This is a genomic window from Sulfitobacter sp. F26204 (assembly GCF_026410305.1).
Lineage (GTDB): Bacteria > Pseudomonadota > Alphaproteobacteria > Rhodobacterales > Rhodobacteraceae > Sulfitobacter.
On record NZ_JAPMLQ010000001.1, the window covers coordinates 688,966 to 743,672 of the forward strand.

The window sequence follows — 54,707 nt, forward strand, 5'->3', positions numbered from 1 at the left end:
CTTTCGTCCACATGTTGACGCCGATTTGACAGGGCTGTCCCCGGATCGTTGCGACATCATACATGATTTCAAACCGTTTCATGATGCCTGGGCCGAGCGCGGCTATACGGTATTGCATTCTCCGCAGGGGCCCTATGCTGCTGCTATTGTATGCTTGCCCCGTGCCAAGGCAGAGGCGCGAAACCTGATCGCGCAGGCCTGTGATACCACAGAAGGTATAGTGGTGATTGACGGGCAAAAAACCGATGGCGCGGATTCCTTTCTCAAGCAGATGCGCGCGCGCGTGACCGTACAGGGCCCTGTATCAAAGGCCCATGGGAAGATGTTCTGGATCACGGATCCTGCGGCCGCATTCTTTGCCGATTGGGCCGAGGGGCCCTCGAAGACTGATGGTGGTTTCTGGACAGCACCAGGCGTGTTTTCTGCGGATGCGGTTGATCTGGCCTCGGCGTTGCTGGTGGATGCCCTGCCGGGAAAGCTGGGAGGGACGGTTGTCGATCTGGGTGCCGGCTGGGGGTTTCTTGCTGCGCATGTTCTGGCGAGACCGGCTGTAAAGCAGGTGCATTTGGTCGAGGCAGGGCATATGGCGATTGAATGTGCCATGCGGAATGTAACCGATGAGCGTGCCGTGTTTCATTGGGCTGATGCCACTGAATGGCAGCCACCTGACAAGATTGACGTGGTTGTCATGAACCCTCCGTTTCATCAGGGCCGTGCTGCCGAACCCCAGATTGGACAGGCCTTTGTAGCAGCCGCGGCACGGATTTTGTCGGCCAGTGGTGATCTTTGGATGGTCTCGAACCGTCACTTGCCTTATGAAGCGGAGCTTACAAAGCGCTTTGCTCAGGTGTCCGAGATTGGCGGCGATGCGCGGTTCAAGCTTTTTCACGCGACGCGCCCGGTGCGGGCACTGCACAGGGGATAAAGGGGGCAGAGATGTCTTTTTCCGTTAAGGGCAAAACAGCGATTGTGACCGGGGCGGCCAATGGGATCGGTCTGGCCGTCGCTCGGCATCTGGCCGACAAGGGGGCAAACGTCATGTGCGCCGATGTGCACGAGAACAAATTGTCCGAAGAATTCGGCGCGGCCTTGGAAGAGGGAAACCTCCGCACCTTTGCGGGTGATTTGCGTCAGCGTCTGACCATTGCCAACCTGGTATCAGCGACAATCGACGCTTTTGATCAGGTGGATATTCTGGTGAATGCCTCCCGTCAGTTGTTGCCGACGGATGCCCTCGATGCTGAAGATACGTCGGTCCAATCTCTGTTGGATCAGAACTTGATGACGGCACTGCATTTGACGCAATTTGTTGCCAAACGGATGATCAAGCAGGCAGCCACTCAGGAAGAGGGGCAGGTCGGCTCTATTATTAACTTCAGTTCGATTGCGGCCACAAGCACGCGGCCTGAACTGATGGGGTATTCCATTGCGGCTGCGGCCGTTCAACAGATGACACGCTCCATGGCGTTGACGCTGGCACCGCACCGGATTCGCGTGAATGCGATTTCCTTTGGGTCGGTGATGAGCGGATCACTCAGAATCGCGGTGGCAGATAATCGAGAATGGCGCGAAGATATTCGCAATCACACCCCGTTGGGGCGCATCGCCGCCCCGAATGAGTTATGCGAGACTGTTCAGTTCCTTGCCGCCGAAAGTTCGGGTTTCATGACCGGTGAGGTTCTGGTGGTGGATGGCGGGCGCAGCCTGCTGGATGTGGTCAGTGCACCGGCGCATTAGCCATCGCGCGGCACGAGTTTGACGGCGATCAAGAAAGCGATGAAAAACACCACGATACCGCCCAGCATGTCGCTGAGGTGATGCCCCCCGTGTGACAGGATCGATGGCAGCATGCCGATGTTGAGCAGGACCATGGGCCAGAATGCCCAGGTGCGCCAGACAAACCCCACTGCCAAACACAGCATCACTGTGTGATAGGAAGGGAAGGCAATGGTGCCCATGATGATTTCGGGCGATATCAGCGGCACTCCCGAAGTTGCCATCTGCATCAAGAAACTACCCTCTGCATGACCATGGACCAGCCCCAGCGCGGTTTCGACCTCAACAGGCAGGCTGGTGTAGGCCGACGGCCCCAGGCTGGGCCAGGTCCACCAGAATCCCACCGCCATCAGCAGCGATAAGGTCCCGGTGATCAGGAGGCGGTGCAGGTCGACAAGACGGCCCAGGAAACCAAGAATAAAGATCACCAAAAACAATTGTGCCAGCGAAGTGCCGTAGATTGCACCGATGACCTTGCCAAGTGTCGGATAGGTGGCCATTGCCGTTGTGAACCCTTGCCAGCTATATCCAAAGAGGGCCGCATCAATGGCCATCAAGCGGTCATCGATCATTGGCACGTCAAAAGGGAATCGCAGGTAGATCAGGATGGCGATTACGCCCGAGAAACCGATGTAGATCCCAGCGCTGATCGCGGTCATGGCGGCGCGGGGCATGTTTCGCTTATTCCTGACAAAACAGCCAAGCAGGATAAGGCCCACACTTGGAACAAAACTGATCAGAAACTTGTCCCACGCGACTGCCTGACCCGAGATTTGTGCAAGAGTGAATGCCAAAAGACCGACGCAAAGCGTCAGGGCGATCATCAATTGCTCTGCCGGTGCAAGTGCTTGTCGGATAAATTGAAAACGCTGGTCGATACTGCGATCAGCGGAGGCCACGCCTGTGAAGTCAGGAGAAAAATCTGTCGGCATGAAGTGTCCTTATATTGAATGCACGCGTGGCTTTGTTGTGGTTTAACCCCAGATTTCAGGCCAGATTGGGGCGCCCAAGAGGCAATAGATTGCAGGGGTCGGGGCGTTATGGAGCAAAGCCATTGCGCATTCCTGGGTTTTTGGCTTGACTGTTCCCCGGTGCTGGCATACTCGACGCGGCGATGGCGTTATAGCTCAGTTGGTTAGAGCGAACGACTCATAATCGTTAGGTCCCTGGTTCAAATCCAGGTAACGCCACCATTTTTCTTTCTTTGACTGCTCTGATGTCCTGATACATGCAAGATAATGCATGAAACAGGATCATCTGCTGTGCCGTCGAAATTGCAGGAAATGTGGAAAGACCGCGCTATCAGGTTGAAAGTATTATCATTTTGATTTCAAGGCCTGTGTCTTTTTTTGGGCCAATTCAGCCGTGACAAGGGCAATGGCTTGGCTTAGCCTATCGGCCAGACAAGCGGCGAAGGCCGGGTCACCTGAAACAAGGATCGCCTGTGACAAGGGCGGCCAAAAGAGCCAACTTAGGGAGAAAATGATGATATTACGCAGAACAATGATGGGTATGGCAGGGGCAGCCGTTGCGGCCCTGATGGCCACCAGTGCAATGGCGCAAGAGGTCACCTTGCGGTTACACCAGTTCTTGCCACCCCAGGCAAATGTGCCAAAACTGGTTCTGGATGTCTGGGCCGACAAAATCGAAGCGGATTCCGAAGGCCGGATCAAGATCGAGCGGTATCCATCCATGCAACTGGGGGGTAAGCCACCAGAATTGATGGATCAAGCGATTGATGGCGTTGCAGATATTGTCTGGACCGTTGTTGGCTATACGCCGGGTCGCTATCCGTCGACAGAAGTCTTTGAACTGCCGTTTATCATGACGAACGCGCGCGCGGCATCCTCGGCCTATTGGCAGATGTTTGAAAAGCATATGAAGGATACGGAATTCAAGGATGTGCACATCCTTGGTACATGGGTGCACGGCCCCGGTATGCTGCATGCGAACAAAGAGGTGAATACACCCGAAGACATGCAGGGCCTGAAAATTCGCGGTGGGTCGCGCTTGGTCAACCAGTTGCTCGAGAAAATGGGGGCGACGCCGGTTGGCATGCCTGTTCCCGCGATTCCCGAAGGGCTGTCCAAAGGTGTTATCGACGGCACAACGATTCCGTGGGAAGTTACTTCAGCGTTGAAGGTGCCCGAGCTTGTCAGCAACCACACCGAATTCGAAGGCAACGCGCTTTATGTTCTGACGTTCGTATTGGCGATGAACAAGGATCGCTACGAGGGACTGCCCTCAGATCTGCAAAAGGTAATTGACGACAATTCCGGTTTGGAATTCTCGATCTTTGCGGGCGGTACGCAGGCGGATTCTGATGGGCCGGCGCGTCAGGCGGCAGTGGATAACGGCAACAACATCGTGACCGTCAGTGGCGATGACCTGCAGGCGTGGATTGATGTTGCGCAGCCGATCTATGCTGAATGGATCGCTGATATGGAAAGCAAAGGCATAGATGGTCAGGCGCTGATTGACGAAGCCAAAGCCTTGATGGACGCTTACGAACAGTAAGCGACCTTTCTAGAAACAGACCTGTGGCAACGCGCGTTGCCACAGGTTTTTCTGACCCAAGAGAGCATTTCATGCATCGCGCAGTACAGACACTAGCACGTCTCACCGCTTTGGCCGGGGGGGCGGTCCTGATTATCCTTATCGTGCTGACAACCCTGTCAATCATCGGACGATCGCTGAATAAATTCCTGCACAACGAATTTTTTAGCGAAAACTTCACCGGGCTTTCGCAACTATTGCTTGATTTGGGTGTCGGTGAGATCAATGGCAGCTACGAATTACTTGAGGCGGGAGTGGCATTTGCCATCTTTTCATTCTTGCCGCTTTGCCAGTTCTACGGAGCGCATGCGACAGTCGATGTTTTTACCTCGTTCCTGCCGGATCGTGTGAACCGTTGGATCGCCGCATTCTGGGAAATCGTGCTGGCCGCGACGATCATACTGGTGATCTGGCGTTTGTATGAAGGCATGTTGCGCTATTATGGCAATGGCGAAACTACATTATTCCTGCAATTCCCAGTCTGGCGCGCCTATGCGGCCAGCTTTGCCGCCGGTGTTGTGGCCTGCATCGTTGCGATCTATTGCGCCGTCATTCGCCTGAACGAAGCGTTAGGCGATAGGGATATCCTGCCGTCTGAGCACGGAGAACATTGAAATGAGCAATCTGGAACTTGGTTTTTGGTCATTTCCCATTCTGTTGATCATGGTGTTCCTGCGTGCGCCCATTGGTCTGGCAATGTTGCTATGCGGGTTTGGCGGTTGGTTCATGGCGATGGGTGGCAATCCCACGCCACTTCTCGCCAAGATGAAATCCGAAACTTATACGACATTCTCCAGCTATTCGCTCAGCATCATTCCGATGTTTCTGTTGATGGGGCAATTCGCGACAATGTCCGGGATGTCGCAAGCGCTGTTCAAAGCCGCAGAAAATTTTCTTGGACATCGGCGTGGCGGCGTCGCCATGGCCTCGGTCGGTGCCTGCGCCGGATTTGGCGCAATCTGCGGATCATCTTTGGCAACCGCTGCAACAATGTCCAAGGTCGCCCTGCCAGAGTTGAAACGATACGGCTATTCTGGTGGATTCTCGACAGCGACCTTAGCGGCCGGCGGAACACTGGGTATTCTGATTCCGCCCTCTGTAATCCTGGTAATTTACGCCATTCTTACGGAGCAAAACATTGCAAAGCTGTTTCTCGCGGCCTTCGTCCCCGGAATTCTGGCTGCGATCGGTTATATGCTGACCATCTCCGTATATGTGCGTTTGCATCCCGATGCCGCAGGCACGCGCGAAGCGGTGCCAATGGGCGAACGCTTTCGTGCCCTGGCCGATTGCTGGCCCGTTATTCTGATCTTTATCCTCGTGGTTGGCGGAATTTATGCTGGCTGGTTCACGCCGACTGAGGGCTCTGCAATTGGGGCCGCGGCCACCGGGTTGGCCGCCATCTTGTCAGGGAGCCTGAACTGGAAGCTATTGGGCAATAGTCTTATGGGCACTGCCCGTACCACGGCGATGATCTTTTTCATCGTATTGGGTGCGGGTTTCTATAATGGGTTCCTTGCCCTATCCGGCGTGCCTCAGTTCATGGCGGGATGGGTTGTCGAGCAAGGTTTCTCACCGATTTTTGTCCTCTGCATGATCCTTGGGTTCTATCTGATCTTTGGTTGCCTGATGGACAGCCTCTCGATGATTCTGCTGACCGTGCCGATATTCTTTCCGGTGATTACGGCGATGGATTTCGGAATGAGCACGGAGCATCTGGCGATCTGGTTCGGCATTCTGGTGCTGATCGTGGTCGAGGTCGGGCTGATCACGCCGCCCGTCGGCATGAATCTTTTCATCATCAATTCGATGGATCGTGAAACGCCGATGACCGAAACCTACAAGGCAGTGTTGTATTTTGTTGGTTCTGACGTCGTGCGGGTGATCATCCTCGTGGCATTCCCGGCCATTACTTTGTTTCTGCTGCCCGACTGATCCCAAGGATCTGGGCCTGAGAGATCGACTTTGAATCCTGCATTAAAATGCATTCCATTGCCGTGCCAGTTGCCTAATTGAGTTGAAATGGCACAATGATGCCAAACAAGGGGGGAGCGGATGTTATCTGTCGATGCCAATGCAGCGCGCTATTTTGTTGACCGTCATCTGACCGAAGGCCGGGGTGGTAAGACGGCCTATGTCGAGGCCGAGACCGGGCGCACTCTCAGCTATGCGCAGATGGCGACCAGGGCGGGGCAGGTTGCCGGAGCCTTGCAACGGGTAGGGATCAAACCCGAAGAGCGCGCCGCGGTTCTTGTCCTGGATCAGATCGAGTTCCCGCAAATATTCTGGGGGGCGTTGAAAACGGGGGTAATCCCTGTTCCGCTGAATACACTTCTCGCGACGCCGGTATATGACGTCATTCTGCGCGATTGTCGCGCTGCGATCTTGTTTGTCTCAGCGCCGCTGTGGGATGTTGTCGCGCCTGCCGTGGCCGAGAACCCCTATATCCGTAAAGTCGTAGTCATTGGTGACGCGCCTGAGGGGATGACCGGCTTTGATGCCTTTATCGACGGTGCCGTTGAGGTCGGGACGATCGCGGTGAGCGCTGATGAGGTTGCCTTCTGGCTTTACTCTTCGGGTTCCACCGGACAGCCTAAGGGCGTGGCGCATATCCATTCCGCCTTGCAGGCAACGGCGGATACCTATGGCAAGGATGTTCTGGGGATCGTCGAGCAGGATGTGGTCCTGTCAGCGGCCAAGTTCTTTTTTGCTTATGGTCTGGGCAATGAAATGACCTTTCCGCAGTCGGTTGGCGCGACAAGTGTTTTGTTCACCAGCCGTCCCACCCCCAAGGCAATGATAGAAACAATCGAGGCGCATCAGCCAACGATCTTTTGTGGTGTGCCGACGCTCTATGCCGCGATGGTGGCGCAGATGGATGAAACCGGACCCCCGTCGGCGGCACTACGAATCTGCATTTCGGCAGGCGAGGCCTTGCCCGAAGATGTGGGCAAGCGTTGGGAAAAACATACCGGTGTGGGCATCCTCGACGGTGTGGGATCTACCGAAATGCTGCATATTTTCCTAAGCAACACTGTCGGCGATATTGTTTATGGCACATCGGGGCGTGCGGTGCCCGGCTATGAATTGCGCCTCGTGGATGAGCATGGACAGGAGGTCGGCAAAGGCGAGATTGGTGAACTGTTGGTCAAAGGTGCTTCTGCGGCGCAATGTTACTGGAACCAACGCAACAAAAGCCGCATGACCTTTGAAGGGGTCTGGACCCGTACAGGGGACAAATATGAGCGGCGTGATGACGGGCGTTTGATCTACTGCGGGCGCACGGATGATATGTTCAAAGTGTCTGGTATCTGGTTATCACCTTTTGAGGTCGAAGGTGCGCTGGTTGATCATCCGCGAGTGTTGGAAGCGGCCGTTGTCGCGCATCGGGATGCGGATGGTCTGGAAAAACCCAAAGCCTTTATCGTCGTGCAATCCGGTGAGGCGGATCGGGCATTGTTTGACGCATTAAAGGCACATGTGAAGGCCAAGATCGGGCTGTGGAAGTATCCCCGCTGGATCGAAGCGGTTGAGGAATTGCCAAAGACAGCGACGGGCAAGATCCAACGTTTCAAACTGAGAGAGGATTGCTGATGGGCATTGAGTGGACCGAAACGCCGTCGCGGCGCATGAATGTTGATGGTGTTGCGCTTGAATATGCCTGCTGGGGTGCGACGCCTGATGCGGCACCAACCCTTGTTCTATTGCATGAAGGGCTGGGGTCGGTCGCACAGTGGAAAGAGGTGCCGCAAGCCTTGGCAGAGGCAACGGGGTATGGAGTTTTTGCCTATTCGCGCGCCGGTTACGGGCGATCCGATCCAGTCGAACTGCCACGGCCGCTGGACTATATGACCCGCGAGGCCGAGATGACCCTGGGCAGGGTGATGGATGTTGCGGGCATTGAACAGGCTGTGCTGCTTGGCCATTCGGACGGTGCCACGATTGCCACGATCTATGGCGGGTCTATCTCTGATATGCGGGTGCGCGGTCTGATCCTTATTGCACCGCATTTCTTTACCGAAACGGTGGGGCTACAGGCGATCAAGGCAGCGGGTGAGGCCTATGCGACGGGCGATTTGCGCAAGAAACTTTCGAAGTATCATGCGAATGTCGAGGTTGCCTTTCGCGGCTGGCATGATGCCTGGACAGATCCCGCCTTTGCCCGTTGGAATGTTGCGGATGCGATTGATCATCTGCGCATTCCGGTTCTGGCAATTCAGGGGCGTGATGATCCCTATGGTACATTGGCGCAAATAGCCGAGATTGACGAACGGATTTATGCGCCGCTGGACAGGCTGATTCTGGAGGGATGTGGCCATGCTCCGCATCTGGAACAACCTGCGCAAACGCTGAGTGAAATCGGCGAATTCTGCGCACGACTGTACCGGCTTGAGCATCAAGATGTTGCTTTGGGATAGTCATCGTGGCGTCGTTCCGATGCCACCTCATGCCTATGTCCCCGGTCAGAATATGCGACATCCCGAAGGATTGTTTGATGGGGTCAAACAGTCAGTGCATGCTGAACTGACGCCAGAAAGTTTGCATGAGACCGAAGCTTTTCGCGCCGGGTTGATTTATTTCGATGCAGGTTTCTATTGGGAATGCCATGAGGTGTTGGAGGCGGTCTGGATGCAGGCTCCCGATGGATCGCCGGAACGTGAGATGGTGCAAGCCCTGATTCAACTGGCCAATGCAAAGCTCAAGATCCTGATGCAGCGCCCCAATGCTGCTCGCCGGCTTTGTGATAAGGTCAGCGCACATGTGGGACGTTGTCCCCAAGGGTTGATGATTCTCGGATTGTATCCTGGGCAGGTCCTGGCCTGTGCTGAGCAGCTTCGCCAATGTCTGGAGTCCGAGTTTGTGTACTATACTGCTTAAATCGTGACGTTTTGCCTTGTTTCCTTGCATTGGCACATCGGCAAAATGAATTATAATACCAAAACCAATTTGCAACTGAAGGGGACGATTCCATGACCAAGGTGATCGATTTTCAGACCGATCCGACCAAGTACCGTCATTGGAAGGTCGACTATGATGGCCCGATTGCGTGGCTTTCGATGGATGTTGATGAAAAGGGCGGGTTGTTCGAAGGATACGAACTTAAGCTCAACAGCTATGACCTTGGTGTTGATATTGAGCTGGCCGATGTGGTGCAGCGGATGCGCTTTGAACACCCGGAAGTGAAGGTTGTGGTCATGCGTTCTGCTAAGGACAAGGTGTTCTGCGCCGGTGCGAATATCCGGATGCTGGGGGGCGCTGCACATAGCCACAAGGTAAATTTCTGTAAATTCACCAATGAGACCCGCAATACTTATGAGGCGGCGCTGGCTGACAGTGGGCAAAACTATATCTGTGCAATCAAGGGGGCCTGCGCGGGTGGCGGATACGAATTGGCGCTGGCGTGCAACCATCTGATGTTGACGGATGATTCCGCGTCTTCCGTGTCCTTGCCAGAGGTGCCTTTGCTGGCGGTATTGCCCGGCACTGGCGGGCTGACCCGCGTCACCGACAAACGCAAGGTGCGCCGTGATCTTGCGGATGTTTTCTGTTCGATCGAAGAAGGCGTGAAGGGCAAGCGCGCGAAGGATTGGCGCTTGGTCGACGAAGTTTTCCCCAATTCCACCTTTGACGAAAAGGTGGTTGAGCGTGCTAGGGAGCTGGCTGCAAGTTCTGCCAAGGGTGATGTTGCGTCCGGAATCGAACTGACCCCGATTACACGAAATTTCTCTGCCGATGGTGTGACCTATTCAACGGTCGAAGTTGCGATGAACCGTGATGAAAAGCGGGCAACAGTTACCGTGAACGGCCCGCAAGTCGACGCGCCGGAAGATATGGAGGCCTTTGTTGCCGAGGGGGCGGAAGCATGGATGTTGCGTTGTGCACGCGAGTTGGACGACGCCATTCTGCACCTGCGCAACAATGAAAAAGAACTTGGGCTGATCGAATTCCAAACCCAGGGCGCGCCGGAACAGGTTATCGCGCATGAAGCCCTGTTGTTGGAAAACAGCGACCACTGGCTGGCGAATGAAGTGCTGCAATTCTGGAAGCGTCTGTTGAAGCGGATCGACATGACTTCGCGCTCCCTGGTCGCCATTGTCGAACATGGTTCGTGTTTTGCCGGACCCTTGGCCGAGCTGCTTTGGGCGGTGGATCGCAGCTATATGATGCTGGAAGAATTTGAAGGGGATAACCGTCCATTGGCGACGGTCACCCTGAGCGCGGGCAATTTCGGCAACTACCGGATGAGCAACGATCTGACCCGGCTTGAGACCCGCTTTCTCGGAACACCCGAGCAGGTGGAAAAATTGAACGGTTCAATCGGTGAGTCGCTGGATGCAGATGCAGCCGAGGAACTGGGTCTGATCACCTATGCATATGACGACATCGATTGGGAAGACGAGGTGCGTCTATTCATGGAGGAGCGCGCCAGCTTTAGCCCTGATGCCTTGACCGGCATGGAAGCCAACCTGCGTTTCGCCGGGCCGGAAACGATGGAAACACGCATCTTTGGACGTTTGACGGCTTGGCAAAACTGGATATTCCAGCGCCCCAATGCTGTGGGCGAGGAAGGTGCGTTGCAACGTTACGGGACCGGCGTGCGCGGCAAATACAACATGGAACGTGTTTAATCAAAACGGGTGCTGACGCCTGAGGAGAATTGAAGATGCTTGATCTGATCAACGTAAGTTACGACACGCAAATCCCGAACAACGTAGGCCTCTCCGAGGACAAGAAGGTGCTGAAAGCGCTGGAAAAATGGCATCCGGGTTATATCAACTGGTGGAATGACCTGATCCCGCAGAATTTTCAGGAATCCATGGTGTATCTGCGCACCGCGGTAAGCGTTGACCCAAAGGGTTGGGCCAAATTTGATTACGTCAAGATGCCCGAATATCGTTGGGGCGTCTTGCTTGCGCCTGCGGTTGAAGATCGCAAAATTCCCATGGGTGAACATCTGGGCGAACCAGCTTGGCAGGAAGTGCCGGGCGAATATCGCAACATGCTGAAACGGCTGATTGTCATTCAGGGCGATACCGAACCCGGCTCGGTTGAGCAGCAGCGGTTTCTTGGTCTGACGGCTCCTTCTCTTTATGATATGCGTAATCTGTTCCAGGTGAACGTCGAAGAGGGGCGTCACCTTTGGGCGATGGTTTACCTTCTGCAAAAGTATTTCGGCCGAGATGGCCGCGAAGAAGCCAACGAACTGTTGATCCGTTCTTCGGGTTCCGAAGACGCGCCGCGTATGTTGGGCGCTTTCAATGAGGAAACGCCTGATTGGCTGTCATTCTTCATGTTTACCTATTTCACAGACCGCGATGGCAAAATGCAGCTGGAATCTCTGGCGCAATCGGGGTTTGATCCACTGTCGCGTACCTGCCGGTTCATGTTGACCGAAGAAGCGCATCATATGTTTGTGGGTGAAACTGGTGTCGGGCGTACCATTCAGGCAACGCTGGAAGCAATGAACAAGGCAGGAATCACCGACCCCTATGATATAGGTAAAATCCGTGATCTGGGCGTGATTGATCTGCCGACGATACAGAAAAAGCTGAACCTGCATTACACGCTGAGCCTTGACCTGTTTGGACAGGAAGTTTCGACCAATGCCGCCAATGCTTTTAACTATGGCATCAAGGGACGCTATATGGAGCAGCGGATCGACGACGATCACAAGTTGCAGAATGATACCTATGCCGTCACGTCGATCAAGGACGGTAAGATCCTGACCGAGGAAGTCCCCGCGTTGACGGCCATCAACATGCGGTTGCGCGATGACTATGTGCGCGATGCGGCGGGCGGTGTCGGCCGCTGGAACAAATTGATTGCCAAGTCGGGTATCGAGTTTGAACTGAAGCTGCCGCATGAAGGATTCCACCGTCAGATTGGTGTGTTCAGCACGGTTGCAGTTGATCCCGATGGCGCCATCATTTCTGCCGAGGAATGGGCCAAGCGCAAGGACGAATGGCTTCCGACACAGGCGGACGGCGACTATATCCAATCGCTGATGGTGCCCTGTTTCGAACCGGGCAAATATGCCAGCTGGATTGCCGCGCCCAAGGTCGGAATCGATAACAAACCGGGCGACTACGAGTATGTGAAACTTCACATGGCGTGAGTGTGGGGGCGGGTATTCCCCGCCCCTTGAGCCCCCTATTGCCGGAGCTTGCAATGAACAAAGCCGTCAAACAACATCTGATCGATCCCGAGATCTGTATACGGTGTTACACCTGCGAGATGACCTGCCCCATCGGGGCGATTGAACATGACGATAATAATGTCGTGGTCAACGCCGATGTTTGCAATTTCTGTATGGATTGTATTCCGGTCTGTCCCACAGGCAGCATTGACGAATGGCGGGTTGTCACGACGCCCTATACGCTTGAACAACAATACGAGATGGACGAACTGCCAGAACAGGAAGAGGTCGAGGCAGGACCGGCGGATGACATTGACGCAGATCCCATCGCCGCCTTGTTGGCGGAAGCCCATAAAGGGGCAGGAGGCAAGGCCAAATCACCACGCACGGCTGCGAAACCGGCAATCAATCTGTATAATCTTGGCAAGCCGGCGAAAATGACGGTGCAGGGCAATTACCGTCTGACCGATGATCCTGATCATGACGTGCGCCATATCATTCTTGATCCGGGGGCATCGCCTTTTCCGGTACTTGAAGGGCAATCGGTGGGCATTATTCCTCCTGGTACAGATGCGGATGGCAATGCGTTTCTGCCCCGTCTGTACTCTGTCTCGAGCCCGCGCGATGGCGAGCGCCCCGGCTATCACAACATTTCACTGACGGTAAAACGCGAGGAAAAAGGGCTTGCGTCAAACTACCTGTGTGATCTGAAACAAGGAGAAATCGTCGATGTTACCGGCCCCTTCGGCGCGACGTTTCTGATGCCTTCGACGCCGGATGCACATTTGCTGCTGATCTGTACGGGAACGGGTTCGGCACCGATGCGGGCCTTTACCATGCAGCGCCAGCGGGCGCAGGCAACCGGCGGCATGACCATGTTTTTTGGGGCGCGTACCCCCCAAAGCCTGCCATATTTCGGGCCACTGAAAAAGATCCCCGAGAGTGTACTCAAGCAGCATCTGGTGTTCAGCCGTTTACCGGATCGGGACAAAGAATACGTTCAGGACCGTATGATCGCGGAACAGGACGGGATTGCCGCGCTGTTACAAAATGATAAAACCCACATTTATATTTGCGGCCTGCGCGGCATGGAGGAAGGTGTCGAACTGGCCATGACCTCCATCGCCGAGAGTATCGGGGAGCAATGGACAGCCCTGCGGGACGCGATGCGCGAAGACGGGCGTTATCATGTGGAGACCTATTGAATGACCGCCCCTTTCATCCATCCGATCAATGTAACCTGGGGCGATTGCGACCCGGCACGGATCGCCTATACTGCGCGGTTACCCTATTTTTCGCTGGATGCGATCAATGCTTGGTGGGAGGCGCATTTTGACGGCGAAGGTTGGTTTCAGATGGAGATCGATCGCAATGTAGGCACCCCCTTCGTGCGCATGGAACTGGATTTTCGCAGCCCGGTGACTCCGCGCCATAAACTGATGTGCGAGACCTATCCGACGCGGCTGGGCAATAAATCCATCACCTTTGCCGTGAAAGCCCGCCAGAATGATGTGTTGTGCTTCGAGGGGAGTTTTACTTGCGTCTTCACAATTGCGGATCAGTTCAAGAGCCAGTCCGCGCCCGACTTTCTACGCCGCGTGATCGAGCCGTTGATCCGTGAAACCTAGCCTGCATGCGTTCCATCAAAGGTCGGAGCGTTTCTAGATGCCGATCAAGGAAGATACCGTTGCGCCATCTGCACAGGATGGAGATTCAGGTGCCAGAATGATCCGGCTGCTTGCCACACGGGTTGCCACCCTGCGCAAGAAACACGGCATGTCACGACGGGTGTTGTCAGAAATGTCGGGTGTGTCGCCGCGCTATCTGGCGCAGTTGGAAACGGGTGAAGGCAATATTTCGGTACTGTTGTTGCAACGTGTTGCCGATGCGCTGGAAACCCGGATCGAATTGCTGCTGGCTGAAGACACACCACTTGATCATGATGTTCTGCGCGTGGCCGCGCTTTATCAGCAGGCACCAGAAGATTTGCAACAGCAGGTTTGCAGCATGCTGGCACCGCAAAACCCCCGTTTGTTGCGGGCGGGACGCATTTGTCTGATCGGATTGCGAGGTGCGGGAAAATCGACGCTGGGTCTCTTGGCAGGTCAGGCGCTCGGCATTCCTTTTGTCGAGTTGAACCGCGAGATCGAAAACACAGCAGACATGCCCCTGGCTGAGGTCATGGCATTTTATGGTGAAGAGGGGTATCGCCAGTTGGAAGCCGAGGCGCTGGAACGTATCAGTGCGCGGCATGACAGGATGATCCTGGCTGTTGCAGGCGGGATCGTGGCAGAGGAAAAGAGCTTTGCCCATTTGCTTGAGCGGTTTCATACCGTCTGGATCAGAACCAGCCCTGCGGAACATATGCAGCGTGTGCGCGGGCAGGGTGATCACCGTCCGATGCAGGGCAATCCGACCGCCATGGCGCATCTCAAGGACCTCTTGAAGGCGCGGGAGGCGTTTTATGCGTGCGCAGATGCACAGGTGAATACCGCCAATCGCACTGTTGGCTCCTCGCTTAACACATTGCTGGCCGCTGTGGCCAAACACCGTTTTCTCGATGCGGGCCCATGACCGGGGCGCAGGCCATGACCGACTTACAGGATGCTTTCTGGGGCACAGGTGAGAAGCTTTTATTGCATCACACCAACCCATGGGAGCTGGATGAAGCGCTGTGTCGCTGGGGCTATGGCCTGGGCCCGTGCGAAGCACAGGATTTATTGGGGTTGGACAAGGTACTGGCGCGCTACCCGTGTCCAGTGAGCCCGGTATTACCGCGCATGGTGGCTGAGGGGCGTATGGGAAAGAGTGGCGGTGTGGGGTACTATCGTTATCCCGGAGGAGGCGGTGCCGTCGTCGACCCCTTGATCGAAGACCTGATTTTGGAAGAAGCGTGGTTTGCTGGAATTCGACGGGTAGAACTGATTGATACCGCACTTGTGGCACAGATGAACGCGGCTGTGATGCCTGTTGTTCGCAGGCTAACATTACGCGGGACGCGGCAGGAAGACATCGGCAGGCTTTTGCAGGATGCCCTGCATTTCCCTGCGGACCGGCCATTGGTCGATGAATAACAGGTTTCGCGCAAAAAAGGGCCGCGCAATGCGCAGCCCTTTTTCATCAATGGCTTTAGGTACTTAGGTCCAGGCCATCCGCGCGGGGTGGTATTCAAAGCCAATGTGGTGTTCGGCACCGACCAGACCTTCCTTGGAGTGGTTGTAAAGTGAGCGCCAGTAAGGTTGAATTGTGATGCCTTCCTCCTGGATCATCGCCTGACCCTTGGCCATGAGTGCGCGGCGTTTTTCGACATCGGCAGTAGCAAGTGCTTCGGTCAACAGCGCGTCAAATTCTTCGCTGGCCCAGCCAAATTCGTTCCATGCCTCGCCGGAACGGTAGGCCAATGCCCAGATCTGTACACCTAAAGGACGGGCATTCCAGTTGGTTGAGGAAAACGGATACTTTACCCAGTCGTTCCAGAAGGTAGAGCCGGGCAGAATGGTCCGTTTGACCTTGATGCCAGCATCACGCAACTGAGCGGCCACCGCGTCCGTGGTGTCCTTGCGCCATGCATCATCGATCGAGAGCAATTCATGTTCGAAATCTGCCATGCCGGCTTCTTCCATTAATGCCTTGGCTGCTGCGGGATCGACCTTGCGGGGTGGGATTTCCGCAAATTCGGGGTGCATTGGGCCCACGTGGTGATTGTCGGCGACCAAACCGCGGCCAGCATAGCCGAGTTCAAGCAGCACTTCATTGTCGACTGCCATTGCGATGGCCTGGCGGACACGTTTGTCCGCATAGGGTTTCTTGCCATCCACTTCGGCTAATTGGTTTGGACGGATGACGATGGTTGCTGCTGTTGCGATGGAGTTTTCGACCCAGCCGTCTAGTGTGGACATGATGTCGATGTATTCACCTTCCATGGAATAGAAAGTGTCGACTTCTTCAGCTTCGGCTGCCGCGATCCATGCAGAGGGGTCCGTACCGTAGTCAATGTATTCCAGACGGTCGATGTAGGGTCCGCCAAAGACCTCGGTGCCCCACCATGTGTGATCCGGGTTTTTGACCAGCACGCCCTTGACGCCGACTTCCAGTGACTCTGGCAGGTAGGCGCCGGTGCCAATGGGATTGTCGATGTTGTCATCGCCCTTGAAAGAACTATGTACGATCGCCGCCGGATAATCCGCCATACCAGGGATCAAGGTGATGTCTGAAACCGGCAATTTCAACTTGACGGTGTGGCTGTCTACAACTTCGATCGCACCTTCGATTGCCTTGCCGGAGGTCTCGTCGATCAGGCTGGCAAAACGGCCCGCCATCGAGTTGCCTTCCAGCGACTTGTCGCACCAACCGGTGATGTTGCGCGCCACGTCTTCCGCGGTAAAGTCGTCGCCGTTGTTCCACTTGACGCCCTTGCGGACATTTAATGTGTATTCCGTGGCATCGTCGTTGATTTCCCAGCTTTCAAGCAAGGCAGGAGTGAAGGTACCGTCGTTTTCCCAAATGGCGAGATACTCAAGCCAGCCGCGTGAGAAGTTGGCAATCTGTGACCAGTCGTAGGTGCGGGGATCCTTCAGTGCGCGGACCTCCATCTGCATACGCACAGTGCCGCCTTCTTTTTTGTTGGCATGGGCGGCGGCGTTGGCAGGAGGTGCCATGCCGATCATGGCATAGGCGGTTGCGGATGTTGCACCGAAAGCGCTGGCAATGGCCAGAAATTCACGGCGGTTGACGGGATCCTTTTTCGCGGCCTCGGCGCTATCAAGAACGGACTGCGGCAAAGGTTTGCCGGTGCGGGTCATAAAACTCATGTTTCTTCCTCTTCTGTTGGCTGGGGGCGCAGGGGCCCGCCGGTAGGTGATACGGATACGGTTTAACCGCCCTTGTTATTGTGTCCCTGATCGGGACATCGAGGTCAGTCAAACACAGTCACGCTAAAGGTCAAGGCAATCTCACGAAGTTGTCGTTTCCATTTCAGCGTGAAATCTACTGATCGAAGGCGGTTTCACGGGATTGTGCGTTTAACTTAGGTCACCCCGGATCAAGGTCAATTCGAGAGAACAGGCCCCTTGGCGCGGGAATTTACTTCACATGCGTCGTTTGCGAGGCCTTCGATGTCGGTTGGAGCCAAACATATCCATGGTAAATTGCCCTGTCTGTGCCATGTGCTGACGCGCAGACGGTGATGCCGGTGCCGAGGACCGATGCGCGCAGTTTGAAAAGTTTTACGAAAAATTCGATTTTTGAGAGCCGAAGTTTCATAAATCCGCAACCGAATCCCCTTCTGAGGACTGCCAGATGGCGCCGAACCTGGGCGGCGGCGTGGGATTCCTTCGGCTGAATGACATCATCGCGGAGAACATCAAGGTACCGGTGATTGGGGAATACCTGCCCTGCTGGAGCGACCTTCGATCCTGTCCATGGGCACTCATTTTCAATAGGGCGGGTGAATTGATCAGACCATGTGACAGGTGGCTTTACTTGCGCTTTGTTTCGCGCCACGACTTAAGAATGAATGAACAATCCAAAGGCCTGTTGATTACCCTGATCGGTGTGCTTTTCGTGGTGCCGGATTCACTGTTTGTGCGGCTGATTTCTGCGGAGGCGCTGACCATTGCCTTCTGGCGGCTGTTGCTGGCAGGGGGGCTTTCTGTGCTTTGGTTTTTGGGCACTGCCGGGACGGCACCTTTTCGCGCTGTTCTGGGCACAGGGCGATATGGGGTGATCTATATCGCAGGGGTGGGGGCCAGTGGGGTGTTATTTGTCGTTGCGGTCAGCCTGACATCTGTTGCCAATGTTGTCTTTATCATTGCTTCGCTGCCGGTGTTCGCGTCCTTGTTCAGCCGCATTTTTCTGGCAGAGCCGTTCGGGATCCGCACGTGGCTCACCATCGCGGCGGTTGTCCCCGGCCTTGCGATTATCGCTTATGGGTCCGGTGAAACGCAGGGGGCCAGCCTGGCCGGTGATCTCTTGGCCTTTTGTGTGTCCGCGTTGTTTGCAGCGGCATTGACTGCCGCACGCCATGCGCGGGCGGTGTCAATGGTGCCGGGTGTGGCGATGGGATATACGCTGGCGGCGCTGGTGATCGCCCCTTTTGCTGACCCCTGGTCGATGCCCCTGGATCAGGCACCATTGGTGTTGGGACATGGCACTGTCATCCTGGTCAGCTCAATCTTGTTGGCCATCGGGCCGCGCTATATCACCTCGGCCGAAGTCGGTCTGTTGGTTTTGCTGGAGTCTGTGTTGGCGCCCTTGTTGGCATGGGCGGTGATTGGCGAAGATCCCGGGCGCTATGCGCTGATTGGTGGCGCAATTGTCATCGGGGCGCTTGTTGTGTCGAATGTCGTGTTGCTGTTGCGCCAGCGTCGTTTGACCTTTGCAAAGGGTGCTTAAAAATCCGGCGTTACGCCAGGCAGTTTCAGCGCTTTGATCAGGTCACGCAATTCCTGACGGGCTGCCACATTCGAGATGTTCAACTGTTTGACGCCAATGTCCTTGAGATCCAACAGCGTCAGCCCGCGTGGGAACAGTTCGCGGAAAATCACCCGTTCGTTGAAACCCGGAGCAATGCGAAAACCGATCCGTTTGGACAGGTTTTTGATGGCACGTTCCATCTTGTCCTTGTTGACCATGCGTTGTGCGCCCATTCGGTTGCGCACCACAACCCAGTCAATGGGTGAAAGTCCCGCCTGCGCGCGCAATTGCCGCGCGGTCCACACCATTTCGGAATAGACGGACGGGCCGGTAATCTTGTCCCCCATCGCATCCGTGTGCGCGAGCAGATCAAAATCGATGAAACTGTCGTTAAGGGGCGTAACCAGCGTATCAGCCAGTGAATGTGCGACCTGTGACAGGCGGGTATGAGACCCCGGACAGTCGATCAGGATAAAGTCGTTGTTCGGCTCCATCGAGGCAACAGCCGCACTGAGGCGGTGGTCATAGATGTTTTCACCCGGTTTGAGGCTGGATGCTTCGATTTCGGGGAGTTCGCACAGGGCCGGGCTGGGCAAATCCAGTTTGGCCTGTTTGGTAAAGGCGCGCCGGTTGTCGATATATCGTCCGAACGTCCGTTGGCGCAGGTCAAGGTCAAGGCCGCTGACGCTGTGACCCATCCGTGCCAGGGCGGTTGCCAGATGCATCGAGACCGTGGATTTTCCCGCACCCCCTTTTTCGTTTCCGACGACGATAATATGCGCCATGTATGCCCGTTCCTCTGCCCGCCTGCGATTTAGCAGGATGTTGTTGAACACCACTATATGTGGGGTTTGCGGGTTTGGGAAGTGGGGGAGGGAGACAAGGTGGCAATGTCCAGATTGACGTCACGTGGAGCGTGGATTTCGCAAAGGGGTCGCGAAGGGGCAAGTCAGCGGCCTTTTCGACAGTCAAGGGCGTCTTGGCGCTTCTGTTTGATAGTACTGGTGAAACATTGGCGCGTTGGGGCGTGTTTTTGGCGAACCGTCGCAGGATCGTCATATCATAGGGGGGTATTCTGGGCCTACCAAACGAAAGGATGAATAAATGATCAACAATTCCCTGGGGCTGATAACGCTTGCGGCGGTTCTGCTTGCCCAAGATGCTTATGCTGATCAGACGATGACAACGCACCAGCTTGAAGCGCTTGTCACTGGAAATACGCTTTATGTCGAAATCCCCGAAGGAGCACCAGGTGTGCCTGATGGTGGTACAGCCCCGATATACTATGCTGAGGATGGATCTGCCGCGGCACAGTTGCCCGGTGGTCCGAAGCTGGTCGGCACCTGGAGCTTTGAGGCAGATCGATACTGTATCGACTGGGACAACGGGCCAAAGAACAGTTGCACACAACTTGTGCGTGGCTCGGACGGCTATCGCGTGATGGACACCAAACTGGGCCAGCCCCGTGGTCTCGTCACCCGGATTGTTGTTGGCAATCCTGAAAACCTATAGTTGGAGCACCAAGATGAAACTCATTACCGTAGAGGCCAGTTTTTCCGCCTCGGATCTGGATGCCGCAATGGTTCTGTTTGAAGCACAAGCCGATCAGGTCCGCGCTATGAGTGCTTGCAAACATTATGCACTTTATCGAAAACCCTCGGGCGATGGCATTGCTATTCTTCAACACTGGGAAACGGCTGCGGCCTTTGATGCCTATCGTGCAAGCGATACCTTTGCCACATTGGGTCAGGGATTGCGTCCCTTGATGTCAGCAGCGCCCGTGACCATCGTAGCAGAGGTTGATAGCAAATAGGTCATGACCGAACGGGATCTTGCCGCCTATTGCTATTTTCAACAGATCGAACCGCGTTCGCCTATGAGCGCGGCTTTCGAACGCGACTATCTGTTGTATGCCGTGCGGGGGGCGCTGCGTCTTAATGTGGACGGTGCGAGTTGGCTGCTGCCGCCTTCTTTTGCCGCGTGGATTCCTGCGCGAACACCCTTTGTGGTGGAAATAGGTGCGCCGATCACAAGCTGTTCCGTGCTGGCTAAGCACGGTTTCTGCTTAGCCTTTCCCAAGACCGCCACGGTTTTTCAGATGTCGCCACTGGCGCGCCAGATGATCCGGCATTGCAAGGATTGGGGACCAGACATTGACCACCCGGATGAGGCCAAAGGATTCTTCCTGGCGCTACTGAACGTCTGCGGTGGCCTCGTGGCGCGTTCGGTTGATGTGAAACGGCCTTTTGCCAGCGATCCGGCCTTGCGGCGTGCCATCGAGGTGATGGAAGAACGTTTGTCCGAAAAGCTGACGGCGCAAGGCGTCGCCCAGGCCGTCAATCTGTCGGAACGCACGATGCAGCGGCGCTTTTCCGAGGATGTCGGTTTGTCGTGGTCTCGCGTTCTAACCCATCTGCGCATGATCCGTGCGATTGAACTTCTGTCGATCGACGCTCTCTCAATCATCGAGATCGCGGGAGACTGTGGTTTCGCGTCGCTAAGCGCATTCAACCGCGCTTTCCTCACGTTTTCAAAAATGACGCCATCCCAATACCGCAAGTCGCTGAATGCCTAGGGGATGGAGTGGATGCTCAGGTCTTGGTCCGAGGTCGCCAGCTCAAGGTTGCGAGGTCCACAAAAAAAGGCGCAACCACGCGGGTTGCACCTTGATTTTTCTGCTGGACTGAATCGCTTACAGCGACAGACCTGCATATTTGTTCTTGAATTTGGAAACGCGGCCACCGGTGTCCATCAAGCGGCTTGATCCGCCTGTCCACGCTGGATGCACGGAAGGATCGATGTCCAAGGAAAGCTGGTCGCCTTCCTTGCCCCAGGTCGATTTCATTTCCACGATCGTTCCATCGGTCATTTTGACGTTGATCATGTGGTATTCGGGATGTGTATCGGCTTTCATCGGTCCGCTCCTTACGCTTTTTTCGGCTTGTAGTTGGAGTTCTCAGTGATACGTGCGGATTTACCACGGCGCGAACGCAGGTAATACAATTTCGCACGGCGCACACGGCCACGACGCACCACGGTGATGCTGTCGATGTTGGTGGAGTGCAGCGGGAATACGCGCTCAACACCTTCGCCGAAGCTGATTTTACGCACGGTGAAGGACCCAGCAATGCCGTGACCGTTGTTACGTGCGATACATACGCCTTCGTAGTTCTGGACGCGGGTACGTGTACCCTCAGTCACGCGAAAGCCTACGCGGATAGTGTCGCCCGCACGGAAATCGGGGATTTCCTTGGCCAATTCGGCGATCTGTTCCGCCTCGATTTCTGCGATCAGGTTCATCTGACGCTTCTCCTTTGATGATCGTGGTGTTCCACGAATATTGTTAAGCGATCCAAGAGCTTCGGTCTGTTGTATCGGGTCGCACCGCAGTGGCCCACCGGAGGTAGCATCTTCATTCCTTGTCTGTTTTGCGCAAACACAAAACACCGGAGCCACGCAAAGTGATTCCGGATAGCCGGGGTATAAGGAGGTTGTGTTCCGGGATCAAGGGCTGTGCCGGGGTGAAATTGACCAGCGCGGCACAGGCAGTTTCGCGGGGGCGCTTGTTCGGTTTATTTACCCTGATTGCGCGTCCATAAATCGGGTCGACGTTCCTGCGTCAAACGTTCGCTCTCGGCCTTGCGCCATTCTGCAATCTTCTTGTGATTGCCGGACATCAGAACCGCGGGAATATCGCGGCCTTCCCAAGTGGCGGGGCGGGTATATTGAGGATGCTCCAGCAACCCGTTGGAATGGCTTTCCTCTATCATGCTGTCCGCATTACCCAGGACACCGGGCAGCAAGCGCACGGTGGCGTCAATCATTGCCTGAGCGGCCAGTTCGCCCCCTGTCATCACAAAATCGCCAAGCGAAACCTCGGTGATGCCAAAATGTTCGATCACCCGTTCGTCCACACCTTCAAAGCGACCGCAGAGCATGGTGACCCCAGCACATGTCGATAGATCCTGTGCCATTACCTGATCAAAGCGTTGGCCTCGCGGTGACATATAGAGGATCGGCCAGCGACCTCTTGCGCCGGCCTGCGCGGCTTCGATTGCAGGTCCGACCACATCGGCACGCATGACCATGCCGGCCCCGCCGCCGGCAGGCGTATCATCGACATTACGGTGTTTGCCAATCCCAAAGCGCCGCAGATCATGGGTGTGCAACTGCCACAATCCGTCCTGCAGGGCCTTGCCTGTCAGGCTCGCCCCGAGGACGCCGGGAAACAGATCGGGGAATAAAGTGACGATCCGGGCTTGCCAGACATCACGATAGGTGGGCTTGTCCTGCATCAGTTCGCGGGGCTTGAGCGAGGCATGAACAGACTGTCTCCCATGGGAGCGGGAAGACGTCATGATGTTAGCCCTGCTTCGGTCAGGATGGCCTGCTTGGCGGATTGACGCGCGTCCGGATCGGAAAAGGTGCGGTTGGCTTCCAGCATCGCGGCAAGGATCTCGGGCCGGTGGCGTCGATTGGCGGGGGGCAGGGCGGTCAATGCGGCACGCACCGACAACGGTACCTCGCAAAGGTCCAACATTGGATCAAGCGGACCAAGTGGCAGGTCACGACAAGATTCGAGTGATTTGGAAAATACCGGAGTTGGCACGCGGCTAGCCACTTCCGATACCATGAAATCCAGGTCTGCGGCCTTGGCGTAAGTGTCTCGGAAAGTGTCGAAATCCAGCGTCATGCTTGAGGATTTGACATGTTCCCAATAGGCAGAGGCCAGCCATGGTTCGGGTGCGCGGGTTGTGAGATAGATGATGATCTCGGCCTCGGGATAGGCAGCGCGCAGAATTTCCCAATAGGTATAAAGCAGTACCGGCGATGCTGAATAATCCGCCAGGCTGCCCCGTCCGGGCAAATGTCCCGAAAGCTCTTCAGCCGATATGATCAATGTGCGGCGGGGCATGCCCGGGATGGCGTTCACCATCTCGCCAAAGCGCAACTGGACCTTGATCAGCGTCAAGGGGTCAAGATCGGTCGAATATCCCCGCGCGGCTGAGACCACGTCCTTGAGGTGCCAGCGCAGTCGCAATGCAATCTGCTTTTTCAAAGCGACGCGGTTCTCGCGTAGGGAGGCCTGAATGCTGGACGTACCCGTTTTGTGAAAGCCCGCATGAAGGATAATGCGGCGGGGCATCAGCCCGTTTCGCTTTCTTCGGTATCGCTGCCGGGCAGGATACCCAGGGGCGGATCAGCGATGATGCGTTTTGCGGCCAGATCGACGGTGGGAACGGCTGTTTTGGTAAAAGGCAGGAAAACGGTATCGGTCTTGCCGGCCAATTGCAGTTCCAGCAGGTCGTCAGCGCCGTGATTGTGCACGGTCTTGACGCGGCCTAACAACTGTCCGCCGGTATCAAATACCTCAATCCCGACCAAATCAGCATGATAGAATTCATCGTCCGGCAGGGAGGGCAGCTGGCTGCGTTCCGCATACAGGACGGTGCCACGCAGGGCGTCGGCGTCCTCTTTGGTTGCCACCTCCGGTATGCGCGCTACAAAACCGCTCTTGATCGGGCGCAGGATGGCCAGGGCATATTGCCTGGCACGGTTTTCGGTCCATAGCGGGCTATAATTTTCAATCTCTTCGGGCACAGCACAATAGCTTTTGATGCGCAGTTCGCCGCGTACGCCATAAGCGCCGCCGATGGCCCCAACAGGGATTAAGTCAGTCATTGCAATAACTCCGAATTGACACAGATCGTGCCGGTCCATTCGCCTTCACCGTTGGCGCATTCCTGCACCATTTGCTGACGGTCGTACCAAATGCCAAGGGCAAAACCGAACAGCAAGGTCAGGAAAGGCAGGATCAGGCGCAACATCAGCGGTCCTCGATATGCAGGTTGCGAGGGCGGGCCTCCCAACCTTTGGTTTCCAATTCAGGCGTCAAGATGCTTTCGCCTGGCCATGCGCGGTATCGACAGGCCATCAGCATACTCCCCTTTCATGACGCTCAAGATCAGTGTTCGGGCCTTCAGGGTCAAGAACAGAAACCCGGTAATCTATGGGGGCAAGCCCACGTGCGGCCTGCTACATCAGATTGATCAGTCAGAAGACAGATCGGACGCGCGAGCTACCATGCAATTCGGGCAGTATTCCCAGATCGTGAGAAGCGTTTATGATGGTGAGGTATCTTCGCAGTTGCTTGTCCGCCCCCTCAAAGGCCATGCGTTGGCACAATCCGGCCTCTCTGAGATGGGAAAAGGGAAAGCAATATTGCGCCCGGATTCGGACAGATCGACCGTGCAGGCGCAAATAAAGCGGATGAGACCAGGTGAAACAAGGTCTCATCCACGGCATATGACCGACCGTAGCGCAAGTCGCGTCGCCGCAGCATCAACCGGTGTAAACCGGTATGGGGCGCGTTTGAAAACCCGTCCATACCGGTATGTCCGTTGCTTATTCTGCTGCGGCTTCTTCGTCGGCAGGTGCCTCTGCCGGGGCTGCTGCTGCTTCCGCTGCTGCTGCGGCCTTGTCAGCTTTCTCCTGAACGCGGTCCTGAGCTTTCTTGCCGGGTGTACCTTTTTTCGGGTTGCTACGCTCTGTCTTGGGGAGGGCACCAGCAGCTTCGAGCATGCGACGCACACGGTCTGTAGGCTGTGCGCCCTTATCCATCCATTCCTTTACTTTCTCGACATCCATTTTCACGCGCTCTTCGCTGTCTTTCGGCAGCAGCGGGTTATATGTGCCCAGCTTCTCGATAAAGCGGCCATCTCGTGGCATGCGGCTGTCCGCAGCAACGATACGGTAGAAGGGGCGCTTTTTGGAGCCGCCGCGGGCGAGACGAATTTTCATAGCCATGGTGTGTAGTCCTTTAGGTTGGTGTCGTGGTGGGTCTTACCCACCTTACGATTGGTGACTTTTGTGGTGCTGAATGACTTCAGCGATGATGAAGTTCAGGAACTTCTTGGCAAATTCGGGATCAAGATCGGCCCGGTTTGCCAAATCTTCGAGCCGCGCGATCTGATCCGCTTCGCGGTTTGGATCGGACGGGGGAAGGTCGTGTTCGGCTTTGAGTTTCCCCACAGCCTGTGTGTGTTTGAACCGCTCGCCCAGTGTATAGACAAGGATCGCATCCAGGCGGTCGATGGAGGCGCGATGGTCAGCGAGTACCTCGGCGGCGAGTTTGGCGGTATCGGTCATGCGGCCTCCTTGGGGTGGCGCCATACCTGGCAGGGTTTGTTCAGGACAACACCTTCGCGCTCGTATGTCGCGCCAAGCTTGGCAGCGAGGGCGAGCGAACGACTGTTATCCGCGTGGATGTAGCTGATGGGGCTGTCGAGACCCAAATGCACGGCGGCATAGGCGCGCGCTGCACGGGCGGCCTCATAGGCATAGCCTTGGCCTTCGGCGTGGGCAAACAGCGTCCAACCCAATTCGGGTTCATCAAATGCGGGTGGATTACCGATGCCGACCCAGCCCAGAAAATCCCCGGTCTTGCGATGCTCTATGTGCCAAACGCCATGCCCACGAATTGCCCAGTGACCAATACGCGAAGCAAGCTTTGCAAAGGTCTCGTTCGCATCTGCGGGGCCACCGACCATATGACTGCGCTCTGTCTCGAAAAACGCAGTCAACGTCGGCAGATCCGACTTGCGCGGCGCACGCAGGGTCAACCGCTGGGTGTCGAGCACCGGAATGGGATCGGTCATGGCAATCATGCGGCAGGTTCCGCTGGGTTCGGGTGGCGGTAGATCATCAGTGGGCCGTGGCGGGGGTGGTCATAGTCAGGCTCTCGAACGGCGCCCATGCTTTCTGCTACGCGAACAGAGGCATCATTTCCTGGGTTGATCATGCTTATTGCGGTAGTCCAGCCCAATGCTTCATAGGCATGTGCCAGTGCTGCCCGGCCAGCCTCACGGGCGTAGCCCTTGCCGGTGCCAGACCAGATGTACCAGCCGATTTCTTTCTCTGGCCAATCAAGGGGTTGGTGCAGACCGACAAGGCCGATAGCCGTGTTATCGTCTTTCAAAGTCACCATCCAACGGCCAAAACCGCGCATACTCCAATGGCCGATCACTTGGCAGAGATAGCGCCAAGCTTCTGCTTCGGTTTGTTTGCCGCCAATATAGCGGGTTGCGTCCGAGGCTAAGAAAGACGCAAACGGGGCGTGATCCTGAGGGCCTGGAGCGCGCAAGATCAACCGTTCGGTCTCAAGTGTGGGTATGGAGTTAGCTGTAATCACTTCTTCTTCCCAAATCCAGACAGCCCGGGGGGCAGGCCCATGCCGCCGCCCATGCCGGGCAGCTTACCGCCCATCGCCTTGGCCGCCGCTTCCATTGCCTTGGGGTCCATCTGACCGGCCATTGCTGCCGGGTCCATGCCGCCCTTGCCCATCATGCCTTTCATGGCTTGTTTGAGCATGCCACCTTTTCCCATTTTGCCCATCTTCTTCATCATGTCGGACATCTGGCGATGCATTTTCATCAGCTTGTTGAGGTCGGAAACCTCCATGCCGGCACCCTTGGCGATACGTTTCTTGCGGCTGGCTTGCAGCAGTGCGGGATTGGCGCGTTCTTTCTTGGTCATCGACTGAATCAAGGCGATCTGGCGCAGCAGAACCTTGTCATCAAGGCCTGCGTCCTCGACCTGTTTGGCCATTTTGCCCATGCCGGGCATCATACCCATCATGCCCTGCATGCCGCCCATCTTCATCATTTGTTCAAGCTGCATCTTCAGGTCGTTCATATTGAACTGACCCTTCGCCATGCGCTTCATCATGCGTTCGGCCTGTTCAGCCTCGATGGTTTCCTGTGCCTTTTCAACCAGTGCAACAATATCGCCCATGCCGAGGATTCGGCCCGCGATGCGTTCCGGCTCGAAGGTCTCAAGGGCGTCCATCTTTTCGCCGAGACCCACGAATTTGATCGGTTTTCCCGTGACGGCCCGCATGGACAGTGCCGCGCCGCCGCGCCCGTCGCCATCCATGCGTGTCAGGACGACACCGGTAATACCGATACGTTCGTCAAAGTTTTCAGCAGTATGTACCGCGTCCTGACCTGTCAGGCCGTCAACCACCAGCAATGTCTCGCGCGGGGTGACGACGTCACGCACTGCTTCGACCTGTTGCATTAGTTCTTCGTCAATCGACAGACGCCCGGCCGTGTCCAGCATATAGACGTCATAGCCGCCCAGACCCGCTTGGGTCTTGGCGCGTTTGGTGATCGCAACGGGATCCTCGCCTTTGACAATCGGCAGGGTGTCAACGCCGATTTGCGCCCCGAGAATCGCAAGCTGTTCCATCGCCGCAGGGCGGTTCACATCCAATGACGCCATCAAAACACGCTTGCCGTCTTTTTCCTTGAGGCGTTTGGCGAGCTTTGCAGTTGTTGTCGTCTTGCCACCGCCCTGCAGGCCGACCATCAGGATCGGAGCCGGCGGATTATCTACCTTGAGTGCGCCGGGTTCGCCTTCGCCTGAAAGCACGTCAATCAGGGCGTCATGCACGATCTTGACGACCTGCTGACCGGGGGTGACGGATTTGGTAACGGCTTGACCGGTGGCTTTCTCCTGCACCGCTTTGACAAAGTCACGCGCGACGGGAAGCGAAACATCCGCCTCAAGCAAGGCTACGCGTACCTCGCGCAGGGCTGTTTTCACATCCTCTTCGGACAGTGCGCCCTGTTTGGTCAGGCGGTCAAAGACGCCGGACAGGCGTTCACTGAGGTTCTCAAACATGGGCGATTGCCCCTTCTCGGTTCGGTTGCGGTTGGTCCAATGTAGGAACCCTCGCGAAAATGCACAAACGCCCCAGTGGGCGCAACGCGCTGACTGAGGGCGATCCCTGTTCATACAGGGACCGGAAGGCCAAGCTTCCGGAGATCAGGTTGCGTTTAGGACGCGGTGGTGCGCGAGTCAAGCCAGGCGTTTATCGCGTCCTTGGCCCGTTTTGCCCCACGGCCGCTGGAGTAGACAAGTGTCACGGGATGTGTGCCTGCATCCATACCGCCATTGATGACAAAGGCGGCGCGGTAGGTTGTGCTGTCACCGGAGTTTGAGCTTTCGACAATTGCACGGTCAAGATAGCGCAGTTCCCATGTCATGCTGACGTAGTTCAGCCATCCGCGGCGGCGCAACTCCACCAGATTTCGAGGCCCGTCGAGGATCAATTGGGTGCGCCGTATGAACGCCAAATTGAAAAGGATTCCGAAGAACAGCCCGCCCCCTATAAAGGCAAAGCCCATGACAGGTTCGGCACCGATATTGAAAAGGCCGATGGCAACGAAAACCATCGCAAAGGCAGAGACAAAGACCGCCAGCCAAATCGGGTTGTTCTCTATGATCAATTGATCGGGGGTGTTTCTGGTGATTTTCATGACCGGGATTATGTCGCCGGCTGCACGGTTCGCCAAGAGGGTCAGAGGCAACAAATGCCATTGTCTTTTCGAACGCTACGGTAAAGGTAGGCGCAGCATGTTCATAAATGCACAGGAATGACCTTTGGATAACTGGGACGAGATCAGAACAGCCTATCAGGTTGCGCGTATGGGAACGGTGAGCGGGGCGGCAGATGTGCTGGGGGTACATCATGCCACGGTGATCCGCCATATTGATGCGCTTGAAGGGCGGTTGGGAGTCAAACTGTTCCAACGGCATGCACGCGGCTATACAGCAACGGAGGCAGGAAACGACCTGTTGCGCGTGGCACAGGCGACGGACGATCAGTTCAGTCAGCTTGCCGGGCGTATCAAGGGGCGCGGCGCAGATGTCTCAGGGGAACTGGTGGTGACGTCGCTGGTGTCGCTTGCGGGGAAGATTGCGCCGATCCTTGCTGCTTTCCAGCAAAAACACAAGGAAGTCTCAGTGCGCTATCTGACCGGCGATCGGTTGTTTCGATTGGAATATGGAGAGGCGCATGTGGCGATCCGTGCGGGCGTTGCGCCGGAACAGCCTGATAATGTGGTGCAGCCCTTGATCGAACTGCCGGTGGGGGCCTATGCCAGCAAGGCCTATGTGGCAGAGTACGGTGTCATAAAAGATCAAGGCGACTATGCCAGACACCGGTTTGTCGGTACGGAGACCCGCGAGAGCCGTGCACCCTATTATCAATGGATGCATGACAATGTACCGGACACCAGTATCACCTTCAGATGCACGGATCCTCGTGCGGTCGTTGCAGCGGTTGTTGCCGGGGCCGGCATAGGTTTCCTGTCGCAGTCAACGGCGGCTGGCTATCCTGATCTGGTGGAAATCCATGCGCCGCGTCCGGAGTGGTCGGCACCCTTGTGGTTGGTCACCCACGTTGATCTGCACCGAACGACCAAGGTGCAGGCCTTGTTGCGGTTCATCAAAAAACAGACCGCCGAGGGCCAGCTGTGACACCGGGCATGCAGGGCCATCTCGCAATGTTGAGTTTTTCGGCCTTGGTGGCGGGATCCTTTTCGCTGGGCGGGTTAATGGCCAATGATATTGATCCGGCGGCCTTCATCGCGGTTCGGTTCTGGGTTGCGGCGGTTATCGTCGGTGCCCTGGCTTACACTCTTGGCGGATTCGGTGCGGGGAGTTTCGCAGCTCCCTGGCGTTACGGCGTTTTGGGTGGCTTGTTTGGTATCTATTTCGTTTTGATGTTCGAGGGCCTGAAGACCGCTCCGCCGGTCAGCGCAGCCGCGGTTTTTACCCTTGTTCCTCTGATGGCGGCGGTTTTTGCATGGTTGTTGTTGCGTCAGGTTTTGACGTCGCGCATGGCATTTGCCCTGGCAATCGGGGGGTGTGGTGCCCTCTGGGTGATTTTTCGTGCTGATCTGGGTGCCTTGATGCGGTTCGATCTGGGACGGGGCGAGGCGATTTACTTTGTCGGCTGCGTCAGTCACGCGATCTATACACCCATGGTGCGCCGGTTGAACCGAGGAGAATCAGCCGTGACGTTCACCTTCGGAACGGTCATTGCAGGCGGCCTGTTGCTAAGCGTTTATGCATGGGCCGAAATTGCTGCAACCGATTGGGCGGCTCTGCCTGCACGAGTGTGGATTACACTTTTCTACACAGCATTCTTCGCAACCGCCGTGACCGTGGTGTTGTTGCAGTTTGCCACGCTGCGGCTGCCTTCGGCCAAGGTTATGGCTTATACGTATCTGACACCATCATGGGTGATTGTTTGGGAAGTCATCCTCGGCAATGGGGTTCCGCCCATAATGGTTCTGGGTGGTGTTGCGTTGACTGTTCTGGCGTTATTCCTGCTCTTGCGCGACGATGAAGCAGGCCAGCACTAGCTGTTGTCGCCCGACAGGTCGGGCAGCTCGGCAGCAAGAAACCGTTCGAAGGCGTCAAGGTTTACAGGTTCGAACTGGCCAAACCCCTGCATCCAGATCGAAGCGTCCTTCATCGCATCGGGTTCCAGTTTGCACCATTTGACGCGGCCGCGTTTTTCCTGCGAGATCAGCCCCGCAGATGTCAGAACATTCAAATGCTTGGAAATTGCGGCCAGCGACATCTCGAAGGGTTCGGCGACGTCGGTGACGGCCATGTCATCTTCGAGGAGCATCGCAAGAATACTGCGTCGCGTGGGGTCGGACAGGGCAGCAAATACCTGATCAATGGAGCGGGTCATGCCCCATCTTTAGCCTGCTGTCCTGCCCAGGGGAAGCCGTTCAACCGCGCGGATGATGCCCAAATTGCGAGGGCAATCGGTGCGAGAAATACGGTGGTTCTCCGGGAGACAGGCCAATGTCACGAGTGTAATGTGCGTTCAGATCTCTGACGTGCGGGTGTCTGCGCGGGCTGAGCCATCGGGCAAGAGCGCGTACCACATCCTTAACATGTGCTATTTTAACATGATTTTTCTGCTCACGCCAAAGCGTGTTATGCTCTGTCAAAGCCACGGTGATCCACCTTTTCACATGATTTAGGCTTTTTTGCCATAATTGGGTGAAAGGAGCAAAAACAATTGCTTGACGTTAAATGTGTAAAAATTGCACACATAGTCATGAAACGCCAACTCCCCCCTCTGAATGCGCTGCGCGCTTTTGAAGCCGCAGGCAGGCATCAAAGTTTTTCGCGCGCCGCAGAGGAGTTGGATGTCAGCCATTCGTCGATCAGCCGACATGTGCGCGGACTGGAGGATCGCATGGGCGTCCAGCTCTTTCGCGATTTGCCCAGAGGGTTGGAGTTGTCGGAATATGGTGCCGCATATCTTGCGCAGGTCTCTCCAGCCTTTGATGCTATCGCTTCGGCCACCGAAAACCTCGTCGAATTTCCACAGGGAACGGTGTGGGTAAATTCCGAGACATTGTTTGCGACCAAGTTATTGGTGCCGTTGTTGAAGAATTTTTCAGCCTTGCAACCAGAAATCGAGATCAGGCTCGAAGCCTCGCGGCACCTGGCAAATTTGGCAAGATATGAGGCGGATCTGGCCATCCGGTTCGTGCGCCCGGAAAATCACTATCCGGGATCCGAGTTGATTAGTGATGCGCCATTGCATCCTTATGCTGCCCCTTCATTGCTGCGTGCTCCTCTGACGTCGACGCGGGATATGCTGTCCTATCCGTTGTTGCGGGACCGGACCAGCGGCACATGGGACGTCTGGTTTGCCCTGACTGGCGAGGTCGCACCGGAAGAAGTGCCGCAATCCACCTGGCGAATGTCGTCGGCCCTGGCGGTGGAGGCGGCAATTTCAGGGCAGGGGATATTGTTGGTCTCGGATGAGGTGGTCGCGGGGGAAGTGGCCGCAGGGCGTTTGGTGCGTCTTTCCGAGGTCGGATTTCGCGAGGGCGGTTACCATCTGGTGCTTGGTGAAAGCGTGTTGCGGCGCAAGGCCGTCCGGGTTTTCCGTGACTGGCTCATGGCGGAAACAGCGCAATGGCGGGATGCAGGATGATAAACGATCAACCAGAAGGTTGAATGTGCAAAAGGGCTGGAAATGGTGTCTGTATTGGAAGACAGAAATGCATGCCACTGATTAAATATAATGAAATCAGCCGGTTAATTGGGGTATCCCGGCCGTTGACTCCGTGCTGCAGCAACAGTAGCTAGAGGCCTAGAATTCCAGTGGGGAATTGCACATGCCCGATCCAGACCTTCGAGAGCTTGAGGCCAAGATCAATGCTGCCAAAGCGCGATCGGCTCCTGCAAAACCCCACCAAGAAGAGCATTATTCTCAGGCGCAGCTTGCCTGGCGGATGGTGATTGAGCTTGTTGCCGGTCTGGGGATCGGTTTTGGCATCGGATACGGGTTGGATTGGCTGTTTGGCACCCTTCCCATATTCATGGTGCTGTTTGTAATGTTGGGGCTTGCGGCGGGGATCAAGACGATGCTCCGGTCTGCGCAGGAGATCCAGGATAAGAAGATAGCCGATATGGCTAAGAACGACGAAGGAGCCTGAAATGGCCACAGAAACACACGGCGCAGAAGAAGGCGGTCTCGTCTTCCACCCGATGGATCAGTTCATCGTTGAGCCATTTTTTGGCGGTACGGATGTTGCTTGGTACACGGTGACCAACGCCACGGTCTGGTCTTTCCTTGCGGTTCTCGCCACCTTCCTGTTGCTGGTTTTGGGTAGTTCCAAGCGATCAGTCATTCCGTCGCGGATGCAGTCGGTTGCTGAGCTGGCTTATGGCTTTGTCTATAAAATGGTCGAAGACATCTGCGGCAAGGAAGGGGTCAAGTATTTCCCCTACATCATGACACTGTTCATGTTCATCGTTTGCGCCAACTTTCTTGGCCTGCTGCCTGCCTCCTTCACGCCGACCGCCCATTTTGCCGTGACCGTGGTTCTGGCGATGGCGGTATTCCTGACCGTGACCATACTCGGATTTGTAAAGAACGGTGCTGCATTCCTGGGGCTGTTCTGGGTCGCATCCGCGCCACTGGCGCTGCGTCCTGTTCTGGCAGTGATCGAACTGATTTCGTATTTCGTGCGTCCCGTCAGCCACTCCATTCGTTTGGCTGGTAACGTTATGGCAGGCCATGCTGTGATCAAGGTTTTTGCCGGCTTTGCCGCACTGACCGTTGTTTCGCCTTTTGCGATCCTCGGCATCACGGCGATGTACGGTCTGGAAGTCCTCGTGTCCTTCATTCAGGCCTATGTCTTTACCATTCTAACATGCGTGTACCTCAAGGACGCGCTGCATCCATCACACTAATTCGGGCGAAACCTTACACCCGTCCTAATACTCAACTTCCAACTTAATAGGAGAATTCTCATGGAAGGCGAACTCGCACACATCGGCGCAGGTCTGGCAGCAATCGGTTCCGGCGCAGCCGCAATCGGTGTTGGTAACGTTGCAGGCAACTTTTTGGCCGGCGCATTGCGCAACCCATCCGCTGCTGCATCTCAGACAGCAACATTGTTCATCGGCATCGCCTTTGCAGAAGCTCTGGGGATCTTCGCATTCCTCGTCGCTCTGCTGTTGATGTTTGCTGTTTAAGCTCCGGTAACGACATTCTTGCGTGCGGACAGGGGCAGCCCCCTGTCCGCTTGTGGGCCCCCGTTTCCAAGGAGAAGCCGAAATGGCAACGAATACACAAAGTGATGGTTTGGCTGATGCCGTAGGAGTTGATATGGCAGAACACGCCAGCACACCCGGTATGCCCCAGTTAGATTTTTCGCATTGGGGCAACCAGATTTTCTGGCTCGTGCTCGCACTGATTGCGATTTACCTGATCCTGTCACGGGTCGCCTTGCCCCGCATCGGTGCGGTATTGGCAGAGCGGTCGGGCACGATCACCAATGATCTGGCCGCGGCCGAAGATCTCAAGGCCAAAGCGGTTGAGGCTGAAGCTGCCTATAACAAGGCGCTTGTGGATGCTCGTGCAGAGGCACAAAACATCGTAGAGCGTGCAAAAGCAGAGATCAAAGCCGACCTTGATGTTGCCATTGCCAAAGCCGACGCAGAAATCTCAGCCAAGGCGGTAGAATCCGAAAAGGCGATCGCAGAAATTCGCACCTCCGCCATGGAGAACGTCAAGATTGTGGCGAAAGACACCGCGAAAGAAATCGTTGCTGCCCTGGGTGGCAAGGCCGATGCCAAGACGATCAATGCGGCCATTGATGCCCGGTTGAAAGGATGAAGCAGATGCGTTTGACCCTGACCACCGCCTTTGGTGCCCTGCTTGCGACACCCGCTTTTGCGGCATCCGGACCGTTCTTTTCGCTCGGCAATACCGACTTTGTGGTACTGTTGGCCTTTTTGCTGTTCATCGCCGTGTTGTTCTATTTCAAAGTGCCCAGCCTTCTTGGTGGCATGTTGGACCAGCGCGCCGAAGGGATCAAATCCGAGTTGGAAGAAGCCCGACGCTTGCGTGAAGAAGCACAGACCTTGCTGGCCTCTTACGAGCGCCAGCAAAAAGAAGTGCAGGAAAAAGCTGACCGCATCGTAGCCGCGGCAAAGGAAGAAGCAACAGCAGCCGGCATTCAGGCCCGTGCCGATCTGGAAAAATCTGTCGCCCGTCGTTTGACGGCCGCAGAAGAACAGATTGAATCGGCCCAATCCGCCGCGATCAAGGAAGTCCGTGATCAAGCGGTTGTCATCGCTGTTGCAGCGGCCCGTGATGTGATTGCCAAGCAGATGTCAGCCGCAGCGGGCAACGCGTTGATTGACGATGCGATTGCGCAGGTTGATAGCAAGCTACACTGAGTCCAATTTTAAACGTAAAGACAAAAGCCTCGGTGTAACTGCCGGGGCTTTTTTCGTTTGGGGCGGGGAAATTCCGGTCAATCACCAACTTCATGTTGTAGGCGTTGGCGCGCAATGTCTTCGTTACGTCTGGCCTTGGTATGGTCTGCCAACACAGTCTTCACGAAATCCAGATGCGCTTCGACCGTGAAACGTGCCGCATCACTGTCGCGGCGTTGCAGCGCAACGTTGATCAGACGGTGTTGATCCAAGAGGGCGGCGCGGCTGGTGCGCTGTTTGAACATGACCTGCCGGTTGTAAAAAACGCCGCCGCGCAACAGTTCATACATCGACCGCATCATATGCAGCATCACAACATTATGGCTGGCTTCGATGATCGCCATATGGAATTGCGCATCCAGTTGCGCTTCTTCCTCGGCATCGCGTTTGTTATGGGCCGTTTCCATCTTCTTGAAGATGGCGTCAACAACGGCCAAATCGGTATCCGACCCATATTTCGTTGCGCGTTCTGCCGCCAGTGCCTCAAGGTCGCGACGAAAGGACAGGTAGTCAGCTACCGCCTCGTCATGGCGCGCGAAAAGGTCAATCAATGCAGGAGAAAAGGCACTGCCCAATACATCAGCGACATAGACTCCAGCACCGGGTTTCGCATTAAGCAGCCCGGCAGTTTGCAGCCTGGAGATTGCATCACGTAACGAAGGGCGCGAGACCTGTAGACGGTCAGCCAATTCCCGTTCGGGCGGCAGACGTTCACCGGCGCGCAGGATCCCTCGCAGGATGAGCAGTTCAATCTGACGGATCACTGCATGCGAGAGTTTCTCTGAAACGACGGGGCGAAAGGGCATGCGAAATCCTTGAATTGGTTAGATCATATGACCAAAAAATGGCTGTAGCAATGGTTGGGGAACCAACAAGGGACGAGGTGTAATGGGTTAAAAGGTTGTTAACCTCGCCGGTTGATAATTCAGCGATGCGGTATCTTTTTATTTGTTTTATTTTTCTTTCCGCCTGCAATACACCCAGTCCTGCGTTCCGCGGTCTGCCTTACACGCGGATCAGTGTTGAAGAGTCTACCTTTGATGTCCGGATAAGCGGCCAGCGGGCAGAGGCGATCCGCATCAATCAAGAATATGCGCCACGTTTTGGCGTGATCAGACATCGTGCAGCCTATGCGATGGCAAGGGTCAGCGGATGCCGCGTTGTCACGGTGACGGGGGATCAGGCACAGGCCTTTGGCCGCTTGGCCTGTGGCAAGCGGAGGGTGATAGAACGCGACGATCCCATGACGCTCGACTGTGTGCCGGTGCGCGGGTCGGGGATCCGTGAGATCGGGCAAATACGAATTGATTTGGATTGTGATGCGGCCTAAATCCGCCATATCTTGTGGATAACTCTTTTCATTCCCCTTTCCCTTGTGGCGATTGCTTGACATGAGGGTCGTCGCGCCCGCATTTTGTACCACGCAGGAATCATCGGAGCCTTCGCAGAAGTGCGTTTTTCCAAACTCAGATTGACAGGCTTCAAAAGCTTTGTGGACCCGACGGACCTTATCATCGCGGATGGTTTGACAGGTGTTGTGGGTCCCAATGGCTGTGGTAAATCGAACTTGCTTGAGGCTTTGCGCTGGGTGATGGGGGAAAACCGCCCCACGGCGATGCGTGGGGGCGGGATGGAAGACGTGATTTTCGCCGGTGCGTCAACCCGTCCGGCCCGTAACTTTGCCGAAGTCGCGTTGCATATCGATAATTCAGAACGGTTGGCACCTGCCGGGTTCAATGACAATGATAGTCTCGATATTGTGCGCCGGATCACCCGCGACGTTGGCAGCGCCTATAAGGCGGCAGGCAAAGATGTGCGGGCTCGGGATGTTCAAATGCTGTTTGCCGATGCCTCGACTGGGGCACATTCCCCGGCCCTGGTCCGGCAGGGGCAGATCGCAGAGCTGATCAACGCCAAACCCAAGAACCGGCGCCGTATTTTGGAAGAGGCGGCAGGGATTTCCGGGCTTTATCAACGTCGCCATGAGGCAGAACTGAAATTGAACGGTGCCGAGGCCAACCTCGCACGGGTTGATGATGTGATCGAGCAGTTGGCCGCCCAGTTGAGCCAGTTGGCACGTCAGGCACGACAGGCAGCACGTTATCGTGAGATAGGCAATGCCCTGCGGAAGGCCGAAGGCATGCTGCTGTTTCGGCGCTGGCGGGAAGCAGAAGATGCTTGTGCCTCGGCGGTTGAGGAGTTGCGCCTCCGTGTGACAGTGGCGGCGCAGGCACAAGGCGCGGTTCTGGGCGCGGGGAAAACGCGACAGGTGGCAGAAGAGGCACTTCCGCCCCTTCGAGAGGAAGATGCGATTGCGGCCGCGGTTTTGCAAAGATTGGCAGTGCAGCGCGACACCTTGAATGATCAGGAAGCCCGCGCACAACAGACCATCGACACGCTGCAAGGACGTATCGCCCAACTGGCAAAAGACATTGACCGAGAGAGCGGACTGAACCGCGATGCGGGTGACACGATCGAGCGATTGGAGTGGGAAGCCCGCGAGCTTGCCAAAGCAGGCGAGGGACACAAGGAGGCACTTGAGGAGGCTTCGCTAGCAGCGCAGGAAGCTGCGGGTGTGTTACAGGCACGCGAGAATGATCTGTCGCAACAAACCGAAGATGTCGCACGTTTGGCGGCGCGGCATGGTTCCGCCGAACGGTTGCTGGATGACAGCCGCAAGACCCAGAAGAAATCTGAAAGCGAGGCGCAAAAGGCGCAACAGGCGGCAGAGCAGAGCCGCGCAACACTTGATCAGGCCAAGGCCGGTTTCGAAGCCGCGCATCAGGCCGAGATCGCAGCGGTGGCCGAGTCGACCGCTGCCGAAGCGGCATTGATCGAAGCGGAAGAAGCGCGGGCTGAGACACAGAGCCGCGAGGCGGATGCCCGCGCCGAACGTTCCGAGGCCGAAGGAGAGATGAATGCACTGAGGGCCGAAGTGGCAGCCCTTGCCAAGCTGGTGGAGCGTGATACCGCAGAAGGCGGTCAGATTCTTGACCGACTCCAGGTGGAACACGGGTTTGAAAAGGCATTGGGTGCGGCCCTCGCCGATGATTTGCGGGCACCGCAGGTCGAAGCGGATGGTCCGTCCGGATGGGCGGTTTTGCAAACCTATGATCAGGAACAGGCGCTCCCGTCTGGTGTTACGCCACTGTCGCTTCATGTGTCGGTGCCCGAGGTTCTGTCACGCAGGATGGGTCAGATCGGGCTGGTTGATTCCGATGAAGGACCGTCCTTGCAGGCGGCCCTGTTGCCGGGACAGCGTCTGGTGTCGCTCGAAGGTGATTTTTGGCGTTGGGACGGGTTCCGCGCCTGGGCCGAGGATGCGCCCTCAGCAGCGGCATTGCGATTGCAACAATTGAACCGGCTTGAGGTTCTAAAACAAGCCTTGGAACAAGCCAGCCAAAAGGCTGAAGGTGCGCGAGCCGCGCATGACAGTTTGACCCGGACACTCTCGGAACAGACCGAGGCTGACAAACGTGCACGCGATGCCCGTCGGACTGCGGATCGTGCCGTGGCCGATGCGGGACGGGCGCTGAGCCGGGTTGAAGCCGACCGCAACCTTGCAGAAGGTCGCCTGGAAAGCCTTGGTCTGGCAGTCAAACGTCACGAAGACGAGGCGATGGCGGCACGTGGCCGCGTGCTCGAAGCTGAACGCGCTCTGGCCGAACTTGGCGATCTGGACGAAGCGCGCGCAGGAATCGAGGATTTGCGCATGACGGTTGAGGCCGCCCGCATCACAATGATGTCGCGCCGCTCAACCCATGACGAGTTGCGCCGTGAAGGCGAGGCGCGGGTGAAACGGACGCAAGAAGTCACCAAAGAACTGAGCGGCTGGCGTCATCGTCTGGAGACCGCAGAAAAGCGCAGCGCAGAGTTGATCGAACGCAAGACAGTGTCCGAGGCAGAACTGAAAGAAGCCTGTGCCGCACCGGCAGAAATTGCGACCAAACGCGATGAACTGACCGATGCGATCGGCACTGCCGAAGCGCGCAAGACCGAAGCGGCTGATGCGCTGTCCAAAGCAGAAGCTGCTCTGCGCGACGCTACAGCGACTGAACGCGAGGCAGAGCGCGAGGCGTCGGAAGCGCGTGAAGCGCGCGCACGGTCGGATGCCCGTGCAGAGGCGGCAAAAGAGACTGCAGCGGCAGCAGCGGAACGGATAATCGAAGACTGCCAGATGACACCAGAGCAATTGCTGGGCACACTGGACACCACATCAGATCAAATACCTGATGCCGGTGGCCTGGAAGCGGATGTGAACAGGTTGAAACGGCAGCGTGATGCCTTGGGTGCCGTGAACCTGCGGGCTGAAGAAGATGCCAAAGAGGTGCAGGAAGAGTACGATAACCTGACCGGTGAAAAGGCGGATCTGGAAGAAGCGATCAAGACTCTGCGCTCTGGCATTGCCAGCTTGAATCGTGAAGGACGCGAACGTCTGCTGACGGCGTTCGAGCAGGTCAATTCCAATTTCTCCATGCTGTTTACCCATCTGTTCGGCGGGGGCGAGGCCAGTCTTGTTATGGTTGAATCCGACGATCCGCTGGAGGCGGGGCTGGAGATCATGTGCCAACCTCCCGGCAAGAAGTTGAGCACCCTTAGCCTGTTGTCAGGGGGGGAACAGACCTTGACTGCGATGGCCTTGATTTTTGCGGTGTTTCTGGCCAATCCCGCGCCGATTTGTGTGCTTGACGAAGTTGATGCGCCGCTGGATGACGCCAATGTCACGCGGTTCTGTGATTTGCTCGATGAGATGTGTCGTCAGACCGATACGCGGTTTTTGATCATCACGCACCATGCAGTGACGATGGCGCGCATGGACCGTCTGTTCGGTGTGACGATGGCAGAACAAGGCGTCAGTCAGCTTGTCTCGGTTGACCTTAAGAAAGCGGAAACTCTGGTCGCCTGAGTTGGCAGGGACCGGCTCGCATCAACCTGTGACACGCCCAATAGTTTAACTGGTGGCTTCGATTGGTCCACCTGCTTTTTCCCAGCCGCTGAAACCCTCTTTCAGGTGTGCTGCGTCAAATCCCATGTCCTGCAACGTGGCCACAGAGATGGCAGAACGCCATCCGGATGCGCAGTGAAAAACAAACTTTTTGTCCTGGGCAAAAACATCCTTGAAATAGGGGCTCTCAGGGTCGACCCAGAATTCCAACATTCCGCGGGGGCAATGAAAACTGCCGGGAATAAATCCAGAGCGGGCGCGCTCGCGAGGGTCGCGCAGGTCGACGATCTGAACCGCGGGGTCATTCACCATCGCAATAGCATCCGCCGTTTCGATTTCTTCGATACGGGCGCGGGCATCGGCGACCATCTGTGCTGCAGTTTTCTTGAGAGCCATGAGATCTGTCCTTTGGGTTAAAGTTTTGAGAGGAGTTCCGGCGTTGGCCAACCATCTACAGCCAATCCCAGTCGGGTCTGTTCGACACGCACCGCGGCACGTGTCCCTGCACCCAGAATGCCGTCAATGGCACCCACATCATGCCCGCGTGACTGGAGACGTGTTTGCAAGGCCTTCATTTGATCCGATTCCAGGCCGCGCTCCGGATTGCCCGCGTCAAAGACGGGAGCACCTTGCAGACGTGTGGCAAAATAGGCGGCCGTCATCACATAGGTAAAACTTTGGTTCCAGTCAAAGTAGACGCGAAAGTTCGGATAGGCGGCAAATGCCGGGCCTTTGCGTCCCTGAGGTAAAATGATGGATGCAGACAGGCCCTCTTGCAAGGTTCCCTGTCGCGGAACAATGCCCAGTGCCTGCCAGTCTGCGACCGGCTTTTCCGTTTCCAGCCCTGTCAGGGACCAATCGAAATCGGCGGGCAGGCTTACCTCGGCCAGCCAGGGTTCACCGGCACGCCAGCCCAGTGCTTGCAACATCTTGCCTCCGGACATCAAGGCATCCGGTGCCGACGTCTTGAGCGAAACCTTGCCATCGCCGTCGCCATCGACACCGTTTTCCAGAATGTCGCGTGGCAGCATTTGTACCATTCCGATTTCACCGGCCCATGCACCAGTGGTGGTGCGCGGGTCAAATTCACCTTTGGCGAAGAGTTCGACAGCGGCGAACACCTGTGGGCGGAACAGGTCGGGCCGGCGGCAGTCATGAGCAAGCGTCACCAGTGCATTGGCTGTGTTCGAATCGCCCTGAAAGGCACCGTAGTCCGTTTCGAAGGCCCAGAATGCCAGCAAGACACCGCGATCTACGCCGTAATCACGCTCGATCTGGTCAAACACACCGGCATATCGCTGGGCATTTGCGCGGCCTCGATTGATCCGGTCAGTTGAGATCAACCGGCGCGAAAATTCCACGAACGGAAGTTGGAATACACCCTGTTTGCGGTCGGCACGCAGCACCGCGGGATCGTGACGAACGCTTGCAAAAAATGCATCGGTGGTTGCTGGCGAAATACCTTGGTCGATCGCCTCGATCTTCAGGCCGTCCACGAATGCCGGAAAGGGGCCACCGCAGGCGGCAATGGCGCTCTGTGCCAATCCAACGAATAGGGTCGAGAGTAACAGTCGTCGCATTTTTCGTCCTTAACCAATCAATAAACTCAATAAACCGAGGACCATGCTGCCCCCAAGTGTCACAAACCACGCTTGCCACAATCGGGTCAGGCAGACGTCAATTTCCGTTGGGCCGATCTTGCGTGCACCCTCCGGGTTAACCCAGGCAAAGTCCTGCATCACGCCATCATAAGCTCGCGGGCCAGCAAGTGCCACATTGATCGCACGGGCCATTGCGGCCTCAGGCCAACCTGCATTTGGCGAACGGTGCAATGCCGCGTCATGGCGGATGGCGCGCCATTGAGATGTGATGCCTGCGGGGAGTGCAATCAGCAGTGCGGTGACACGTGCCGGTATCCAGTTCAACACATCGTCCAGCCGTGCGGACGCCCAGCCAAAAAGGATGTAGCGGTCGGTGCGATAGCCGATCATGCTGTCTGCGGTATTGACCAGTTTGTAAATGATGATCCCCGGCAGACCTCCGATCAAAAACCAAAAGGCCGGTGCAACGACACCATCGCCAAAGTTTTCAGCGGCGCTTTCGATGGCGGAACGTGCGATAGCGGGGGGGGGCATGTCACGGGTGTCGCGGCTGACGATCATTGCCACAGCGCGCCGTCCCTGTAGGGTGGACATACGCAGCCCGTCGGCAACGGCATGGACATGCTGCATCAGAGACCGGTGCGCGAGCAATACCGCAACAACGACGATTTCGACCAATGTGCCAAGGGCGGTGACGAGTGTTCCCAAGATTGCGCCAAGCAAGATAAGTCCGAGCACGACAAAGATGCCCTTGGCCTTGCGGTGGGTCCCATTGTTTAACGTTTTGTCGCTCCAGCCGATCACGCGCCCCATCAGCACCGCAGGATGAGGCACATGCCGCCAAAGCCAGTCGGGTTCGCCCACCAGCGCATCCAGTACAAGCGCGGCGGCCAATATCCATGCCGCAGTCATGTGAGAGCGTTTTCCAGTTGTTGCCATCCCGAGGCAGGCGGCAGTCCAAGGCGCAGCCAGCGGGCGTTATATGGGAAAATGCGGCTCCAGATGTGGTGGGCGGCTAGATGCCTTTGCCAGGCGGCGGCGTCGTCGACCTCGTACAGCCGGTAAAGCGTGGTGCCACCCACGAGGGTCGCATCCCGAGCGGTCATCAAACCATCCACGCGGGCTGCGTCAGCGACAAGGCGCAGTCGCGTTTGCGAAGCCCAGTCATGGTCTTGCAAGGCGGCGGTCCCGATTTCGATCGCCGGTCCGGCAACCGCCCAGGGACCAAGCATTGCATCCAGTTGATCCAGCAGTGCGGGATCGCCAATGGCAAATCCCAGACGTACACCGGCGAGCCCCCAAAATTTACCAAAACTCTTGAGGATCACAGTGCCGGGTCTTGCTGCTTCGTCGATGAGCGTGGCATCAGATAGGACATCACAAAAACTCTCGTCGATCACACGCAATGTTCCGGTGAGATCATCAGCTTGCCAAAGCCTCCCGTCTGGATTGTTGGGATGGACGTGTACAGTGGCGTCTGCTTTCCCACTACCCGCGATGACTTCCCAACCTGCGGCAACAAAACTGGCGGCATGTTCATTATAGGTCGGGCCGGGGATAGACACGCGTGCGGGGCGGGCGAGAAGCGGGATATGCACAATTGCTGCCGAAGCACCGGGGACCGGTAAAATGCCAGCGGTATCGGGGATTGACCAAAACTGTCTTGCTGCTTTGATCAATTCGTCGCGGGCTGCTGCATCGGGGAGCGTTGTCCAGGCGGTCTGAGACAGCTTCGGGATCGGGTAGCTGCACGGATTAATGCCGGTAGAAAGATCGAGCCAATCCGCGCGCGCGCCACCGAATTTGGCGATAGCTGCGTCAAGGTTTCCGCCATGATCCCGTTTGCCCTGCATTCGTGCAATCACTCCGATGTTTGTAGATCGGCAAAGTTGTGCCAGCCTATCTGCGAGGCAAAGCGGAAAACCGCATCTTTTTCAAGAGAACCTTGTTCAGTTAATATCTTTTGGCTGGTGTTAACACTTTGTTAACGAGATGGGGTGACGACAGACATATGGATGTAAGACATCATATGCCGAACCAGGAAAACGAAACCCCTATCAAGGTACTGATTGTCGAAAGCCGCCCCGAACTGGGCGCGCTTTGGCAACGGCACCTCAGGCGGCAAGGTATGGATGTCGCCGCTGTGACAACACAGGAGGCGGCAACCGCCTATATTGCGGACAGGACAGTTGATATTGTCATTCTGGACCTTGTCCTCGCGAACGGTTCGGCCCTTGCCGTGTCCGATTATGCACACTACCGCCAACCGAATGCGCGGGTGATTTTTGTCACCAACACCAGCTTTTTTTCGGATGGGTCGATTTTCTGGCATGCGGCCAATGCACGTGCGTTTCTGCCTTCCGGGACCCCGCCCGATGATCTGGCCGCGATGGTCGAACACTACGCCGCCAAAGGCCGCTAAAGCCTGTCTCGATCCTGTGGGGCTGCGAAATCGAGAACGGGGTTAATGGGAATGATCCGGTATGGATTAATATTGGCGTGGCTATAGTGATAATGGCGCACGATGTGATCCAGGTTTACCGTCGCGGAGATACCGGGCATTTGATACAAATCGCGAGTATAGGCCCAGAGATTGGGATAATCGACAATTCGGCGGCGGTTACATTTGAAATGCAAATGGTAGACACTGTCGAACCGTACCAGGGTCGGGAAAAGCCGCCAGTCCGCTTCGGTCAAGTGCTCTCCCATCAGATAACGCCTGGTTGTTAATCTTTGCTCCAGCCAGTCGAGGGTTTCAAACAGCGATATTACAGCTTCGTCATAGGCCGCTTGGGTGGTTGCAAAACCGCAGCGATAAACGCCGTTGTTAAAGGTATCATAGATGCGGTCGTTCACTGGCTCGATCGCCGCTTGCAGGTTCTGCGGCCAATAATCGGTGGTGTTGCCGGTTATGGCATCAAAGGCGGTGTTCAACATGCGTATGATTTCGGAACTTTCATTGGATACAATGGTGTTCCGTTCTTTGTCCCACAGGATCGGCACGGTCACGCGTCCTGAAAAGCCAGGATCCGCGCGGGTATAAATATCGCGGGCATAGGGAAGACCAAACAGGGTATCGCCAGTGGCACCGGGAAAATCTTTGTCAAAGGTCCAGCCTTCTTGCAACATGTCAGGATGTACGACGCTGATGGTAATGTGGTCGGTCAACTCCTTCAGGGCGCGAAAGATCAACGTTCGGTGTGCCCAGGGGCAGGCGTAGCTGACAAAAAGGTGATACCGCCCGCTTTGCGCTTTGAATCCCGCATTGCCAGACGGACCAGCCGACCCGTCTGCTGTGATCCAGTTGCGGAACTTGGCGGCCGAACGTTCGAACTTGCCGCCTGTCGATTTGGTATCATACCACTTATCTTGCCATTTTCCGTCTACCAACATGCCCATTTTGAATGCTCCTCTCGCAATAAGAGGACAGTAGCGGAGTTGTCCTGGATTACCCATATCAGATGAGGCGCAGGCCCTATGCATTTGCGCACAGAGTTTTGGTGGCGGTGACTGAGGCAGCCATCATATCAGCCGGCGTGAGGTATGGTGGCAATTTGTCCAGGAAACTTCACTCCGAATTGGAAACAGCGTTGTCTGATACCTTGGATCGAGAACGGTATCTCAGATTACACACCGCAGGATGGAACCGTCCGGCGCCTTGCATGGGAGAACGCGCTTTCGCCATTGCGGCCATCGGCCAGGCCCCTCTGAGAGGGCCGGTGGATTTTTTAGGAGGAGAGACCCGTTGGTTCCAATATCTGTTCACCGAAAGTCAAGAAGCGCCTGGAGAAACGATCTTTTCAAACCTGCGACATCGGTGGCAACCTGTGCGCTGGTTGAATACGCATGCCATTTAGAGCCGGTCATTGCAGAGATTGACCAATGCGGAGGGAACATTTGCGGATTGCGGGTGCTGTTTACCCGGGGGTGGCCATCTCTTTCAGCCGGGCGCGGGCCTGTGAAAAAGACAAAAGGCGTTTACCTTCTTCATCCCAGAGATGGAGGCGGGCATTCTCAAAACTTTCCCGAATGGTCATTCTGTTGCCGTCGGCAAGGTCCACATGATCGCGCAACACTTCCGGCAGGCGATAGAAAGGGATGCGGCTATAGAGATGATGCACATGATGCACGCCAATGTTTGCGCTGAGCCATTGCAGGACCGAGGGCATGACATAATGCGAGCTTCCGTGCATCGCCGCCTCGTGTAGTTGCCAGTTTTCTTCTTCTTCCCAATGGGTCGTTTCAAATTGGTGCTGGACATAGAACAACCAAACACCGGCTGTCGCCGCCAGCAGCGTGGAGGGAACAAAAATCAACAGGATTGGCATCAGACCGCCGAAATAGAGGATGATCGCCAGTGCCCCAATAATAGCGGCGTTGGTGCCCATCGCACTGATCCAATAGCGCAGGTTGTTCATCAGACCCAATGGGATACGGTTTTGCAAAAAGAACAAATATCCCGGCCCAAGACCAAAAAGCACGATCGGATGACGGTACAATCTATACATCAGACGGGTGAACGGCCCGCTTTCCTGATATTCGGCGACAGTCATTGTGTGCACATCGCCCATGCCCCGTCGCGACAGGTTCCCTGACGCGCTGTGATGGATCGAATGAGTGCGTTGCCAAACGTCATAAGGCGTGAGCGTCAGAACTCCGAGCGTGCGTCCCAACCAATCGCTGACTGTGCGGTTCTTGAAAAAGGCACCATGTCCGCAATCATGCTGGATCGCAAAAAGCCGCAACAGAAAAGCGGCATTCAACATCGACAGGGCGAAGGTCAGCCAGTAGCTGACCGAAAGTGACAGCCAGGCCAGTATCCACAACAGCAGAAACGGGCCGACAGTTGCTGCCAGTTCAAAGGAACTGCGCCATGTGCTGGGCTCGCGGTATTCTGCCAAAATCTTGACCCAGTCTCTTGCAGGTCGGGGATCAGACGTCGGCCGCGTGACGGGAGAATGTTGGTTCATGTGCCTGTTCTTCATTTTTGTTAACCCCTTCATAGAGCAATCGACGGGTCACGCAAACGACACTTGCGCGATGAACCTTAATAATCTCTTCAGCAGAGGTTTTTTTGATGTTGCAAGCCGGTTGGCCGCAATGGAAACGCCCACATCGCCAGTCGGGGCAATATGGGGCGATCCATTGCACCGGGCATATCCGCCACCGAACTGTCAGGAATGTTGTTTACTGCAAATCGTCAAACGCCTGTGCCAGACGGTCACAGGCCTCTTGCACACGGGCGCGCGGGGTGGCGATGTTGAAGCGCAGGAAATTTTCGCCGCCTTTTCCGAAGGTCGGTCCGTGATTGACCGCGATGCGGGCGTCTTGTTGCACCCGGCGGATGTATTCGTCACTGGCCATGCCGGTTCCGCCAAAATCGACCCAGGCCAGATAGGTGGCTTCGAGGTTCATTGATTGCAGCCCGGGAATGGCATTGACGGCATCATCAAAAAGCCGTCGGTTGCCATCCAGATAGGCCACGCATTCGTCAACCCAAGTGGCACCTTCAGGTGAATAGGCCGCTGTGGCCATGAAGACCCCGAATGAGTTTGCCGACAAGCCAAGCGCCATCATCCTTGCGCCGAATTTTTCGCGCAAACCAGGATCCTCGATGATCACATTACCCGAATGACTGCCCGCGATGTTGAAGGTTTTCGTGGTGGCGGTCATCATCACCAGCCGATCAGTAATCCCATCGATATGGGCCATTGGAATATGGGTATTGCCGGGCATCACCAGATCATGATGAATTTCGTCAGACACCAGAATCAGATCGTGGCGGATGGCAAAATCCGCGACACCCTGGAGTTCTTCGCGGCTCCAGACACGGCCACCCGGATTATGCGGTGAACACAGGATCAGCATCTTTTCCGCGCCGGTCATCTGTGCATCCCATGCGTCAAAGTCCATCTCGTAACGGCCTGCGTTCATCGGCATCTCGCATTCAACAACCTTGCGGCCGGCCGCCTTAACGATTTTGGCAAAGGCGTGATAGATTGGCGTGAAGAGCACCACGCCATCGCCCGGATCAGTATAGGTATCCACACACATTGCCGTGCCGTTCACCAAACCATGGGTGGTGAAAATCCAGGATGGATCCACCTTCCAGCCATGGCGGCTGTCCATCCACCACTGGATCGCTTCGAGGTATTTGCTGTCATCACCGAAGTAGCCGTAGATCCCGTGATCCAGCATATCGCGCAGGGCGTTCTGGATGACCTGGGGTGGTCGGAAATCCATGTCCGCAACCCACATTGCAATACCTTCGTCGCGGGGCACACCATAAAGTGCTTCCATGTTGTCCCATTTGGCGCAATGGGTGGCGCGGCGGTCGATGATTTCGTCAAAGTTCATGGGGTGCTCCTGTTTTCTTGGGCGCCACGCTAGCGAGATGCGCCGCGGCTGCAACCCCTTGCTTGCAGTGTCGGAGGGCTTGGCCTACATCACCAGCATGAAACGTACGATCCTTTTGCACCCCGACCCGCGGCTCAAGAAATTGGCCATGCCTGTTGCCGATCTGAGCGACGAATTACGGCTGTTGGCCGATGATATGATGCGTACGATGTACGAGGCCCCCGGCATCGGGTTGGCTGCACCCCAGGTTGGCGTGCTGGATCGCCTTATCGTGCTGGATTGTGTTAAGGAGGAAGGCGAAAAACCGCGCCCTCTGGTGATGTTCAATCCGGTCATCAAGGCATCTTCGGAAGAGTTGAATACCTATGAAGAAGGCTGTCTGTCCCTGCCGGATCTCTATGCCGATGTGACGCGACCCAAAGTCGTTGATGTCGAATGGATGGATCGAAACGGCAACCCACAGGCCGAAACCTTTGACGGATTGTGGGCCACCTGTGTTCAGCATGAAATCGACCATTTGGACGGCAAATTGTTTATCGACTATCTAAAGCCGCTCAAGCGCCAAATGATGACGCGCAAAATGGTCAAGCTGAAACGCGAGCTGGCGCGCGGATGACTGTTTTGAAGATTGTTTTGTGGCCTGATCCGCGGCTGGCCGAGACCTGCGCGCCTATTGCCGAAATTACGCCCGACATCAAAACCCTGGCGGCGGATATGCTCGAAACAATGTATGCGGCACCGGGCCGCGGACTGGCGGCACCGCAAGTCGGGGTAATGCAGCGCATGTTTGTCATGGATACAGGCTGGAAAGAGGGTAAATCCGATCCACTGGTCTGTATTAACCCGATGCTGCAAGAGGTCAGCGAAGACAGGGTGGACAACGATGAAGGCTGTCTCAGCATTCCCGGCGTCCAGGCGCGGATCAGCCGTCCTGCTCAGGTACGGATGGTCTGGACCGGATTGAACGGTGCTCGTTATGTCCAGAGTTTTGACGGTTTTGCTGCGACTTGCGTTCAACATGAGCTGGATCATCTGGACGGGGTGGTGACCTTTGACCATCTGGCGGCAGAGGATCGTACCGCCCTGATTGCGGAGTATTATGGACGATGACACAGCGTAAAATTCTCCAGTGGCCGGATAAGCGGCTGCGGACCAAAGCCCAGGAAGTGACAGAAATCAACGATGAAGTGCGGGCGATTTGGGATGATATGATCGATACCATGGATGCCATGCCTGGTGTGGGTCTTGGCGCGCCGCAGATCGGGGTGATGTTGCGGCTGGCGGTGGTCGATGCCTCGTCCGACCGCAATAAACGTATCCGCATGGCCAACCCCATGGTGATCGAAGCATCGGCCAGGGCGAACGAACATGAAGAGGCCAGCCCCTGTTTGCCGGGTGTTTCGGCCAGGATCACGCGACCACGCGCGGTTTCAGTGCGTTACCTGAACCAGGACGGAGTGATCCAGCGCGGCGAATTTGTCGGGCTGGAAGCGACCAGCGTTCAGCATCAGATCGACCATCTTGATGGCAAGATGTACTTTGACCATCTCAGCAAGACCAAACGTGACATGTTGCTGCGCAAGGCGCGGAAATTGAAAGGGTAGGAAACAGCGGCTTTCCTATTGAGGTGACCAAATGCGTATCGTTTTTATGGGCACGCCGGACTTCTCGGTTCCCGCTCTGGATGCCTTGGTCGCGGCCGGGCACGAGATTGCCGCCGTCTATTGCCAACCACCGCGCCCTGCGGGCCGTGGCAAAAAGCCCCGCCCCACACCGGTCCATGTCCGCGCAGAGGCGCTGGGCCTTGCCGTGCGCCATCCGGTTTCGTTGAAAACCGCCGAAGCCCTGCAGGATTTCAAGAACCTTGAATCGGAGGTTGCGGTTGTGGTCGCCTATGGGTTGATCCTGCCGCAATCGATTCTGGATGCGCCTGAAATGGGGTGTCTCAATATCCATGCCAGCCTCTTGCCTCGATGGCGGGGGGCCGCACCGATCCATCGGGCGATCATGGCGGGCGATGAACAAACCGGTGTCTGCATCATGCAGATGGAGGCGGGTTTGGATACCGGGCCTGTCCTGATGCGGGTCGAGACCGCGATCGGCGCGGAAGAAACCACAGGGCAATTGCATGGCCGGCTGAGCGAAATGGGGGCGGCAGCGATTGTCACAGCACTTTCCGGTCTGGGAGAACTTGAAGCGCATCCGCAGGCGACTGAGGGTGTGACCTATGCCAGCAAGATCGACAAGGCGGAGGCAAGGATCGACTGGACCCGTCCGGCTGTCGAGATCGATCGTCTGATCCGCGGGCTGGCACCCTTTCCGGGGGCCTGGTTCGAACTGGATGGCACACGTGTCAAGGCGCTTGGCGCGCGGTATAGCGCAGGATGCGGGGAACCAGGCCAGGTGCTGGACAGCGGGTTGCGCATTGCCTGCGGAAGCGGAGCGGTCCAACTGACCCGCTTGCAACGTGCGGGAAAGGCAGCGCAGGATACTGAGGTGTTTCAGAGCGGTGCACAGATTGCAGCAGGCACACTGCTGAACGGAGATTGACGCGATGTTTTTGGTCCTATTTGGTACGGTCGTCATTGCAGGCATCATTGGCTATGCCTCGGAAAAGACCGGCTGGACACATAATGGCTATCTGCAATCCATCATCATCTGTGTGGGCGGCGCATTCCTGTTTTATTTCATCCGCATCATGTTCGGCTTCGGCTTTGCCTCTCCCGGTGTCAATGCGATTGTATCTTCCATCGGGGCGTTGATCATCGTGCCGTTTCACTGGCGGCGCTGACGGAATGAGTTTAAAGGCAAGATGAAGTCAGTGGGCGGGGTCTAGTTTTTTGGGGGGCTGCTTTTGTACACGGGCAGGTGCCATCCAAACATGAGTGAACCGGCGCGCAGCACCCAGGTGACCAGAGCACAGGCCAGCAGCGCCACCGGCGTTTCAAGCAGATACATCTTGGCAATGCAGGCCGTTGCGGCACCGGCAAATGCAGCGGTTACATAAAGTTCGCTTTGTTTCAGGACCAGGGGCACCTCACCGACCACAACATCCCGCATCAGCCCGCCCATGCAGCCTGTGATCATGCCCATCAGCATTACGATCACTGCGGAATGTCCGAGACCGAGGGCCACACCGACGCCTGCCGCCACTGCCACGGGAAGTGCGAAACTGTCCAGCCAGATCAGCGCGCGCAGGCGGCTTTCGAGCAGATGGGCGGTGAAGAAGATGACAAAAGCTGCGCTGACCGCAACGGCCAGGTAGGTTGGGTTCGCAATCCAGAAGATCGGGTTGCGGTCGAGCAGCAGATCGCGAATCGTGCCGCCGCCCAAGGCTGTGAGACAGGCGATAAAGGCAAAGCCGACCAGGTCAAGCTGCGCCCGGCTGGCAACCAGCGCACCGGTGATCGCGAAGATCAGAACCGATGCATAATCCAGCAGGGAAACCAGGGTCATGGTTTGAAAGGGGCCATGCCCGCACGGGCGAGTGCGTCGGCACGTTCATTTTCCGGATGGCCTGCGTGGCCCTTGACCCATTTCCAGGTGACCCGGTGGCGGGCGTTCGCGTTGTCCAGTCGTTGCCAGAGCTCCGCATTTTTCACCGGCTTTTTGGCCGCGTTTTTCCAGCCGTTCTTTTTCCAGCCGAATATCCAGCCGGTGATGCCGTTCTTGACATAATTGCTGTCGGTCACAATCGTGATCTCGGTCTCACGCTCCAGCGCTTCAAGCGCGTGTATCGCGGCGAGCAGTTCCATGCGGTTGTTGGTTGTGTTTGACTCGCCGCCTTTCAACTCGCGTTCCTTGATGATCTTGTCGCCATCACGCGCCTGCATCAGCGCGCCCCAGCCGCCGGGGCCGGGATTGCCCGAACAGGCACCGTCGGTGTATGCATAAAGCTTAGCCATGAGCGTCAATCACCACCCAGCCTGAATATTGACCTGCAAGTCCCTTGCCGTAGCCGGTCCAGTTCCGCTGCGGCGCGAAACCGGCAGTGCGCAACAGCGCTTCCAGCTCTTCGTTGGAATAATATTCGTAGAAGCGCCCCAGATCATCGCGCCCGCCACCCGTGCCGGTTTTCATCCCGATAAAGAAGCGTCCCCCCGGTTTGAGCGCTCTGCGCAGGGCCGACAGATGTCGGGGCAGGTCCGCGCGGGGCGCATGCAGCAGGCTGAAGCTGGCCCAGATGCCGTCATAGGCATCGACTTCGGCTACATGGTCAAAAACTCCGTGCCGTGCGGTGACACCTTTTATCTGAGCCGCCCGGCGCGCCATTTCCGCCGAGGCATCCAAAGCCGTGACTTTCAGACCCGCTTGTGCAAAGAGGCGTGCGTAATTGCCCGGTCCGCAGCCCAGATCAAGCACCGCGCCACCCTCCGGAAAGGCGGCCACGAAGGCCTGCCAGATGGTCTGTTCCTCCGCCTCGACGCGCATCATACGTTCGTAATCATCGGCCTGCGCATCATAGACCGCGATTGTTTCTGGGTCACTCAAAGGAAAACTCCGATGCACAGGCAGGCAAGGACGATAACAGTCAGCTGAATCCGCAACGACATCCACCATTGTGGTGCCAGATCCCATCTGTAGAATGCGTAATCGAGGATCAGCAACCCGATAAACCCGGTCATCAAATTGATAAGCGCGCTGGTCACACCCTCTCCCGGCATCAGGAACCACCACAGGGCGGGCAATACCGACAAGGCATAGGCCGCGGCAGCCTGCCTCCCTGTGCCATTGGTGGCAAAACCCCAAAGAACCCCGGACATGAAGGGAAGGATAATCCCGCCATAGCGGATCATGATCAGCCTGCCATCACCGCCCAGAACCGTGGGCAGGGGCCAATCGGGCACGGCGAACAGATCGAGGACCAGAAGAGCCGCCCACAGAAAGGGGACAAGTCCGGCAAGGCCCAAAAGGAGAGCGGAGGCGGGGATGCGGTTCAGAAACACAGCGCCCTCCATGTCTGTTCGACTGCGTGCGGTTGACGGTCCGATACGGGGCCCAGCGAGGGCGAATCCGTGCCAAAGGCAGGTGTTTTGATTGAAACAGCGGGCAGAATTGAAATCGAACTCATCCGTCTGGCCTTTCCGTGAGCAAGCGTGCGGGCGTCATGCAGTCTCCCGCAGCACTCGAGGTACCTTGAATTCGACATTCTCTTGCGCGGTTTCAACTTGCTCCTTTGTCACTTCGTAACGCGCAGTAAAGGCATCGATCACCTCATTGATCAGTATTTCAGGCGCGGAAGCGCCGGCCGTGATTCCGATGCTGCGAATGCCTTCAAGACTGCGCCAATCGATGTCCGCTGCGCGTTGCACAAGTTGCGCATAGTTGCACCCGGCACGTGCACCGACCTCGACAAGACGTTTGGAGTTCGATGAATTGGGGGCACCGACCACAAGCATCGCGTCGCATTTCGGGGCCATCGCCTTGACCGCCTCTTGCCGGTTGGTGGTGGCATAACAGATGTCTTCCTTGTGTGGTCCGACAATCTTGGGGAAGCGCGCCTGCAAGGCCGTTACAATTTCTGCGGTGTCATCTACGCTGAGGGTGGTTTGCGTGACATAGGCCAGTTTCGCCGGGTCCTGTACGGCGAGTCCGGACACATCTTCGGGCGTTTCCACCAAAAGAACGTCACCTTCGGGCAATTGCCCCATGGTGCCGATGGTTTCGGGGTGGCCGGCATGACCGATCATGATCATTTGCAGGCCTGCATCGGCATGACGCTGCGCTTCGATATGAACCTTGCTGACCAGAGGGCAGGTGGCATCGACATAGACCATCTGACGCGCCATGGCCGCAGAGGGTACGGATTTGGGCACCCCATGAGCGGAAAAGATCACCGGGCGGTCGTCGGGGCATTCGTCGAGTTCTTCGACAAACACCGCACCCTTGTCACGCAACCCGTCAACAACGAATTTATTATGCACGATCTCGTGGCGCACATAGACCGGTGCCCCCCACTTTTCCAAAGCCATCTCGACAATCTTGATGGCACGATCCACACCGGCGCAGAAACCACGCGGGGCGGCCAGAAACAAGGTTAGTGGGGGCTTGGTCATGATGCAGCTCCTTGGCTACAGGCAGACCTAAACATTTGCGCGGGCCGGATCAATCGTCGAGCTGCTGGTCCGTCTCGCGTGGCGGGCGGCCGATCACGTCCTTGAGGTCTTCCAGCTCGATAAAGTTGTCGACCTGACGGCGCAGATCATCAGAGATCATCGGGGGTTGGCTGCGAATCGTGGAGACACAGGAAACCCTGACGCCCTGACGTTGCAGACTTTCGACCAAGGGGCGGAAATCTCCATCG

64 protein-coding genes and 1 tRNA gene (2 of these 65 only partly in view) are annotated in these 54,707 nt (G+C 56.4%); 35 read left to right on the forward strand and 30 right to left on the reverse strand.

What is annotated here, in order from left to right; all coding sequences use genetic code 11:
- Both OS190_RS03315 and OS190_RS03320 read left to right on the forward strand, forming a co-directional pair.
- A protein-coding gene (locus OS190_RS03315) for a class I SAM-dependent methyltransferase (protein WP_267157232.1) crosses the window boundary here: on the forward strand, positions 1 to 925 show its 3' portion. The gene continues 74 nt to the left of window position 1, outside the view; only the last 925 of its 999 coding nucleotides appear in the window; its start codon lies beyond the left edge, outside the window; it ends in the stop codon at positions 923 to 925.
- Between the two features lie 11 nt (positions 926 to 936).
- Entirely contained in the window at positions 937 to 1,737 is an 801-nt protein-coding gene (locus OS190_RS03320) for an SDR family NAD(P)-dependent oxidoreductase (protein ID WP_267157233.1), read from the forward strand.
- Here OS190_RS03320 and OS190_RS03325 read toward each other — a convergent pair.
- Positions 1,734 to 2,708: a phosphatase PAP2 family protein gene (locus tag OS190_RS03325; protein ID WP_267157234.1), complete on the reverse strand. Its 975-nt coding sequence runs from the start codon at positions 2,706 to 2,708 to the stop codon at positions 1,734 to 1,736. The genes OS190_RS03320 and OS190_RS03325 overlap by 4 nt on opposite strands.
- Before the next feature lie 184 nt (positions 2,709 to 2,892).
- Here OS190_RS03325 and OS190_RS03330 point away from each other — a divergent pair.
- The 13 genes from OS190_RS03330 (at position 2,893) to OS190_RS03390 (ending at position 15,543) form a co-directional block, all read left to right on the forward strand.
- Positions 2,893 to 2,969, forward strand: a tRNA-Met gene (locus tag OS190_RS03330).
- Positions 2,970 to 3,261: 292 nt separating this feature from the next.
- Positions 3,262 to 4,293 carry a TRAP transporter substrate-binding protein gene (locus tag OS190_RS03335; RefSeq protein WP_267157235.1) on the forward strand — a complete coding sequence of 344 codons (1,032 nt, stop codon included), beginning with the start codon at positions 3,262 to 3,264 and terminating at the stop codon, positions 4,291 to 4,293.
- Between the two features lie 71 nt (positions 4,294 to 4,364).
- Positions 4,365 to 4,946 carry a TRAP transporter small permease gene (locus OS190_RS03340; RefSeq protein WP_267157236.1) on the forward strand — a complete coding sequence of 194 codons (582 nt, stop codon included), beginning with the start codon at positions 4,365 to 4,367 and terminating at the stop codon, positions 4,944 to 4,946.
- Between the two features lies 1 nt (position 4,947).
- Positions 4,948 to 6,267 (forward strand): TRAP transporter large permease, encoded by a 1,320-nt coding sequence (locus OS190_RS03345; protein WP_267157237.1) that lies wholly within the window; start codon positions 4,948 to 4,950, stop codon positions 6,265 to 6,267.
- 120 nt (positions 6,268 to 6,387) lie between these two features.
- On the forward strand, positions 6,388 to 7,926 hold the full coding sequence (locus tag OS190_RS03350) for a benzoate-CoA ligase family protein (protein WP_267157238.1): 1,539 nt from the start codon (positions 6,388 to 6,390) through the stop codon (positions 7,924 to 7,926).
- Positions 7,926 to 8,750 carry an alpha/beta fold hydrolase gene (locus OS190_RS03355; protein WP_267157239.1) on the forward strand — a complete coding sequence of 275 codons (825 nt, stop codon included), beginning with the start codon at positions 7,926 to 7,928 and terminating at the stop codon, positions 8,748 to 8,750. Before OS190_RS03350 ends, OS190_RS03355 begins: the two co-directional genes overlap by 1 nt.
- Entirely contained in the window at positions 8,734 to 9,210 is a 477-nt protein-coding gene (locus tag OS190_RS03360; protein ID WP_267157240.1) for a DUF309 domain-containing protein, read from the forward strand. The genes OS190_RS03355 and OS190_RS03360 overlap by 17 nt, the downstream gene beginning before the upstream one ends.
- A 92-nt stretch (positions 9,211 to 9,302) precedes the next feature.
- Positions 9,303 to 10,961, forward strand: a complete 1,659-nt coding sequence (gene boxC / locus OS190_RS03365) for a 2,3-epoxybenzoyl-CoA dihydrolase (RefSeq protein ID WP_267157241.1) — start codon at positions 9,303 to 9,305, stop codon at positions 10,959 to 10,961.
- A gap of 35 nt (positions 10,962 to 10,996) precedes the next feature.
- Positions 10,997 to 12,448: a benzoyl-CoA 2,3-epoxidase subunit BoxB gene (boxB, locus tag OS190_RS03370; protein ID WP_267157242.1), complete on the forward strand. Its 1,452-nt coding sequence runs from the start codon at positions 10,997 to 10,999 to the stop codon at positions 12,446 to 12,448.
- A 53-nt stretch (positions 12,449 to 12,501) separates the two neighbouring features.
- Positions 12,502 to 13,674: a benzoyl-CoA 2,3-epoxidase subunit BoxA gene (gene boxA, locus OS190_RS03375; RefSeq protein ID WP_267157243.1), complete on the forward strand. Its 1,173-nt coding sequence runs from the start codon at positions 12,502 to 12,504 to the stop codon at positions 13,672 to 13,674.
- Positions 13,675 to 14,097 carry an acyl-CoA thioesterase gene (locus tag OS190_RS03380; protein WP_267157244.1) on the forward strand — a complete coding sequence of 141 codons (423 nt, stop codon included), beginning with the start codon at positions 13,675 to 13,677 and terminating at the stop codon, positions 14,095 to 14,097.
- Between the two features lie 37 nt (positions 14,098 to 14,134).
- Positions 14,135 to 15,043, forward strand: a complete 909-nt coding sequence (locus OS190_RS03385) for a helix-turn-helix transcriptional regulator (protein ID WP_267157245.1) — start codon at positions 14,135 to 14,137, stop codon at positions 15,041 to 15,043.
- 14 nt (positions 15,044 to 15,057) lie between these two features.
- Positions 15,058 to 15,543: a hypothetical protein gene (locus tag OS190_RS03390; RefSeq protein ID WP_267157246.1), complete on the forward strand. Its 486-nt coding sequence runs from the start codon at positions 15,058 to 15,060 to the stop codon at positions 15,541 to 15,543.
- A gap of 63 nt (positions 15,544 to 15,606) precedes the next feature.
- On the opposite strand, the gene OS190_RS03395 is transcribed toward OS190_RS03390, so the two are convergent.
- A complete protein-coding gene (locus OS190_RS03395; RefSeq protein WP_267157247.1) occupies positions 15,607 to 17,280 on the reverse strand; it encodes an ABC transporter substrate-binding protein in 1,674 nt (557 codons plus the stop codon).
- A 700-nt stretch (positions 17,281 to 17,980) separates the two neighbouring features.
- On the opposite strand from OS190_RS03395, the gene OS190_RS03400 reads away from it, so the two are divergent.
- Positions 17,981 to 18,862 (forward strand): DMT family transporter, encoded by an 882-nt coding sequence (locus OS190_RS03400; protein ID WP_267157342.1) that lies wholly within the window; start codon positions 17,981 to 17,983, stop codon positions 18,860 to 18,862.
- Here the strand turns inward: OS190_RS03400 and OS190_RS03405 are convergent.
- Complete coding sequence (locus OS190_RS03405) at positions 18,859 to 19,668, reverse strand: division plane positioning ATPase MipZ (RefSeq protein ID WP_267157248.1); 810 nt, start codon at positions 19,666 to 19,668, stop codon at positions 18,859 to 18,861. The genes OS190_RS03400 and OS190_RS03405 overlap by 4 nt on opposite strands.
- Before the next feature lie 319 nt (positions 19,669 to 19,987).
- Here OS190_RS03405 and OS190_RS03410 point away from each other — a divergent pair, with 319 nt between their 5' ends.
- The 3 genes from OS190_RS03410 to OS190_RS03420 are packed head-to-tail and all read left to right on the forward strand — an operon-like array spanning position 19,988 to position 21,458.
- On the forward strand, positions 19,988 to 20,395 hold the full coding sequence (locus OS190_RS03410; RefSeq protein ID WP_267157249.1) for a hypothetical protein: 408 nt from the start codon (positions 19,988 to 19,990) through the stop codon (positions 20,393 to 20,395).
- A gap of 13 nt (positions 20,396 to 20,408) precedes the next feature.
- The gene (locus tag OS190_RS03415; RefSeq protein WP_267157250.1) at positions 20,409 to 20,696 is read left to right on the forward strand and encodes a putative quinol monooxygenase; all 288 of its coding nucleotides are present in this window, start codon (positions 20,409 to 20,411) and stop codon (positions 20,694 to 20,696) included.
- Between the two features lie 3 nt (positions 20,697 to 20,699).
- A complete protein-coding gene (locus tag OS190_RS03420; RefSeq protein WP_267157251.1) occupies positions 20,700 to 21,458 on the forward strand; it encodes an AraC family transcriptional regulator in 759 nt (252 codons plus the stop codon).
- A 117-nt stretch (positions 21,459 to 21,575) separates the two neighbouring features.
- On the opposite strand, the gene rpmE is transcribed toward OS190_RS03420, so the two are convergent.
- The 12 genes from rpmE to OS190_RS03480 form a co-directional block, all read right to left on the reverse strand.
- The gene (rpmE, locus tag OS190_RS03425) at positions 21,576 to 21,797 is read right to left on the reverse strand and encodes a 50S ribosomal protein L31 (protein WP_267157252.1); all 222 of its coding nucleotides are present in this window, start codon (positions 21,795 to 21,797) and stop codon (positions 21,576 to 21,578) included.
- 11 nt (positions 21,798 to 21,808) lie between these two features.
- The gene (rplS, locus tag OS190_RS03430; RefSeq protein WP_267157253.1) at positions 21,809 to 22,183 is read right to left on the reverse strand and encodes a 50S ribosomal protein L19; all 375 of its coding nucleotides are present in this window, start codon (positions 22,181 to 22,183) and stop codon (positions 21,809 to 21,811) included.
- 272 nt (positions 22,184 to 22,455) lie between these two features.
- Positions 22,456 to 23,241 carry a tRNA (guanosine(37)-N1)-methyltransferase TrmD gene (trmD, locus tag OS190_RS03435; RefSeq protein ID WP_416237361.1) on the reverse strand — a complete coding sequence of 262 codons (786 nt, stop codon included), beginning with the start codon at positions 23,239 to 23,241 and terminating at the stop codon, positions 22,456 to 22,458.
- Positions 23,238 to 24,029 (reverse strand): sulfotransferase family protein, encoded by a 792-nt coding sequence (locus OS190_RS03440; RefSeq protein WP_267157254.1) that lies wholly within the window; start codon positions 24,027 to 24,029, stop codon positions 23,238 to 23,240. Before OS190_RS03440 ends, trmD begins: the two co-directional genes overlap by 4 nt.
- Complete coding sequence (gene rimM, locus OS190_RS03445; protein WP_267157255.1) at positions 24,029 to 24,565, reverse strand: ribosome maturation factor RimM; 537 nt, start codon at positions 24,563 to 24,565, stop codon at positions 24,029 to 24,031. The genes OS190_RS03440 and rimM overlap by 1 nt, the downstream gene beginning before the upstream one ends.
- On the reverse strand, positions 24,562 to 24,711 hold the full coding sequence (locus OS190_RS03450; protein WP_267157256.1) for a hypothetical protein: 150 nt from the start codon (positions 24,709 to 24,711) through the stop codon (positions 24,562 to 24,564). Before OS190_RS03450 ends, rimM begins: the two co-directional genes overlap by 4 nt.
- 577 nt (positions 24,712 to 25,288) lie before the next feature.
- The gene (rpsP, locus tag OS190_RS03455; protein ID WP_267157257.1) at positions 25,289 to 25,690 is read right to left on the reverse strand and encodes a 30S ribosomal protein S16; all 402 of its coding nucleotides are present in this window, start codon (positions 25,688 to 25,690) and stop codon (positions 25,289 to 25,291) included.
- Between the two features lie 45 nt (positions 25,691 to 25,735).
- On the reverse strand, positions 25,736 to 26,032 hold the full coding sequence (locus tag OS190_RS03460) for a chorismate mutase (protein ID WP_267157258.1): 297 nt from the start codon (positions 26,030 to 26,032) through the stop codon (positions 25,736 to 25,738).
- Positions 26,029 to 26,541: a GNAT family N-acetyltransferase gene (locus OS190_RS03465; RefSeq protein WP_267157259.1), complete on the reverse strand. Its 513-nt coding sequence runs from the start codon at positions 26,539 to 26,541 to the stop codon at positions 26,029 to 26,031. The genes OS190_RS03460 and OS190_RS03465 overlap by 4 nt, the downstream gene beginning before the upstream one ends.
- 5 nt (positions 26,542 to 26,546) lie before the next feature.
- Positions 26,547 to 27,074, reverse strand: coding sequence for a GNAT family N-acetyltransferase (locus OS190_RS03470; protein WP_267157260.1), 528 nt, complete (start codon positions 27,072 to 27,074; stop codon positions 26,547 to 26,549).
- Positions 27,071 to 28,567 carry a signal recognition particle protein gene (ffh, locus tag OS190_RS03475; RefSeq protein WP_267157261.1) on the reverse strand — a complete coding sequence of 499 codons (1,497 nt, stop codon included), beginning with the start codon at positions 28,565 to 28,567 and terminating at the stop codon, positions 27,071 to 27,073. Before ffh ends, OS190_RS03470 begins: the two co-directional genes overlap by 4 nt.
- Positions 28,568 to 28,722: 155 nt before the next feature.
- Complete coding sequence (locus OS190_RS03480) at positions 28,723 to 29,205, reverse strand: hypothetical protein (protein WP_267157262.1); 483 nt, start codon at positions 29,203 to 29,205, stop codon at positions 28,723 to 28,725.
- A 124-nt stretch (positions 29,206 to 29,329) separates the two neighbouring features.
- Between OS190_RS03480 and OS190_RS03485 the strand changes: the two genes are divergently transcribed.
- Both OS190_RS03485 and OS190_RS03490 read left to right on the forward strand, forming a co-directional pair.
- Complete coding sequence (locus tag OS190_RS03485) at positions 29,330 to 30,208, forward strand: LysR family transcriptional regulator (protein ID WP_267157263.1); 879 nt, start codon at positions 29,330 to 29,332, stop codon at positions 30,206 to 30,208.
- Between the two features lie 8 nt (positions 30,209 to 30,216).
- Entirely contained in the window at positions 30,217 to 31,098 is an 882-nt protein-coding gene (locus tag OS190_RS03490; RefSeq protein WP_267157264.1) for a DMT family transporter, read from the forward strand.
- Here the strand turns inward: OS190_RS03490 and OS190_RS03495 are convergent.
- Complete coding sequence (locus tag OS190_RS03495; protein WP_267157265.1) at positions 31,095 to 31,436, reverse strand: ArsR/SmtB family transcription factor; 342 nt, start codon at positions 31,434 to 31,436, stop codon at positions 31,095 to 31,097. The two genes, OS190_RS03490 and OS190_RS03495, sit on opposite strands and share 4 nt — an antisense overlap.
- A gap of 375 nt (positions 31,437 to 31,811) precedes the next feature.
- Between OS190_RS03495 and OS190_RS03500 the strand changes: the two genes are divergently transcribed.
- From OS190_RS03500 to OS190_RS03525, 6 genes are all read left to right on the forward strand, one after another.
- On the forward strand, positions 31,812 to 32,702 hold the full coding sequence (locus OS190_RS03500) for a LysR substrate-binding domain-containing protein (protein ID WP_267157266.1): 891 nt from the start codon (positions 31,812 to 31,814) through the stop codon (positions 32,700 to 32,702).
- A gap of 184 nt (positions 32,703 to 32,886) precedes the next feature.
- Positions 32,887 to 33,207: an AtpZ/AtpI family protein gene (locus OS190_RS03505; RefSeq protein ID WP_267157267.1), complete on the forward strand. Its 321-nt coding sequence runs from the start codon at positions 32,887 to 32,889 to the stop codon at positions 33,205 to 33,207.
- Position 33,208: 1 nt separating this feature from the next.
- Positions 33,209 to 33,967, forward strand: a complete 759-nt coding sequence (locus OS190_RS03510) for a F0F1 ATP synthase subunit A (RefSeq protein WP_267157268.1) — start codon at positions 33,209 to 33,211, stop codon at positions 33,965 to 33,967.
- 60 nt (positions 33,968 to 34,027) lie between these two features.
- Positions 34,028 to 34,252 carry a F0F1 ATP synthase subunit C gene (locus tag OS190_RS03515; RefSeq protein WP_267157269.1) on the forward strand — a complete coding sequence of 75 codons (225 nt, stop codon included), beginning with the start codon at positions 34,028 to 34,030 and terminating at the stop codon, positions 34,250 to 34,252.
- An 82-nt stretch (positions 34,253 to 34,334) separates the two neighbouring features.
- Positions 34,335 to 34,895 (forward strand): F0F1 ATP synthase subunit B', encoded by a 561-nt coding sequence (locus OS190_RS03520; RefSeq protein ID WP_416237362.1) that lies wholly within the window; start codon positions 34,335 to 34,337, stop codon positions 34,893 to 34,895.
- Between the two features lie 5 nt (positions 34,896 to 34,900).
- Entirely contained in the window at positions 34,901 to 35,461 is a 561-nt protein-coding gene (locus OS190_RS03525) for a F0F1 ATP synthase subunit B (RefSeq protein ID WP_267157270.1), read from the forward strand.
- 77 nt (positions 35,462 to 35,538) lie between these two features.
- Here the strand turns inward: OS190_RS03525 and OS190_RS03530 are convergent, their stop codons facing one another.
- Positions 35,539 to 36,306 (reverse strand): FadR/GntR family transcriptional regulator, encoded by a 768-nt coding sequence (locus tag OS190_RS03530; RefSeq protein WP_267157271.1) that lies wholly within the window; start codon positions 36,304 to 36,306, stop codon positions 35,539 to 35,541.
- Between the two features lie 125 nt (positions 36,307 to 36,431).
- Here OS190_RS03530 and OS190_RS03535 point away from each other — a divergent pair, with 125 nt between their 5' ends.
- Positions 36,432 to 36,830, forward strand: a complete 399-nt coding sequence (locus tag OS190_RS03535; RefSeq protein ID WP_267157272.1) for a hypothetical protein — start codon at positions 36,432 to 36,434, stop codon at positions 36,828 to 36,830.
- 120 nt (positions 36,831 to 36,950) lie between these two features.
- The gene (smc, locus tag OS190_RS03540; protein WP_267157273.1) at positions 36,951 to 40,406 is read left to right on the forward strand and encodes a chromosome segregation protein SMC; all 3,456 of its coding nucleotides are present in this window, start codon (positions 36,951 to 36,953) and stop codon (positions 40,404 to 40,406) included.
- A 45-nt stretch (positions 40,407 to 40,451) separates the two neighbouring features.
- Here smc and OS190_RS03545 read toward each other — a convergent pair whose 3' ends face one another.
- From OS190_RS03545 to OS190_RS03560, 4 genes are read right to left on the reverse strand one after another with little or no spacing between them, the layout of a single operon-like run.
- The gene (locus OS190_RS03545; RefSeq protein WP_267157274.1) at positions 40,452 to 40,841 is read right to left on the reverse strand and encodes a rhodanese-like domain-containing protein; all 390 of its coding nucleotides are present in this window, start codon (positions 40,839 to 40,841) and stop codon (positions 40,452 to 40,454) included.
- Between the two features lie 17 nt (positions 40,842 to 40,858).
- Complete coding sequence (locus OS190_RS03550) at positions 40,859 to 42,025, reverse strand: lytic murein transglycosylase (protein ID WP_267157275.1); 1,167 nt, start codon at positions 42,023 to 42,025, stop codon at positions 40,859 to 40,861.
- Positions 42,026 to 42,034: 9 nt separating this feature from the next.
- Positions 42,035 to 42,958 (reverse strand): adenosylcobinamide-phosphate synthase CbiB, encoded by a 924-nt coding sequence (cbiB, locus tag OS190_RS03555; protein ID WP_267157276.1) that lies wholly within the window; start codon positions 42,956 to 42,958, stop codon positions 42,035 to 42,037.
- Positions 42,955 to 43,899 carry a threonine-phosphate decarboxylase gene (locus tag OS190_RS03560; protein ID WP_267157277.1) on the reverse strand — a complete coding sequence of 315 codons (945 nt, stop codon included), beginning with the start codon at positions 43,897 to 43,899 and terminating at the stop codon, positions 42,955 to 42,957. Before OS190_RS03560 ends, cbiB begins: the two co-directional genes overlap by 4 nt.
- A gap of 203 nt (positions 43,900 to 44,102) precedes the next feature.
- Here OS190_RS03560 and OS190_RS03565 point away from each other — a divergent pair, with 203 nt between their 5' ends.
- Positions 44,103 to 44,468 carry a response regulator transcription factor gene (locus OS190_RS03565; protein WP_267157345.1) on the forward strand — a complete coding sequence of 122 codons (366 nt, stop codon included), beginning with the start codon at positions 44,103 to 44,105 and terminating at the stop codon, positions 44,466 to 44,468.
- Here OS190_RS03565 and OS190_RS03570 read toward each other — a convergent pair.
- From OS190_RS03570 to OS190_RS03580, 3 genes are all read right to left on the reverse strand, one after another.
- A complete protein-coding gene (locus OS190_RS03570; RefSeq protein WP_267157278.1) occupies positions 44,465 to 45,445 on the reverse strand; it encodes a glutathione S-transferase family protein in 981 nt (326 codons plus the stop codon). The genes OS190_RS03565 and OS190_RS03570 overlap by 4 nt on opposite strands.
- Positions 45,446 to 45,963: 518 nt before the next feature.
- Positions 45,964 to 47,016, reverse strand: a complete 1,053-nt coding sequence (locus OS190_RS03575; RefSeq protein WP_267157279.1) for a fatty acid desaturase — start codon at positions 47,014 to 47,016, stop codon at positions 45,964 to 45,966.
- A gap of 217 nt (positions 47,017 to 47,233) precedes the next feature.
- Positions 47,234 to 48,403 carry a MalY/PatB family protein gene (locus OS190_RS03580; protein WP_267157280.1) on the reverse strand — a complete coding sequence of 390 codons (1,170 nt, stop codon included), beginning with the start codon at positions 48,401 to 48,403 and terminating at the stop codon, positions 47,234 to 47,236.
- Between the two features lie 97 nt (positions 48,404 to 48,500).
- Here OS190_RS03580 and def (OS190_RS03585) point away from each other — a divergent pair, with 97 nt between their 5' ends.
- Genes def (OS190_RS03585) through OS190_RS03605 form a run of 5 tightly spaced genes read left to right on the forward strand, consistent with a single transcriptional unit; the run spans position 48,501 to position 51,194 of the window.
- A complete protein-coding gene (def, locus tag OS190_RS03585; RefSeq protein WP_267157281.1) occupies positions 48,501 to 49,019 on the forward strand; it encodes a peptide deformylase in 519 nt (172 codons plus the stop codon).
- Positions 49,016 to 49,513 carry a peptide deformylase gene (gene def, locus OS190_RS03590; RefSeq protein ID WP_267157282.1) on the forward strand — a complete coding sequence of 166 codons (498 nt, stop codon included), beginning with the start codon at positions 49,016 to 49,018 and terminating at the stop codon, positions 49,511 to 49,513. Before def (OS190_RS03585) ends, def (OS190_RS03590) begins: the two co-directional genes overlap by 4 nt.
- Entirely contained in the window at positions 49,510 to 50,007 is a 498-nt protein-coding gene (gene def, locus OS190_RS03595; protein ID WP_267157283.1) for a peptide deformylase, read from the forward strand. Before def (OS190_RS03590) ends, def (OS190_RS03595) begins: the two co-directional genes overlap by 4 nt.
- 31 nt (positions 50,008 to 50,038) lie before the next feature.
- A complete protein-coding gene (fmt, locus tag OS190_RS03600; protein ID WP_267157284.1) occupies positions 50,039 to 50,953 on the forward strand; it encodes a methionyl-tRNA formyltransferase in 915 nt (304 codons plus the stop codon).
- Between the two features lie 4 nt (positions 50,954 to 50,957).
- On the forward strand, positions 50,958 to 51,194 hold the full coding sequence (locus tag OS190_RS03605; RefSeq protein WP_267157285.1) for a hypothetical protein: 237 nt from the start codon (positions 50,958 to 50,960) through the stop codon (positions 51,192 to 51,194).
- A gap of 41 nt (positions 51,195 to 51,235) precedes the next feature.
- Here the strand turns inward: OS190_RS03605 and OS190_RS03610 are convergent, their stop codons facing one another.
- The 6 genes from OS190_RS03610 to OS190_RS03635 form a co-directional block, all read right to left on the reverse strand.
- Entirely contained in the window at positions 51,236 to 51,859 is a 624-nt protein-coding gene (locus OS190_RS03610; RefSeq protein ID WP_267157286.1) for a trimeric intracellular cation channel family protein, read from the reverse strand.
- Complete coding sequence (gene rnhA, locus OS190_RS03615) at positions 51,856 to 52,308, reverse strand: ribonuclease HI (RefSeq protein ID WP_267157287.1); 453 nt, start codon at positions 52,306 to 52,308, stop codon at positions 51,856 to 51,858. The genes OS190_RS03610 and rnhA overlap by 4 nt, the downstream gene beginning before the upstream one ends.
- The gene (locus OS190_RS03620) at positions 52,301 to 52,894 is read right to left on the reverse strand and encodes a class I SAM-dependent DNA methyltransferase (protein ID WP_267157288.1); all 594 of its coding nucleotides are present in this window, start codon (positions 52,892 to 52,894) and stop codon (positions 52,301 to 52,303) included. The genes rnhA and OS190_RS03620 overlap by 8 nt, the downstream gene beginning before the upstream one ends.
- On the reverse strand, positions 52,891 to 53,343 hold the full coding sequence (locus tag OS190_RS03625) for a DUF3429 domain-containing protein (RefSeq protein ID WP_267157346.1): 453 nt from the start codon (positions 53,341 to 53,343) through the stop codon (positions 52,891 to 52,893). The genes OS190_RS03620 and OS190_RS03625 overlap by 4 nt, the downstream gene beginning before the upstream one ends.
- Positions 53,344 to 53,508: 165 nt before the next feature.
- Positions 53,509 to 54,459, reverse strand: coding sequence for a 4-hydroxy-3-methylbut-2-enyl diphosphate reductase (gene ispH, locus OS190_RS03630; protein WP_267157289.1), 951 nt, complete (start codon positions 54,457 to 54,459; stop codon positions 53,509 to 53,511).
- Between the two features lie 49 nt (positions 54,460 to 54,508).
- Positions 54,509 to 54,707, reverse strand: partial view of a LabA-like NYN domain-containing protein gene (locus OS190_RS03635; RefSeq protein ID WP_267157290.1) — the final stretch only. Its footprint extends 356 nt past the window's final position; 199 of the gene's 555 nt are visible here — the last part of the coding sequence; its start codon lies beyond the right edge, outside the window — the gene reads right to left on this strand; it ends in the stop codon at positions 54,509 to 54,511.

Coding starts and splice junctions, on each gene's coding strand:
- OS190_RS03550 (WP_267157275.1), bottom strand. CDS start 42,025: ATGCGACGACTGTTACTCTCGACCCTATTCGTTGGATTGGCACAGAGC.
- OS190_RS03420 (WP_267157251.1), top strand. CDS start 20,700: ATGACCGAACGGGATCTTGCCGCCTATTGCTATTTTCAACAGATCGAA.
- OS190_RS03525 (WP_267157270.1), top strand. CDS start 34,901: ATGCGTTTGACCCTGACCACCGCCTTTGGTGCCCTGCTTGCGACACCC.
- OS190_RS03345 (WP_267157237.1), top strand. CDS start 4,948: ATGAGCAATCTGGAACTTGGTTTTTGGTCATTTCCCATTCTGTTGATC.
- OS190_RS03520 (WP_416237362.1), top strand. CDS start 34,335: ATGGCAACGAATACACAAAGTGATGGTTTGGCTGATGCCGTAGGAGTT.
- OS190_RS03325 (WP_267157234.1), bottom strand. CDS start 2,708: ATGCCGACAGATTTTTCTCCTGACTTCACAGGCGTGGCCTCCGCTGAT.
- OS190_RS03340 (WP_267157236.1), top strand. CDS start 4,365: ATGCATCGCGCAGTACAGACACTAGCACGTCTCACCGCTTTGGCCGGG.
- OS190_RS03350 (WP_267157238.1), top strand. CDS start 6,388: ATGTTATCTGTCGATGCCAATGCAGCGCGCTATTTTGTTGACCGTCAT.
- OS190_RS03610 (WP_267157286.1), bottom strand. CDS start 51,859: ATGACCCTGGTTTCCCTGCTGGATTATGCATCGGTTCTGATCTTCGCG.
- OS190_RS03570 (WP_267157278.1), bottom strand. CDS start 45,445: ATGGGCATGTTGGTAGACGGAAAATGGCAAGATAAGTGGTATGATACC.
- OS190_RS03410 (WP_267157249.1), top strand. CDS start 19,988: ATGATCAACAATTCCCTGGGGCTGATAACGCTTGCGGCGGTTCTGCTT.
- OS190_RS03335 (WP_267157235.1), top strand. CDS start 3,262: ATGATATTACGCAGAACAATGATGGGTATGGCAGGGGCAGCCGTTGCG.
- OS190_RS03320 (WP_267157233.1), top strand. CDS start 937: ATGTCTTTTTCCGTTAAGGGCAAAACAGCGATTGTGACCGGGGCGGCC.
- OS190_RS03450 (WP_267157256.1), bottom strand. CDS start 24,711: ATGTTGCGCCTGATCCTGCCTTTCCTGACCTTGCTGTTCGGTTTTGCC.
- def (WP_267157283.1), top strand. CDS start 49,510: ATGACACAGCGTAAAATTCTCCAGTGGCCGGATAAGCGGCTGCGGACC.
- OS190_RS03530 (WP_267157271.1), bottom strand. CDS start 36,306: ATGCCCTTTCGCCCCGTCGTTTCAGAGAAACTCTCGCATGCAGTGATC.
- ispH (WP_267157289.1), bottom strand. CDS start 54,459: ATGACCAAGCCCCCACTAACCTTGTTTCTGGCCGCCCCGCGTGGTTTC.
- OS190_RS03510 (WP_267157268.1), top strand. CDS start 33,209: ATGGCCACAGAAACACACGGCGCAGAAGAAGGCGGTCTCGTCTTCCAC.
- OS190_RS03360 (WP_267157240.1), top strand. CDS start 8,734: ATGTTGCTTTGGGATAGTCATCGTGGCGTCGTTCCGATGCCACCTCAT.
- OS190_RS03480 (WP_267157262.1), bottom strand. CDS start 29,205: ATGAAAATCACCAGAAACACCCCCGATCAATTGATCATAGAGAACAAC.
- rpsP (WP_267157257.1), bottom strand. CDS start 25,690: ATGGCTATGAAAATTCGTCTCGCCCGCGGCGGCTCCAAAAAGCGCCCC.
- OS190_RS03400 (WP_267157342.1), top strand. CDS start 17,981: ATGAATGAACAATCCAAAGGCCTGTTGATTACCCTGATCGGTGTGCTT.
- OS190_RS03385 (WP_267157245.1), top strand. CDS start 14,135: ATGCCGATCAAGGAAGATACCGTTGCGCCATCTGCACAGGATGGAGAT.
- boxB (WP_267157242.1), top strand. CDS start 10,997: ATGCTTGATCTGATCAACGTAAGTTACGACACGCAAATCCCGAACAAC.
- OS190_RS03460 (WP_267157258.1), bottom strand. CDS start 26,032: ATGACCGATACCGCCAAACTCGCCGCCGAGGTACTCGCTGACCATCGC.
- OS190_RS03440 (WP_267157254.1), bottom strand. CDS start 24,029: ATGCCCCGCCGCATTATCCTTCATGCGGGCTTTCACAAAACGGGTACG.
- cbiB (WP_267157276.1), bottom strand. CDS start 42,958: ATGACTGCGGCATGGATATTGGCCGCCGCGCTTGTACTGGATGCGCTG.
- rimM (WP_267157255.1), bottom strand. CDS start 24,565: ATGACTGACTTAATCCCTGTTGGGGCCATCGGCGGCGCTTATGGCGTA.
- OS190_RS03465 (WP_267157259.1), bottom strand. CDS start 26,541: ATGACCGATCCCATTCCGGTGCTCGACACCCAGCGGTTGACCCTGCGT.
- ffh (WP_267157261.1), bottom strand. CDS start 28,567: ATGTTTGAGAACCTCAGTGAACGCCTGTCCGGCGTCTTTGACCGCCTG.
- boxC (WP_267157241.1), top strand. CDS start 9,303: ATGACCAAGGTGATCGATTTTCAGACCGATCCGACCAAGTACCGTCAT.
- OS190_RS03405 (WP_267157248.1), bottom strand. CDS start 19,668: ATGGCGCATATTATCGTCGTCGGAAACGAAAAAGGGGGTGCGGGAAAA.
- trmD (WP_416237361.1), bottom strand. CDS start 23,241: ATGACGTCTTCCCGCTCCCATGGGAGACAGTCTGTTCATGCCTCGCTC.
- OS190_RS03490 (WP_267157264.1), top strand. CDS start 30,217: ATGCAGGGCCATCTCGCAATGTTGAGTTTTTCGGCCTTGGTGGCGGGA.
- rpmE (WP_267157252.1), bottom strand. CDS start 21,797: ATGAAAGCCGATACACATCCCGAATACCACATGATCAACGTCAAAATG.
- OS190_RS03580 (WP_267157280.1), bottom strand. CDS start 48,403: ATGAACTTTGACGAAATCATCGACCGCCGCGCCACCCATTGCGCCAAA.
- rnhA (WP_267157287.1), bottom strand. CDS start 52,308: ATGGCTAAGCTTTATGCATACACCGACGGTGCCTGTTCGGGCAATCCC.
- OS190_RS03415 (WP_267157250.1), top strand. CDS start 20,409: ATGAAACTCATTACCGTAGAGGCCAGTTTTTCCGCCTCGGATCTGGAT.
- OS190_RS03505 (WP_267157267.1), top strand. CDS start 32,887: ATGCCCGATCCAGACCTTCGAGAGCTTGAGGCCAAGATCAATGCTGCC.
- OS190_RS03605 (WP_267157285.1), top strand. CDS start 50,958: ATGTTTTTGGTCCTATTTGGTACGGTCGTCATTGCAGGCATCATTGGC.
- def (WP_267157282.1), top strand. CDS start 49,016: ATGACTGTTTTGAAGATTGTTTTGTGGCCTGATCCGCGGCTGGCCGAG.
- OS190_RS03535 (WP_267157272.1), top strand. CDS start 36,432: ATGCGGTATCTTTTTATTTGTTTTATTTTTCTTTCCGCCTGCAATACA.
- def (WP_267157281.1), top strand. CDS start 48,501: ATGAAACGTACGATCCTTTTGCACCCCGACCCGCGGCTCAAGAAATTG.
- OS190_RS03395 (WP_267157247.1), bottom strand. CDS start 17,280: ATGAGTTTTATGACCCGCACCGGCAAACCTTTGCCGCAGTCCGTTCTT.
- OS190_RS03560 (WP_267157277.1), bottom strand. CDS start 43,899: ATGCAGGGCAAACGGGATCATGGCGGAAACCTTGACGCAGCTATCGCC.
- OS190_RS03545 (WP_267157274.1), bottom strand. CDS start 40,841: ATGGCTCTCAAGAAAACTGCAGCACAGATGGTCGCCGATGCCCGCGCC.
- OS190_RS03495 (WP_267157265.1), bottom strand. CDS start 31,436: ATGACCCGCTCCATTGATCAGGTATTTGCTGCCCTGTCCGACCCCACG.
- fmt (WP_267157284.1), top strand. CDS start 50,039: ATGCGTATCGTTTTTATGGGCACGCCGGACTTCTCGGTTCCCGCTCTG.
- OS190_RS03380 (WP_267157244.1), top strand. CDS start 13,675: ATGACCGCCCCTTTCATCCATCCGATCAATGTAACCTGGGGCGATTGC.
- OS190_RS03575 (WP_267157279.1), bottom strand. CDS start 47,016: ATGAACCAACATTCTCCCGTCACGCGGCCGACGTCTGATCCCCGACCT.
- rplS (WP_267157253.1), bottom strand. CDS start 22,183: ATGAACCTGATCGCAGAAATCGAGGCGGAACAGATCGCCGAATTGGCC.
- OS190_RS03390 (WP_267157246.1), top strand. CDS start 15,058: ATGACCGACTTACAGGATGCTTTCTGGGGCACAGGTGAGAAGCTTTTA.
- OS190_RS03500 (WP_267157266.1), top strand. CDS start 31,812: ATGAAACGCCAACTCCCCCCTCTGAATGCGCTGCGCGCTTTTGAAGCC.
- OS190_RS03515 (WP_267157269.1), top strand. CDS start 34,028: ATGGAAGGCGAACTCGCACACATCGGCGCAGGTCTGGCAGCAATCGGT.
- OS190_RS03355 (WP_267157239.1), top strand. CDS start 7,926: ATGGGCATTGAGTGGACCGAAACGCCGTCGCGGCGCATGAATGTTGAT.
- boxA (WP_267157243.1), top strand. CDS start 12,502: ATGAACAAAGCCGTCAAACAACATCTGATCGATCCCGAGATCTGTATA.